Raw genomic sequence first — 55,925 nt, 5'->3', positions numbered from 1 at the left:
AGCACCGTATCCGGCGTATTGCGCAGCTGACGACCGGATAACATCATGAAAGCGAAAGCGGCACTGCCAAGGATCGAAAACAATGCTGCGGAGGTGAGGCTTGCCGAGCTGGGTTTGAGCGCAATGAGAACGCCGACAAAACCGATGGCGATGGCCGTCCAGCGACGCCAGCCCACCTTTTCTCCGAGCAGAAACGGCGAGAGCGCCGCCACATAGATTGGGGCGGCCAGCCAATAGGTCATGACATCGGCGAGCGGCAGGGCCGCGACCGCGAAATAGAAACAGAAAAGCTCTGCGGTGGAAAAGAAAACGCGCGCAAACTGAAGGCCGGGACGTTCAATTCTGACAAGGCCGGAGAGGCCGGCACGCCAGACGATCGGAACGAGGATAATAAGCGCCGCCGCACTGCGAATGAGGATCACCTGACCCTGGCTATAGGTGGCAACGAGCCATTTTCCCATGGCGTCGTTCAGTGCGAAAAGCAGCATTCCAAGCAGCATGACGGCCACGCCGAGGCCAGTCGGCGAAAGCTTACGTATCATAGACATGTCAGTTCCGATCTCTCCCAATGGCTGCATTGGTCGTCCAGCCTGCCATCCTTTGTCAAGCCCCGAACTGCCGGGCCGGAACAATTAATAGTACTAATAATGTCGGCGTGTTGGATGTCAGGTGAAGATTCGCCGTTCTTCGGCAACCAGTTCCTGGAGAAAATCGACCACCGTGCGGACGCGGACCAGTTGACGGGCGGATTCGTGATAGGCCGTCCAGTAGGACCGGCTGATGGTGAGTTGCGGCATGATACGCAGAAGTTCGGGATATTGCCCGGCGATGTAATTGTGCAGGATGCCGATGCCCGCACCGGAACGCACCGCCTCGGTTTGCCCGGTAGCGCTGGAGATTTCAAAGGCGGCGTCCCAGTCGCGCATGATCTCACCGGTAAAGTTAAGTGAAGGCGAAAAGATCAGGTCTTCCACATAACCGATCCGCCGGTGGCGCTTCAGCGCCTCTACATCATCAGGCGTTCCATAATCGGCCAGATAATCCGCCGAGGCATAGAGGCCCAGCGAATAATCGGTGAGCTTTGAAAACATCAGCCTGCCCTGCTCCGGTCTTTCGATGGTGATGGCTATATCGGCCTCACGCTGCGACAGTGAGAAGGAACGCGGCACCGGCACGAGCTGGATTTTCAGATCGGGATAACGCGCCGTCAGCCGGCCGAGCCGCGGCGCGAGGAAAGAAACGCCGAGGCCATCCGGCGCGCCGATGCGCACCGTTCCCGCCACCGCCGTATCGACACGGCCGAGATTTGCCTGGGCATTCAGCATTTCGGTTTCCATCCGCTCGGCCCCGGCAAGAAGGCGCTGCCCCTCTTCGGTCAACTCGCAGCCATTGGTGCTGCGCAGGAAGAGCTGCGTGCCGATGGCCGCTTCCAGTGCGGAAATGCGCCGGCTAAGGGTGGCATGGTTGACGCCAAGCTTTCTGGCCGCCGAAAGAAACTGGCCGCTTCGCGCCACGCTTAGAAACAAACGCACATCATCCCAGTTCACGGCACCCTCCTTATGTCTATTTTTGCACAATGGATGCTTATTTCAGGCGATTGATTTGTGCAAATCGAAAGGTAATGCTGCGCCATCACATTCTGGAGGAACACCCATGAAGGAAATCGGTCATTTCATTAACGGCAAGCATGTGCCGGGCACCAGCGGCCGCACATCGAATGTCTACAACCCGGCCACCGGCGAAGTTCAGGCAACTGTCGCGCTTGCAAGCGACGCCGAACTGCGCGCCGCCGTAGAAAGCGCCAAGGCCGCGCAGCCGAAATGGGCCGCCACCAACCCGCAGCGCCGCGCCCGCGTTTTCTTCAAGTTCGTCGAACTTCTGAACCGCGACATGAACGAGCTGGCGGTGCTGCTCTCCAGCGAGCATGGCAAGACCGTTGAAGATTCCAAGGGCGATATCGTGCGCGGCCTCGAAGTCTGCGAATTCGTCTGCGGCATTCCGCATCTGCAGAAGGGCGAATTCACCGAGGGTGCCGGCCCGGCCATCGACATGTACTCGATCCGCCAGCCGGTTGGCATCGGCGCGGGCATTACGCCGTTTAACTTCCCCGGCATGATCCCGATGTGGATGTTCGCGCCGGCGATTGCCTGCGGCAACGCCTTCATCCTTAAGCCTTCCGAGCGCGACCCGTCGCTGCCGATCCGTCTTGCCGAACTGATGATCGAAGCCGGTCTTCCGGCCGGCATCCTCAACGTCGTCAACGGTGACAAGGGCGCCGTCGACGCCATCCTGACCGATCCGGATATCGGCGCGGTCTCCTTCGTCGGTTCGACGCCGATCGCCCGCTATGTCTATGGCACGGCCGCCATGAACGGCAAGCGTGCGCAGTGCTTCGGCGGTGCGAAGAACCACATGATCATCATGCCGGATGCCGATCTCGACCAGGCGGTCAACGCGCTGATGGGCGCAGGTTACGGTTCGGCCGGCGAGCGCTGCATGGCTGTTTCCGTTGCGGTTCCGGTTGGTGAGGAGACGGCAAACCGTCTCGTCGAAAAGCTCATTCCGCAGATCGAAAGCCTGAGGATCGGCCCCTATACCGACGACAAGGCCGATATGGGTCCGCTCGTCACCAAGGAAGCGCAGACGCGCGTCAAGGGCCTGATCGACAGCGGCGTCACACAGGGTGCGAAGCTTCTGGTCGATGGTCGCGACTTCAAGCTGCAGGGCTATGAAGACGGCTATTTCGTCGGTGGCTGCCTGTTCGACCATGTGACCCCTGACATGGATATCTACAAGACGGAAATCTTCGGACCCGTTCTCTCCGTTGTTCGCGCCAAGAATTACGAAGACGCGCTGGAACTGCCGATGAAGCATGAATATGGCAATGGCGTCGCCATCTATACCCGCGACGGCGATGCCGCCCGCGACTTCGCAAGCCGCGTCAATATCGGCATGATCGGCGTCAACGTTCCGATCCCGGTTCCGCTTGCCTATCACTCCTTCGGCGGCTGGAAGGCTTCGAGCTTCGGCGACCTCAACCAGCACGGGACGGATTCGATCAAGTTCTGGACGAAAACCAAGACGATCACCTCGCGCTGGCCGTCGGGTATCAAGTCGGGCGCTGAATTCGTGATGCCGACAATGAAGTAAGCCACACAAGCAAAAGCCCCGCTGGAAAAACAGCGGGGCTTTTTATTGGATTTCGGCTGGGCGGTAAGGGCTGCGCCGGGATCAGTTGGTCGGGCCGTCGTTGAAACCCACTTCATCCACCAGTTCGGACGCCTGCTTGCGATGGGCGGCTATGTCCGTCAGCGGCAGCTTGTCCGGATTGATGGGGCCGAAGCCCTTCACGACATCGGATGGCTCCGCGCCGGGCAGCACCGGATATTCGAAGACCTGCTTGGCATAGATTTCCTGCGCCTCGCGGGAGGCCAGGAATTCCATAAGCTTCAGCGCATTGTCTTTGTTGGGGGCGTGTTTCGTCAGCGCCATGCCGGAAATATTTACATGTGTGCCGCGATCGCCCGCATTGGGGAAGATCACCCGCACCGATCCGGCCCATTCCTTTTCTTCCGGCTCGCGATCATTGGTCAGCATCAGGCCGACATAATAGGTGTTGCCGAGTGCGATATCGCATTCGCCGGAAAAGATCGATTTCGCCTGGCTGCGGTCGGTTCCGTCAGGCTTGCGGGCGAGATTGTTCTTCAGGCCGGTCAGCCATGTGCGGGTATAATCGACGCCGTGATGGGCAATCATCGAGGCGATCAGCGCGATATTATAGGAATGCTGGCCGTCGCGAATGCAGATCTTGCCCTTCCATTTCGGATCGGCAAGCTCCTCATAGCTAATGTCCTTCTGGGTCACCCGCTCCTTCGACGCATAGACCACCCGGCCGCGCGTGGTGAGACCAAACCATTCGCCCTCGGGGTCGCGCAGATTGGCGGGGATATCCTTTTCGATGACGGGATCGTTGAGGACCGGCTGGGTAACCTTGCCCTCCTTCGCCTCGACGAGACGGGCGATATCGACCGTCAGCAGCACATCCGCGGGCGAATTGACGCCCTCGGCCTGAATGCGTTCCACCAGCCCCTTATCGAGAAAAAGCACATTCGCCTCTATCCCGGTTTCCTTCGTGAAAGCATCGAGCAGCGGCTGGATCAATTCAGGCTGGCGATAGGAATAGACGTTAACCTCCCCTTCTGCCAGAGCGACGGGCGCGGCGACAAGGATCGTCAACCCTGAAAAAACGGCAGCGGAAAAGTATGATTTCAAGCTTGCCATTATGAATGCCTCCATTACATTCCGATTCTTGACTTGTTTGTTCATGAATCATCCGGACGGTCAACAAGGCTGTTCGAGAAATATCGGATGGGTGCCAGTTTTTTCAGTTTCTGGAATTGTTCTAAACTGAAAAAGAGACTATATAACTCCACATTGAGAGTTAGGAGACCAGCATGCGCTTGACCAAACAGACCAACTATGCCGTTCGCATGTTGATGTATTGCGCCGCCAATGAAGGCCATCTGAGCCGCATTCCCGAGATCGCCAAGGCCTATGGCGTTTCGGAGCTGTTCCTGTTCAAAATCCTGCAGCCGCTCAACAAGGCGGGCCTGGTGGAAACCGTGCGCGGTCGTAACGGCGGCGTGCGTCTTGGCAAACCCGCCGAAAAGATCAGCCTGTTCGACGTGGTGAAGGTGACTGAAGACAGCTTCGCCATGGCGGAATGCTTCGAGGACGGTGCTGTGGAATGTCCGCTTGTGGATAGCTGCGGCCTCAACTCGGCGCTTCGCAAGGCGCTCAATGCCTTTTTCGACGTTCTGGCGGAATATTCGATTGACGATCTCGTCAAGGCGCGGCCCCAGATCAACTTCCTGCTGGGCCTCGATACGGAAATGCCGAAAATCGCCGCCCTTCCGGCTGCCTGATCATCCCATTGCCGCATCGGCAATTGCCATAGCCCGTGTCCTTCAGGCCACGGGCTTTTCTTTTATAGAATACGCATGAAATGTAATATTTTTGATCCTGCGTGTTGACGTCGCGAATGGAAGCGGCGCATTTGGTCGCGAGCTTTTTCAAGCAACCAATCAGCGTCGCAATGATCATCAAGCCTGAATTCCATACATTTGCACTCACCGCGCTCGTCGGCAGCATAGGGGCGCTACTCGCCAGCCTCATCGATATTCCGGCGCCTTTTCTTTCCGGCCCGGCACTTGCGGTGACGATCACGGGGCTGGCCGGTGTAAGGCTTGGCGTTCCCGCCTTCATCCGCAATGCCTGTTTCGTCGTCGTCGGCATTTCCATGGGAACGAGCGTGACGCCCTCCGTGATCGACGCCGCAAAGACCTGGCCCGTGAGCTTCGTCGTTGTGCTCGTCGCTGTCGTCATCATGCTCTATGTCGCCTACTGGATCCTGCATTACGGCTTCGGTTACGACCGGACAACGGCGATGCTGGGCGCCTCTCCCGGTCATCTCAGCTATATCATCAGCCTCGGCGCCGAGACGAAAAGCGACCTTGCGACCGTCAGCATCGTGCAAAGCGTGCGGGTGCTGGCGCTGACGCTTTCCGTGCCGCTGATCGTCGAATATTTCGATCTCGTCAGCACGGAACCGCTTGTGGCCAACCCGCCAATGGGCCTTTTCACGCTGGCGCTGACCATCGGCGCATCGCTTCTGACCGGCTGGCTTTTCCTGCGCTGGAAGTTTCCGGCCGCGCTGCTGCTTGGCGGCGTCGCCATTTCCATCGGCACCCACATTACCGGCCTTACCGAAGGCGGCGTTCCCACCTGGCTCAGCCTGCCCGTCTATGTGCTGATCGGCTGCCTTATCGGCACCCGCTTTTCGAATGTCTCACTGATGGACGTGCGGAAAGGCTTTCTGGCCGGCTTCGTCGTTACCATCGCCGTGATGCTGATCGCCGGAAGCATTGCCTGGATGATTTCCGGGGTGACCGGCGTTCCGCTCAATGCCGTCATGATCGCCTATTCGCCCGGCGGCCTGGAGACCATGGCGGCGATGGCGGTGATGATGCATGCCGATACCGCCTATGTCGGCTCCCACCACGTCATCAGGCTCCTGTTTCTTTCCGTTCTAATGCCGCTGGTCATGGGCAAGGACGCACGCAAGCGGGACGGCGAAACCTGACCGTCGGCGCGTAGCCGGAGCCATCGGCGCGAAAACGCAGATGGCATGCAACCATTTTTCCTCCCGGCCGTTTATATTCGGCCGCAATTGCGGCGGCGATCTTTTGCCTGTTCGGCAGGCTGACCCACCGGAGGAACATTCATGAACCGCTTGATGACGTTGACGGGCGCCGGACTTGCGCTTGCCCTTTCTGTTTCCATCGCTCAGGCGCAGGTGGTCGTGTCGTCGAAGATCGACACGGAAGGCGGTGTTCTCGGCAACATCATCCTCGCCGTCCTTAACCAGAACAAGATCGAAACGACGGATCGCATCCAGCTTGGCGCCACGCCGGTTGTGCGAAAAGCGATCACCGCCGGTGAGATCGACATCTATCCCGAATATACCGGCAACGCCGCGTTCTTTTTCTCCAAGGCGGACGATCCGCTCTGGAAAGATGCGGCCAAGGGCTATAAAGAGGCGAAAACACTCGACTTCGATGCCAATAAAATTGTCTGGCTGACGCCATCGCCGGCAAACAACACCTGGGCGATTGCGCTGCGCAAGGATGTCGCCGACAAGAACAATTTGAAGACGCTTTCCGATTTTGGCAAATATGTTGCCAATGGCGGCGAAGTCGTGCTTGCCGCGTCTTCCGAATTCGTCAACTCCGCCGCCGCGCTCCCTGCATTTCAAACCACCTATGGCTTCACCATGAAGCCTGACCAGCTGATCACGCTTTCCGGCGGCGACACCGCGGCCACGATTGCCGCCGCCGCCAACCAGACCAACAATGCCAATGCCGCCATGGTCTATGGCACGGATGGCGGCATCGCGCCCTCCGGTCTTGTGGTGCTGGAGGACGACAAACATGTGCAGCCGGTCTATCAGCCAGCGCCGATCATTCGCGAAGAGGTTCTGAAAAAGCACCCGAATATCGAAGAGCTGCTGAAACCGGTGTTCGAAAAACTCGATCTCGCAACGCTGCAGGATCTGAACGCCCGCGTTCAGGTGGGCGGTGAACAGGCCAAGACCGTGGCGCTCGACTTTCTGACAAAGAACGGTTTCGTCAAGTAACCGCTCGCGGCACCAGAGCGGGTTGCGGGAACCGGTGCGTTCCCGTGGTCCCGTCCCAAATCATGGTACACGGGCCAAAAGACAGGGGAGCAGGATTTGACGAAATGGCCTGACAAAGTGGGCGTTGTGATTTCGTGCCTGCTTCTTTATGCGCTTTTTGCCTCACCTTTCATGACATTCCGTGCCAACCGGATCGTTCAGGGCGAGACACGAACGGTCTTTGAAGCTCTTCCGGGTTCGGCTGCAACTGTTCTCGTCACCATCGTTCTTCTTTCGGCCTTCATCGCCTTTTTCCGCTTTCCCACGCGATTGAAACTCGCATTCGCGCTCACCGGTCTTGCGGCACTGGCGGTTTTCGTCGGGCAGGCGGCATGTTTCCTCATGCCGGAGGGTAACGGTTTTGCCCGCGTTTCACCTGCCAGCGGCTTCTGGCTGATATTTGCCGGGCTGGCTCTGCTCGCTACGGATTGTATTGCGCGTCTTGAGCCGAAGCCCGCTGCCCGGATTTTGCTGCTGCTGGTGGCCATCGCCGCGCTCGCGGCCGTGCTGACAAGCGGCCTCTGGAACGACCTCTCCATCATCAAGGAATATACCGGCCGGGCCGATACATTCTGGACCGAGGCTTTGCGGCATGTGGAACTTGCCATCGGCTCGCTGATCGCAGCGACCGTGGTGGGCATCCCCCTGGGGATACTCTGTTACAAGGTCGAGCGGTTGCGCGCAGGCGTACTGAACAGCCTCAACATCGTCCAGACCATTCCCTCCATCGCCCTTTTCGGCCTTTTGATCGCACCGCTCGGGTGGATCGCGGCCACTGTGCCGGGTGCCGCGAAAATCGGCATTGCCGGCATCGGCATGGCGCCCGCTTTCGTGGCGCTTTTTCTTTATTCGCTGCTGCCGGTGGTTTCCAACACGGTGGTCGGTCTTTCGGGTGTTTCGCAAGCGGTACGGGAAGCGGCGCGCGGGCTCGGCATGACCTCGGTGCAACGGCTGCTGCGGGTGGAATTTCCGCTGGCCATGCCGGTCATCCTCACCGGTATCCGCATCGTGCTGGTGCAGAATATCGGCCTGGCGACGATTGCCGCCCTGATCGGCGGCGGCGGCTTTGGCGTTTTCGTATTTCAGGGCATCGGGCAGACAGCGATGGACCTCGTGCTGCTCGGCACCGTGCCGACGGTTCTTCTCGGCTTTGCCGCCGCGATAACACTCGACGCCATCATCGACAGCAATCTCTTCAGCGCAGGCGGAAGGCAAAAGGCATGATCGAAATCGACACCATCACGAAACGATATGGCGATGCCGCCGTCGTGGATCAGGTATCGCTGACTGTCGCGCCGCGCACCGTCACCGTCATCGTCGGCACCTCCGGCTCGGGAAAGACCACTCTGCTGCGCATGATAAACCGGCTGGTGGAGCCCACCTCCGGCACGATCCGTATCGATGGTGAGGATGTCAGCGCGATGCCCGGTTTCAAGCTGCGCCGCCAGATCGGCTACGCCATTCAGGGCCATGGCCTGTTTCCGCACCGGACGGTGGCCGAAAATATCGCGACCGTTCCGCAGCTGATCGGCTGGGATCGCAAGCGGATCGAGGCGAAGATCGATGCGCTGATGCATCTCTTCCAGCTCGATCCCGCGCTTTATGCCGACCGTTTCCCGCATGAACTCTCAGGCGGTCAGCAGCAGCGTGTCGGCGTGGCGCGTGCGCTGGCCGCCGAGCCGAACATTCTTCTGATGGACGAACCATTCGGCGCGCTGGACCCGGTGATCCGCGCCAAGGCCCAGAACGATCTTCTCGATATCCAGAAAAAGCTCGGCGTGACCGTCGTTCTCGTCACACACGATATGGACGAGGCTTTTCATCTGGCGGATCGTATCGCCGTGATGGACAAGGGCCGTATCGTACAGGACGGCCCGCCGGCCGAACTGGTGCTGAAACCGGCGACGGATTTCGTGCGCACCATGATCGGCGAAAACGAACGGGCGCTGAAACTGCTGTCCGTTCTCTCCGTTGCCGATGTCGTGGAGCCGGGAAACGCAGAGGGCGAACCGCTCAGCGAGCATACAAGCCAGCGCGACGCCCTGTCGGCTATGCTATGGGCGGGCTGCGATGCCTTGCCGGTCGTCAGGGACAATGGGCAACCCGCCGGCCGGGTTCGGCGTGACGTTCTCCTCCAGCGTGCCGCCGGAGCCCCATGAAAAACGCCTTATCCTTGTTTGCCCTCGGTTTCCTGACGCTGGCGCTGATCATCTTCCTTGCCGTGCCGCAGGTCTTTGCGCCGGTGTTCCGCCCTCTCGTGCAGGCGAATGCGCCGGCAATCTACACGCAGGCCAATCTGTTTTCCCTCACGCTGTCGCATCTGACCATTGTGGCGATTGCCACGGGGCTGGCCACGCTCACGGCGGGAGCGCTCGCGGTTCTCGTCACCCGGCCGTTCGGGGCGGATTTCCTGCCGCTGTCGCGCAGCATCGTCAATATCGGCCAGACCTTTCCGCCGGTAGCGGTGCTGGCGCTGGCCGTACCGATGATCGGTTTTGGCGAAAAACCAACGCTCATTGCCCTGTTTCTCTATGCGCTTTTGCCGGTATTCGAAAATACGCTGACGGGTCTTACAACCCTGCCCGCCACGGTGATGGATGCCGCGAGAGGCAGCGGCATGACCGGCTGGCAACGCCTTGTCAAAGTGGAGTTGCCGCTTGCCCTTCCAGCCATTCTCGCCGGCATCCGGCTTTCGGCGGTCATCAGCCTTTCCACCGCAACCATCGGCTCGACCGTCGCGGCGCGCACCCTCGGCGAAGTGATCATTGCCGGCCTGCAATCCAACAATCTGGCCTTCATTCTTCAGGGCGGGCTGATCGTTGCGGCGCTGGCGATCCTGATTCACGCTGCCTTTTCCGCCCTGGAGAAGAGTGCGGCGCGCAAAACCGGGCACTGACCCAGGCAAGCCCCGCATTTTTATATTCCCGATGCCTGCCGCACATGGTAGGGGCTGACCGTCGAAACAGAAACATTCGAGGTTCGGGTGACACAGGCAATTGTCGTGATGGGAGTGAGCGGCTCCGGCAAGTCCACGGTCGCGGAAGCAGTGGCGAAGAAACTGGGCGTTCCTTTCATAGAGGGCGACAAGCTTCACCCGAAATCCAACGTCGATAAAATGTCCGAGGGTATTCCGCTGACGGACGAAGACCGCTGGCCCTGGCTCGATCTGATTGGCGCGGAACTGCGCAAGGGCAGCGAAAGCAACGGTGTCGTCGTTTCCTGCTCGGCGCTCAAGAAAATCTATCGTGACCGGCTTCGCAAGGCCACTGGCGGCCCGCTGGCTTTCGTCTATCTGGATGGCAGCCTGGAGCTTCTCAGCCGGCGCATGGGCGAACGCAAGGGCCATTTCATGCCGCTTTCGCTGCTTCAAACCCAGCTTGCCACGCTGGAAGTGCCGACTGGCGAACCGGGGGTCGTGACCGTCAGCATCGATGCCACACCGGAGGATATTGCGAATAACGCACTTTCCGGTTTAAAGACGGTGACGTTCTAAAATCCGAGCCTGTCGCGCAGGCCGTACCACCACGCGCCAAGCACGGTCAGCGGCACCCGGAAGGTCTTGCCGCCGGGGAACGGATAGTTCGGCAGCGAGCTCCAGATATCGAAACGTTCGGCGTGGCCGGCAACGGCCTCGCCCAGTATCTTGCCGAGCAGATGGGTTGTCGTAACACCATGGCCGCTGTCGCCATGCGAGAAATAGATATTGTCCGACAGCCTGCCCATATGCGGAATGCGCGTCAGGGTCAGCGCGAAATTGCCGCTCCAGGCAAAGTCGATCTTCGTTTTTTCCAGTTGCGGGAAGGTTTTGAGCATGTTCGGGCGGATCACGCCCGTGAGGTCAGCCGGATCGCTGCCGCCATAACCGATGCCGCCGCCATAGAGCAGGCGATTATCCGAGGTCCGGCGGTAATAATCGAGAATGTAATTGGCATCCTCGACGCAATAATTGGCGGGCAGAAGGGCCTCGATCAGATCGGCATCGAGCGGCTCCGTCGCCATGACCTGGCTTGAGACCGGCATCATGCGGTCGCCGATTTCTGGCAAGAGTTTGCCGAGATAGGCGTTGCCGCAGACGAGGACATATTTCGTCTTCACGCTGCCTGTTGCCGTGCGCACCACGGGGTTTGCGCCCTGCTCCACCGCAATGACCCGCGAATTTTCGAATATGCGCGCACCGAGGCTTTCCGCCGCCGCCGCTTCGCCCTGCACCAGATTGAGCGGGTGGATATGCCCGCCGAAGCGGTCGATCATGCCGCCGGCATATCGATCGGTCTTCACATACTGGCCGACATCCGCCTTCGAGACCATTTCGAGCCCGCCATGGCCGTGTTTCGCCCAATGGGTTTTGTGAGCCTCCATCTCGCGAATCTGTTTCGGCGTGAAGGCGGCGAAGAAACCGCCATCGACGAGATCGCAATCGATGGCGTATTTGGCAATGCGGTTGCGGATGATCGCGCCGCCTTCAAGCGACATTTCGCCGAGTTTCACCGCCTTGTCATGCCCATAGCGGCCAGCGATGGTCTCGAGATCGCGGCTATAGCCGTTGACGATCTGGCCGCCATTGCGACCCGAAGCGCCGAAGCCGACGCGGACGCCTTCCAGAACGATGACGGAATAGCCGCGCTCACTGAGTTCCAGCGCGGCGGAAATGCCGGTGAAGCCACCGCCGATGATGCAGACATCGGCGTCCAGCGCGCCTTCGAGTGTCGGCCGCACGGTTTTGACATTGGCGGAGGCCGCATACCATGACGATGTGTGGCCGGGATTGGGAATGTTCGTTACCTCAGCCATCTCACACCGTCCTGATATAGGCGTCATATTCGACGTCGGTTACACGCAAGGAAAATTCGGAAAGCTCCTGCTGTTTGCAGGCGGAAAACAACGTGCGGTACTTCTGGCCGAGCGTCGCATAGGCAAAGCTCGACCGCGTGAAGCGTTGCAACGCATAGTCCCAGTTGGTGGGCAGCGGCTCGTGATTGATCGCGTGGCTGTCGCCGGCAATCGCGCCACCCGGTTGGCGCTTCTCCTTCATGCCAGCCAATGCGGCGCTCAGGATCATCGCGACAACGAGATAGGGATTGGTATCGGCGCCGGCGACCCGGTGTTCGATACGCGTCGCGGCCTTGCTGGCAACGATGACACGCACAGCCGCCGAGCGGTTGTCGATGCCCCAGGAGGCGTAGGTCGGTGCGTGTTCGCTGGGGGTCAGACGACGATAGGAATTGGCATGGGGGGCGAAGATCGCCATGCTTTCACCCATGTTTTCCAAGAGGCCGCCGACCGAATGCATCAAAGCATCCGATGGGCCATCCTCTCCGGCGTAGATGTTCCTGCCGTCCCTGTCGAGAACGGAAAAATGCACGTGCATGCCGTTGCCGGCCTGCAACCCATAAGGCTTGGCCATGAAGGTGGCGTCGAGATCATGCCGCCGCGCCACGCCCTTGACGATACGTTTCAGAAAGACCGCGAAATCGGCCGCCTGCAACGCATCCGGAACATGATTGAGGTTGATCTCATATTGGCCGGGACCGTTTTCCCGCAACGTCGTATCGGCAAGCACGCCCTGTGCGCGGCAGGCCGTGGCAATATCATGGAAGACATCCTCGAAATCCTGCAGTTCGGAAATCGACAGAACCTGGGTCTGGCCCGTGTGCCAGCGGCCCTCGCGGCTATGCGGCGGACGGACGGGATCGAGCGCGGAGCGGACGGGATCGATCAAGTAAAATTCGAGTTCGGTGGCAACGACCGGTGTGAGACCGGCCTTTTTATAAGCGTTCAGAACCTGCGCCAGAACATGGCGCGGATCGCCATAAAAGCCGGTTCCATCCGGATTTTTCATTGCCAGCAGAACCTGCGCCGTCGGGCGGCCAAGCCATGTCACCCGCGACAGCGTGCCTGGAACGGGGAAACAAAACCCGTCCGGATCGCCCGTGCCTTCCGCAAGGCCTGCGGCATGCACATCCCGGCCCCAGATATCCAGCGCATAGACCGACCGGGGAATGGCCATTCCCTTTTCAAGAACGTCGATTGCCCGTTCGCGCGGAATCCATTTGCCGCGCGGCACGCCGTTCGCGTCTATGACGAAAGCTTCGAGAATTTCGATATCGGGGTTATCGGCGAAAAATTTCTTTGCGTTTTCAATATCATCCATCATGCACCAGCAAGCCGTTTCCATCTCGTTTCATGCGCAGCGAGTTGCGCTAACGAAAGTCGTCCTGCTGCTGATAGATGAGAAACCTCGCCACCATGATGACGTTTCGCCCCTTTTCCCCTTTAGATCATTACATGATCTAAATTATATAGTTAGAACGGGATTTCAGGCGAAAACCGCTTACACTTTTCGCCATCCCGCCCCAGCATGCGACCATGTTACGTGGCCTGTCCCCGGAAGGCCAGCGGATTTAGCTATCAGGGATTGAACCTTTCAGCGCGATAGGCGTCGATGGCGATAACCGGCGTTTCACCCAGCATGGTTTCCGCCAATACACGGCCGGTGATCGGCCCAAGTGTAAGGCCATGGTGGGCGTGCCCGAAAGCAAACCACAATGTTTTATGGCGCGGCGCTTTGCCGATGATCGGCATCATATCCGGCGTGCAGGGCCTCGCACCCATCCACGGTTCCGCATCCAGCCGGCCGCCGAGAGGAAAGACGGTGCGCGCCACCCGCTCTGCCCGCTCGATCTGCACGGGAGATTTCGGTGCATCGCGTTCAGCAAATTCCGCGCCCGTCGTCAGGCGGATGCCCTTTCGCATCGGCGCGAGGAAATAACCGCGCTCGGCGTCGATCAGCCAGTTATTGAGCTTCGTGCCCTCCTGCGGCGCATAATGCATGTGGTAACCGCGTTTCACACCGAGTGGAAAGCGGTAACCCAGCCGTTCCGTAACGATATCCGCCCAGGGGCCAAGTGCCACGACGGCATGTTCGGCCTCGACCGCGCCGGTTTCGGTGCGCACCGTCCACCCGCTCACCGTCTGGCTGAGGGTGGAGGCATCGCCCCTGACGAAGCTTCCGCCGAGGCTCTCGAACAGCCGGACATAAGCGAGCGTCAGCGCATGCGGATCGCGCACCGACCAGGGATCGTTCCATTTCAGGCCGCCGACGAAATCATGGCTCAGATGCGGCTCGGCTGCGGCAAGCTCCTCGGCGTCGAGTTTCGTATGGGAAATGCCATGGTCGCGCGCCAGACGCTCGGCGAAAGCAAAATCGGCATCCCGCCTTGCGGCGGTTCTGTACGCCTCCATCCAGCCGTTCTTGACGATCAGATCACCGGCTTTCGCCTCCTCGATCAGGATATTGTGCTCCGAAACCGAATGCTCGATCAGCGGCGCATAGGCGCGGGCAATTGCCGCGTGGCGCGAGGCTGCGGAATTGTACCAGTAGCGGCCGAGAAAAGGCGCGATCTTCGGCAAAGCGGAGAGGTGATAGCGGGCATCGATGCTGTTGTTCAGGGAATAGCGCAGCAACAGGGCGAGATCCTGCGGGAAGGCATAAGGCACGACGCCTTCTCTCTGGATCAGCCCGGCATTGCCGAACGAGGTCTCCTCACCCGGCCCGCGCCGGTCGACCAGCACCACCGACTTACCCCTGCGGGCCAGTTGCAAGGCGATGGAGACCCCGATGATCCCTGCCCCCAAAACGATCACATCCGCTGCCATGGCAATCAATCCGTTTCCGCGTCACATGCCCCTCAACATGGGTCGGCATTTTCCGCGAAGCAACAGAAAAATCATCACCTTAACAGAAACAGCAATGCAGCCTAGTGGCTTATAGCGTTCGTTTTCATCGCCTCGATGTTGAAGGCGGCCGCCAGCAACGCCTTGGTATAGTCCTGCTGCGGGTCAGCGAAGATTTCCGCCGCCGGGCCGCTCTCCACCACCTTGCCATGGCGCATGACGATCAGGTCGTTGGCGAGCGCCTTCACCACCTTCAGATCGTGGCTGATGAAGAGATAGGCGAGTTCGTGCTTCGCCTGCAGATCGCGCAGCAGATCGACCACCTGCGCCTGCACGCTCATGTCAAGCGCGGAGGTCGGCTCATCCAACATGACGAAACGCGGTTTCAGCACCATGGCGCGGGCAATAGCGATGCGCTGGCGCTGGCCGCCGGAAAATTCATGCGGATACCGCCAGCGGGTGGCCGGATCGAGGCCGACCTCTTCCAGCGCGGTGGCGACACGCGTATCGCGCTCGTCGGCAGACAGAGACCGCTCATGCACCTTCAGGCCTTCCGCGACAATCTCGCCGACCGACATTCGTGGACTGAGCGAACCGTAAGGATCCTGAAACACCACCTGCAGCCGGTTTCTGAGCGGCTTCATCATTTCATAGGAATAGTGGTCGATCGACTGGCCGATGAAGCTGATACGCCCTTCAGACGCAATCAACCGCGAGAGCGCCAGACCGAGCGTGGTCTTGCCGGAACCGGATTCGCCCACCACGCCCACCGTCTGGCCGGCGCGGAGGGTAATATCGATGCCATCGACCGCCTTCACATGGTCGACCACCCGGCGCATCAGCCCCGCCTTGATGGGAAACCAGACCTTGATATCGTCACCCTGCATGACCACGGGTTTGCTGGCGTCGGAATGTGGCGGCTCGCCCTTCGGCTCCGCCGCCAGAAGATGGCGCGTATAGGCGTGCTGCGGATCGTTGAAAACCTGCTCCACTGTGCCGGTCTCGACAATCTTGCCCTTGGTCATGACGCAGACGCGGTCGGCAAATTTGCGGACAATGCCGAGATCGTGGGTGATGAACAGCATGGACATGCCGTGCTTCGTCTTGAGGTCGCTCAGAAGTTCGAGGATCTGGGCCTGAACCGTCACGTCGAGCGCCGTCGTCGGCTCATCGGCGATCAGCAGTTTCGGCCGGTTGGCAAGCGCCATGGCGATCATCACGCGCTGCCGCTGGCCGCCGGACAATTCATGCGGATAGGCCTTGAGGCGCTTTTCCGGTTCGCGGATACCCACCTGCAGCAGCAGTTCCAGCGTGCGCGCCCGTGCCTGCGCTCCGGTGATTGCCTGATGCAGTTCCAGAATCTCGCCGATCTGCCGCTCGATGGTGTGGAGCGGGTTGAGCGAGGTCATCGGCTCCTGGAAAATCATGGTGACGTCGTTGCCGCGGACCGCGCGCAGGGAGCGTTCCGGCAAAGTCAGCATATCCTTGCCGTCGAACAGGATTTTCCCCGAGGGATGGCTTGCCGCCGGATAGGGCAGCAATTTGAGAATGGAGTTCGCCGTCACGGACTTGCCGGAACCGGACTCGCCGACGAGGGCAACGACTTCGCCCGGCATCAAATCGAAGGACACATGATCGACAGCGATGCTCGTCGCGCCGCCTTGATGAAAGGCGACGGAGAGATCGCGGACGGAGAGAAGCGGTTGGGTCTTTGTTTCCGTCATGGCGATCACCGGAACGTCTTGCGTGGATCGAAGGCGTCGCGCACCGCTTCACCGACGAAAATCAACAGTGAGAGCATGATGGACATGGTGAAAAACGCAGTGAGGCCAAGCCAGGGGGCCTGAAGGTTGTTCTTGCCCTGCGCGATCATCTCGCCCAGCGACGGCGATCCCGGCGGCATGCCGAAGCCGAGGAAATCGAGCGAGGTGAGCGTCGTGATCGAACCGGAGAGGATGAAGGGCAGGAAGGTCAGTGTCGCCACCATGGCGTTGGGCAGAAGGTGGCGGAACATGATCGTCCAGTTACCGACGCCAAGCGCACGGGCGGCGCGGACATATTCGAAGTTTCTGGCCCGCAGGAATTCGGCGCGCACGATGCCGACGAAGCCGACCCATGAAAAGAGCAGCATGATGCCGAGCAGCACGAAGAAGCCCGGCGGCAGGATGGCCGCGATGATGAGCAGGATGTAGAGCACCGGCATGGACGACCAGATTTCGATGAAACGCTGTAACAAAAGGTCAGTCCAACCGCCGAAATAACCCTGGATCGCACCGGCAGTGACGCCGACAAGGGCCGACGCAATGGTCAGCGTCAGGCCGAACAGCACGGAAATACGGAAACCATAGATCATCCGCGCCGTGACGTCGCGGGCCTGATTGTCGGTTCCGAGCCAGTTGAGATTGCCAAGCGTGCAGCCGGGATCGGCATCGCCCTGCGGGTAAGCCGAGCAGCGATCCTTTTTATCCATCAGCCAGAAGGGCGCGGTCGGCGCCGAATGCGGAATATTGGAATTGACCGTCTGATAGGAGTAGCGGATCGGTGGCCAGATCATCCAGCCATTGGCGTTGATCTCATCCTGAATGAAGGAGGATTTGTAATCGGTCTGGGCAAGGAACCCGCCGAATTTTTCCTCCGGATAATCCACCATGACCGGCACCAGCAACTCGCCCTTGTAGGAAGCGAGAATGGGTTTGTCATTGGCGATGAATTCCGCAATCAGGCTCAGGAAAAACAGGATCAGGAACAGCCAGAAGGACCAGTAACCGCGCCGGTTTGCCTTGAAATTCTGCCAGCGGCGCTTGGTGGTCGGCGAGAACCACGGGCGCTTCGGTTTTACCAGCGTTTCCGTTTCGGCGGCATGGGCAAGTGTCATCACACATCCCTCCGCTCGAAATCGATACGTGGATCGATCCATGTATAGATCAGGTCGGAAATGAGACCGACGACCAGGCCCATCAACGAGAAGATGAAGAGCGTGCCGAAGACGATCGGGTAATCGCGGTTGACCACCGAGAGATAACCGAGGCGGCCGAGGCCATCGAGCGAGAAGATATTCTCGATCAGCAGCGATCCGGTGAAGAAGGCCGAGATGAAGGCGCCGGGAAAACCGGCGATCACGATCAGCATCGCATTGCGAAAGACATGACCATAAAGAACCCTGCGCTCGGTAAGGCCCTTGGCGCGGGCGGTGATGACATATTGTTTCTTGATTTCGTCGATGAAGGAGTTCTTGGTCAGAAGCGTCGTCGTCGCGAAGGCCGAAAGCGACAGTGCGATGAGCGGCAGGGTCAGATGCCAGAAATAGTCGATGATCTTCTGCCACCAGTTCAGCTGATCAAAATTATCCGATACCAGACCGCGCAGCGGGAACCAGTCGAAGAAGGAGCCGCCGGCGAAGAGGACGATGAGCAGGATACCGAACAGGAAGCTTGGCACGGCATAACCGATGATGATGATGCCGGAGGTCCAGACATCGAAGGTCGAGCCGTCGGACACGGCCTTCTTGATGCCGAGCGGAATGGAGATGATGTAGGAAATGATCAGGATCCAGAAGCCGAGCGAGGCCGAGACCGGCAGCTTGTCGATGATGAGATCGATCACCGAGGAATTGCGGAAGAAGCTGTCGCCGAAATCGAAGCGGATGTAATTCCACATCATCTCGAGAAAACGGGTAAGCGGCGGCTTGTCGAAGCCGAACTGTTTTTCGAGCTTGGCGATCAGTTCCGGATCGAGACCCTGCGCACCGCGATATTTCGAACCGCTATCATCGAAACCGCCGGACTGGCCCATGAGATCGCCGCCGCCCGATAACCGGTCGGAGGCGCTGTCGCCCTGCCCGGTCAATTGCGCGACGACCTGTTCCACCGGCCCGCCCGGCGCGAACTGGATGACGAGAAACGAAATGCCCATAATGCCGATGATGGTCGGGATCATCAGCGCCAGACGTCTGAGGATATAGGCGCCCATCAGCCTCTGCTCCCGGCCGATACGTCAGCGGTTTTCGTTTCTGTCAAACCCGGTCCTTTCCTGAAAGCGCCTGCCTGCGCTTTAAGCGATTCGTCTCGCCCTATGTGAATCAAGCCTTCGCCACGAAAGCAAGGCCGGCGTCAGTTTCCGGCCTGGCTGGACCACCATGCATCGGGAAAACCGACACCATATTGGGGCAGGTTTTCCGGACGGATAAGCGTGTTCCAGTAGGCGATGAACATCTCGCCGCGATAGAATTGCGGGATGACATAGCTGTTTGCCAGAAGCACCCGGTCGAGCGCGCGTGCGGCGGCCACCTGTTCATCCCGGTTGGGCGCAAATATGACCTTCCTGACCAACGCGTCGACGGCGGGATTCTTGATTCCGGCAATATTGTTGGAACCCTGCCGGTCAGCGGCGGCCGAGCCCCAGAAATCCGCCTGTTCGTTCCCGGGGTTCGCCGAAGTCGCCCAGAGCTTGACGATCACGTCATAGTCGAAGCTGCGGGTGCGGTTGGTATATTGCGAGGCATCGACGGTCCGGATCGTCGCGTTGATGCCGATCTTCTTCAGATTCTGCACATAGGGAAGGATGGTTCTTTCCATGCCGGCGGAATCGATCAGAAACTCCATATCGAGCGGCTGTCCGGTTTTGGCATTGACCATGCGGTTGCCGCGCAGCTCGTAACCGGCCTCTTTCATCAGCTTCACCGCTTCGCGCAGATTGTCGCGCTGCTTGGCCGGATCACCCGCGACCGGGTTGCGATATTCTGTCGTGAAAACCTCCGGCGGAACCTGATCCTTCAGTTCCTGAAGAATTTCCAGCTCGCGACCGGTCGGCAGGCCGGAAGAGGCCAGCTCGCTGCCCATGAAGAAGCTGTTGATGCGCTGGAACTGGCCGTAAGCCAGCGTGCGGTTCAGCTCCTCGAAATCGAAGGCGTAGTTGAGTGCCTTGCGCAGGTTCGGGTTCTGGAACTTTTCGCGGCGCATGTTCGGCACAAAGGCCTGCATGATACCGACGGAGCGATAGATATTCGGCAGTTCTTCCTTCTTGACGCGGCCTTCCTTGACTGCCGGAAAATCATAACCCGTGACCCAGCGGCTGGAGGAGGCTTCCTGGCGGAAATCGACGGTGCCGGACTTGAACGCCTGGAATTCCACATCCTGATCGGCAAAGAAGGTGTAGGCGATGGTTTTGAAATTGTTCATCCCCACATTCACATTGACGTCCTTGCCCCAGTAGTCGTCGCGGCGTTCATAAGTGATTGTCGAGCCGGGAGAGACTGAGGCAATCTTGTAGGGGCCGGAACCCATCACCGGCTCCAGCGTGCCGCGCGATATGTCGCGCGGCTTGCCATCCGGGCCGGCTGCCTCCCACCAGTGCTTGGGAACGATCAGCAATTGCCCGACAATCTGCGGCAATTCGCGATTGTTCTTTTCATCGAAAGTGAAGGTGATGTCCCTTTCGCCGCTCACCTCCGCCTTGGTGACGTGGGTGTAATAGGTCGCTAGCTGCGGGCTCAGATCCTTCGCTTTTTCGAAGCTGAAGACGACATCCTCCGGCGTCACCGGCTTGCCATCGGCCCATTTGGCCTCGGCGCGCAGCCGGAAGGTGGCTTTCGAAATATCGTCCGGGTAGCTCACGCCCTCCGCCAGAAGACCGTAGGAAGCCGACAGCTCCTCTTCCGTCGATTTCATCAATGTATCGAAAACGAGCGAGAGGCCGGTCGCCGCCTCGCCCTTGGCGAGCAGCGGATTAAGGGTATCGAAAGTGCCCGCCGTCGACAGGCGAAGGGTGCCGCCTTTCGGCGCCTTGGTGTTCACATAGTCGAAATGATCGAAGCCATCGGGATGTTTCAGTTCCCCAACCGTCGAAATCCCCTTTCGCCACACATCGGCCGATTGTGCGAAGGCCGCCGCCGGTATCAGCAGGGCGGATGCCGCAAGAGCAATGAGGAGACGGGATTTCAGTGGTGCCAATTTCATCGGGGGAATGTCCCTGTTTTCGCGTTTGTTGAAGAGAGCATAAAACAAAGATTGGCAAAAAACAGATGCGCTGGCTCACAAGCTCTTTATCCGCGCCTTTATCCTCCCGCTTTGCAACAGGCGGGGCGAAACATGGTTTCAACAAAATCCCGTTCCAGTTTATCTTAAGGGGAAGAGAATCATCTGATCGGACGGGCACGACGATATGACGGCGGGATCATCGAGAGTTTTCAAGGCGGCCATGCTGGCGATTTCGGTCGTCTCCGCGCTGCAGTTGCAGATGGAAACCGCATCGGCCGAGGACAGGCCCGCGAAAGAGGTGTTCGGCCACATGGCGCTGCCTTCCGCCACGGGCTCGCAGCCGATCGGCTCCTATGCCAAGGGCTGCCAGTCCGGCGCCATCGCCATGCCGACGGACGGTCCCGGCTGGCAGGCCATGCGCCTTTCCCGCAACCGGCGCTGGGGCCAGCCGCAGATGATTTCCTTCCTCGAACAATTTTCGCAGGATGCGCAGAAGATCGGCTGGCCGGGCCTGCTGCTGGGCGATATTTCCCAGCCGCGCGGCGGACCGATGCTGACTGGCCATGCGTCGCACCAGATCGGCCTTGATGTCGACATCTGGTGGCGACCGATGCCGACCCCGCGGCTGAGCGTGGAGCAGCGCGAAACCGTGCCTTTCATCTCCATGCTGGACAAGAGCAAGTTCCTGACGGTCGATGACCGCAAGTGGTCGCCGCTGAATGCCCGGCTGGTGATGATGGCGGCAAGTTACCCGCAGGTGGAGCGTGTCTTCGTCAACCCGGCCATCAAGCAGAAGCTCTGCCAGACATGGACCGGCGACCGCACCTTCATGGGCAAGATCAGGCCGATATACGGCCATGACGAGCACTTCCACATCCGGCTCGAATGCCCGCCCGGCGCGCCGAACTGCAAGCCGCAGGCGGCCGTGGGCAAAGGCGACGGCTGCGACAAGTCGCTTGCCTGGTGGTTCAGCAAGGAACCATGGGCGCCGCCGAAAAAGGACCCCAATGCCAAGCCGGTGAAACCGCGCCCGGTCATGGTTTCCGATCTGCCCTCGGCCTGCGCCGCCGTGGCTGTCGCCCCTTCCGCCAATCCTGAGGGGCTTGCGGCCCAGGCCTATTCGCCTGCTCCGGCAACGCGCCAGCAAAGCGTGGAACAGGTCATTCAGGCGGCCCCCGCCCTGCAGCCGCCTTCGGATATTCCGCTTCCCACCCAGCGCCCGACATTGAACTGAAACAGAAATGAGGCATTCAACAGCTTCCCTTTTCAAATGGCGGCAAGCTGCTATAGAAGGCTTCAAATCGATTTAATTCTTGATGGAACGGGCTGGGACCATGGAAGGACAACGCTGTATCGCGCTCATCGCTCACGACGAGAAAAAGGACGATATGGCGGATTTCGCCCGTCATCACCAGAAAGCGCTTGCCGGTTTCAGGATCGTCGCCACCGGCACGACCGGCGGGCGGGTACAGGAAGCCTGTCCGGGTCTTGAAGTCATTCGCCTCAAAAGCGGTCCTCTCGGCGGCGACCAGCAGATTGGCGCGATGATCGCCACGGGCGAGGTGGACATGCTGATCTTCTTCACCGACCCGCTGACGGCAATGCCGCATGATGTGGATGTGAAGGCGCTGACGCGACTTGCTACGGTTTACGATATTCCCATGGCGCTCAACCGCGCCACCGCAGAAAATCTCATCGACTTCCACGTCGCCAACTGAACCTCCCAACATGGAACAGGCAATGCCGAAGACGTCCGATACCGAATATCTGTCCTTTCCGATCCTTCTTGGCGACATCGGCGGCACCAATGCCCGCTTTTCCATTCTGATCGATTCCTTTGCCGAACCGGTGCACCTCACCACCGTGAAGACGGCGGAATATCCGACTATCGACGACGCCATTCAGCAGGCGGTTCTGGACAAGACCTCGCTTCAGCCGGTCTCGACCATTCTGGCGATTGCCGGCCCGATCGAAGGTGACGAGATACCGCTCACCAATTGCCATTGGGTCGTCAAGCCAAAGGACATGCTGGCCAATCTTGGCCTGAAGGATGTCATCGTCATCAACGACTTCGAGGCGCAGGCTCTGGCGATTGCAGCGCTTGACGACGACAACCGCGAACCCATCGGCTCCGGCCGTAAGGATGTGCTGGCATCGCGCGTCGTTCTTGGACCCGGCACGGGGCTTGGCGTCGCCGGGCTGGTTTATGCCCGTCATATGTGGTTCCCGGTGCCTGGTGAGGGCGGCCATATCGATATCGGCCCGAGAAGCGCGCGTGACTATGCGGTTTTCCCGCATATCGAAACCATCGAGGGCCGTGTCGCCGGGGAGCAAATCCTGTGCGGGCGCGGGCTGGTCAATCTTTACCGGGCCGTCTGCACCGCCGATGGCATCGAGCCTGTCTTTTCCGATCCGGCCGACATTACTTCTCAAGGGCTTTCGGGCGAGAACCCGCAGGCGAAAGAGACCCTGTCCCTTTTCAGCACCTATCTCGGCCGCGTGGCCGGTGACCTCGCGCTGATCTTCATGGCGAAGGGCGGTGTCTATCTGGCCGGCGGTATTTCGCAGAAGATCATTCCGGCGCTGAAGAGCCCGGAATTCCGGGCTGCCTTCGAAGACAAGGCGCCGCACAGCGCGCTGATGCGGACCATTCCCACCTTCGTCGTCACCCATCCGCAGGCGGCGCTTTCCGGGCTTGCCACCTATTCGAGAACGCCGTCCGATTTCGGCCTGTCGCTGGACGGACGACGCTGGAGGACTTGATCGCCCGGCCTGTTCTTACGTGATGCTTGCGAAGCAGGCGGGCGGTCTTTAACGTCGCTGCTGAAAACATCAATCGACCGATACCGGCGGATCTCGATCCGCCCGAGATGAAAAGTGAGTGACAGCATGGGCAGCAGCGGCATGAAACTGGTGGTGGTCGGCGCGGCGGGCCGCATGGGACAGGCGCTGATCCGCCTCATTCACCAGACCCCCGGCGTCCAGCTGCATGCCGCCGTCGCGCGCGAAGGCTCCGCCTTTGTCGGCCGCGATGCGGGCGAGATTGCGGGTCTTGGCCCGATCGGTGTCGAAATCACCAGCGATCCGCTGCAGGCATTTCTGCATGCGGAAGGGGTGATTGATTTCACCTCGCCGGCAACCAGCGTCACCTTTGCCGGCCTCGCCGCACAGGCCCGCATCGTGCATGTCATCGGCACCACGGGTTGCTCGGCGGAAGACGAGGAAAAATTCAAGGCGGCGTCGCGCCATGCCCGCATCGTCAAGTCGGGAAATATGAGCCTCGGCGTCAACCTGCTCAGTGTTCTCACACAGCAGGCAGCGCAGGCGCTGGATGCGCAGAACTGGGATATCGAAATCCTTGAAATGCACCACAAGCACAAGGTGGATGCGCCCTCCGGTACCGCCCTTCTGCTCGGCGAGGCGGCGGCGGCGGGCCGCAAGGTCGACCTCACTACATCGTCCGTTCGCGTGCGCGACGGGCATACGGGCGCGCGTGAAGCCGGGACCATCGGTTTCGCCACGCTGCGTGGCGGCTCGGTGATCGGCGAACATTCTGTGATCTTCGCCGGAGAGGGCGAGCGCGTCGAGCTTTCGCACTATGCTGGCGACCGCTCCATTTTCGCACGCGGCGCGATTGCTGCAGCCGTCTGGGCCTTCGACAAGAAGCCGGGCTTCTATTCGATGCTGGATGTGCTGGGGCTTTCGCAGGCGGAGTAAGCTTTCGGCTTAATTCTCCACCGTGAATTCGACCGTATCGGCCGAAAAACGGCTGATGGCATATTGCACTGGTACGCCATCCATGTCGGCGTTCAATGCTTGAGTAACAAGCAGGATCGCGCCCGGCGACAATTCGAGATCGGCCAGATCCTGCGTGTCCGCATGGCTGGCGGAAATGACGGTGGAAATGCGCACGTAATCCGCCACGCCCAGCATATTGAAGGCAGCCGTAATCGAGCCACTTTTAAGATAGGCCTCGCCTATTCCGGCGAAACGATCCGCCGGAAACCATGTGGTCGAGCGGGACACCGGCCGGTTATCGGCCTTGCGCAGCGTTTCGAGACGTATGAGCGGCGCACCCGCCGGCAATTGCAGCCGCGCCGCCAGATCGGCATTGGCCGGTTCGGTTGTGTGGGAAAGAAGCAGGGCCTCCATTTCCTTGACCTGATCGGCAATGCCCGCTGTGAACCGCGTGCGCCGCGAAATCGGAAAACTCAGGCGCTCCTTGCGGGCGATCATCGTGCCACGCCCCTGCACCGGCTCGAGAATGCCTTCGCTGGCGAGTGCGGCAATGGCGCTTCGGACGGTATGACGGTTGACGCCGAATTTTTCGGCCAGCGTCATTTCCGGCGGCAACATGCCGGTTTCATCGTGATCGCCCGCCGCGATCTCGCCTCTGATCCTGTCGGCGATCTGCCGCCAGAGCGCCACGCCGTTCTTTCTTTTCATCGCTGCCGAAGGGCCCATGTCACACGCTTGTCATTCACTAACGTTAAATGTACCTTATATTGTATAGTTGTCTATATCAATAGACATTAGAGGTCAAGCGATGATTCACAAAACTGCAGATTTGCATGCAGACAGAAAGCGGGTGGCGGCGCTTCTTGCCCGCGCCACCGTGCAGGAACTCGAAACCGTCTGGAACCGGCAGGATGAGAGCCCCCGGACGGAAAACGTGCGCGGCCCGGAAACCGGGCTCGTCATGGTCAAGGGCCGCATCGGCGGGGGCGGCGCGCCCTTCAATCTGGGTGAGACGACCGTGACCCGGGCAACCGTCAAGCTTGCCTCGGGCACCGTCGGTCACGCCCATGTTCTCGGCACCGGCCGCAAGAAGGCCTGGTACGCCGCCGTTTTCGATGCGCTCTGGCAGGAAAGCCCGACCCGCGGCTTTGTCGAGGCCGAGCTTCTTTCACCGGTCGAGAAACGACTGACCGAGGATAAGGACAGGAAGACAAAAGAGACCGCCGCAACACGGGTCGATTTCTTCACCATGGTTCGAGGAGAAGATTGATGAGCGTCAAGGCCGAAGCATTGACGGGCGGTTTTTCCGACGCCGTCTTCGATTCCCAACGAATTTTCAAGAAACTCATGGATGGCATGGCCCGGCCGGGCACGCCGCAGACAATCGAAACCGCAGTCGCCCCACCATCGCCTCTCGCCCCCGCCACCGGCGCGGTTCTGCTGGCGCTCTGCGATCACGATACGCCGTTCTGGCTGAGCGGCGCCCTGCGGAAAACAACCGTCCCCGGCTGGATCGGATTTCATACCGGCGCGGTTGCGACGGATGAAAAAAGCGCAGCGCATTTCGCCGTCATCGAAGCGGGCAGCGCCATAGCCTCCTTCGGTCTCTTCGCCCAGGGAAGTCAGGAATATCCCGACCGCTCCACCACGCTCATCATCGAGCTGCCTGATCTGGATGGAGGACGGGAATTGCTGCTCTCCGGCCCCGGTATCCGTCACGTCAACATCATCAGCCCCACGGGCCTGCCGGACATATTCCCGCGGCTGTGGGCGGAGAACAACGCCATTTTTCCGCGCGGCGTCGACGTCATCCTGACATCCGCCGACAGATTTGTCTGCCTGCCGCGCACGACGCGCATTCAACCCGTGGAGGCGTAAGATGTATGTTGCTGTCAAAGGCGGGGAAACCGCCATTGCCAACGCCCACCGGCTTCTGGCCGACAAGCGGCGCGGAGACCGCCACCTGCCCGCGATGACGGTTTCGCAGATCGTTTCGCAGCTTTCGCTCGCCGTCGACCGGGTGATGGCGGAAGCGTCTCTTTACGATCAGTCGCTGGCAGCCCTTGCCGTCAAGCAGGCCCGCGGCGACATGATTGAGGCCATCTTCCTGCTGCGCGCCTACCGCACGACGCTGCCGCGTTTCGGTTATTCGGTTCCGGTCGATACCGCTGACATGACGGTGCAGCGGCGCGTTTCCGCGACCTATAAGGATTTGCCGGGCGGACAATTGCTGGGGCCAACCTTCGATTACACCCATCGCCTGCTCGATCCTTCGCTTCTCGAGGATGAGGCCGTTGAGACAGCCACCCAGCGCGAAGGCGAGCCGGAACATGTCATGCGCGTCTCAGACATTCTGGCGCAAGAAGGACTGATCGAAACCGACGGCGATATGCCGGCTGACCATATTGCCGGCGACCTAACGCGGGAGCCGATGGAATTTCCAATGCCGCGTGACCTGCGCCTGCAATCGCTGGCACGTGGTGACGAAGGTTTCCTTCTGGCGCTCGCTTATTCGACGCAGCGCGGTTACGGCCGCACCCATCCGTTCGTCGGTGAAATCCGCATCGGCGAAGTGGAGATGGAACTGGAGGTGCCAGAACTCGGCTTTGCCGTCTCGCTTGGCGACATACAGGTTACCGAATGCCAGATGGTGAACCAGTTCAAGGGTTCTGCCAAGGCGCCACCGCAATTCACACGCGGCTACGGTCTGGTGTTCGGCCAGAGCGAACGCAAGGCGATGGCCATGTCGCTGGTCGACCGGGCGCTGCGGGCAGGCGAATTCGGCGAGGATGTGGTGGCCCCCGCGCAGGACGAGGAATTCGTCATTTCACACGCCGACAACGTTCAGGCGACAGGTTTCGTCGAACATCTGAAACTGCCGCATTACGTGGATTTTCAGGCCGAACTCGGTCTGGTCAGGAAAATGCGTGCCGATTTCGAGGCGATCAACGCCAATGGCGCGGAGTGGCTGGGCGATGCGGCCGAATAGCTCAGCGGCTGTGCTGCTCGCCAAACCAGTAAGCGCAAAAGACGGTCGATGCTGCAAATACAGCAAAGAACACGGCTGCAAGAATTCCAATCTCCATGAGCTTGTACTCCTTTTTTCACAAGGCTAACGCGCAATGCTTGAAGAAGTTTCATTTGACGACGGACTGGCTGCCTACAACTTCGCTTATCTGGACGAACAGACCAAGCGAATGATCCGCCGGGCGATCCTGAAGGCCATCGCCATTCCCGGTTATCAGGTTCCCTTCGCTTCCCGCGAAATGCCCATGCCCTATGGCTGGGGCACCGGCGGTGTGCAGGTAACCGCTTCCATTCTCGGCCCGGACGATGTGCTGAAGGTTATCGATCAGGGTGCGGACGACACGACCAATGCGGTTTCCATCCGCGCCTTTTTCCAGAAGGTGGCGAATGTTGCCGTCACCACCCGCACCAAGGATGCAACTATCATCCAGACGCGGCATCGCATTCCCGAAGAAGAACTGCATTCGGGTCAGGTCCTCGTCTATCAGGTTCCCATTCCCGAGCCCCTGCGCTTCCTCGAGCCGCGCGAGACCGAAACGCGAGTCATGCACGCGCTGGAGGAATACGGCCTGATGCACGTCAAGCTTTACGAGGATATCGCCCGCAACGGCCGTATCTCCACCACCTACGCCTATCCGGTGAAGGTGGCCGGGCGTTATGTGATGGATCCATCGCCTACCCCGAAATTCGACAATCCGAAAATGCATCTCTCGGACGCCCTGCAACTCTTCGGCGCAGGACGCGAAAAGCGCATCTATGCCGTGCCGCCCTATACCGACGTCGTCAGCCTCGATTTCGAGGACCATCCCTTCGAAATCCAGCGCTTCGACAAGCCCTGCGCGCTGTGCGGTGCGGAGAATGTCTATCTGGACGAGGTGGTGCTTGATGATAAGGGCGGGCGGATGTTCGTCTGCTCCGATACCGACCATTGCGAGGACCGCCGCGCCCATGGCCACAAGGGCCACCTGCTGGCGGATGTGAAGGAGGCCGCAGAATGAGCGACGCACCGCTTCTGAAAGTCCGGGACGTTTCCAAATATTACGGTGACCGCGCCGGTTGCCGCAATGTCTCCTTCGAGCTTTACCCGGGCGAGGTGCTTGCCATCGTCGGCGAATCCGGTTCCGGCAAGACCACGCTTCTCAACTGCATTTCCACCCGGCTGATGCCGACGGCGGGCAGTGTGGAGTATCGCATGCGCGACGGTTCGGTACGTGACCTCTATCATATGGGCGAGGCCGAACGGCGTTTCCTGATGCGGACCGACTGGGGTTTCGTGCACCAGAACCCGGCGGACGGGCTGCGCATGGCGGTTTCGGCCGGCGCCAATGTCGGCGAGCGGCTGATGGCCGTCGGTAACCGGCATTACGGCAATATCAGGCAATCGGCCAGCGAATGGCTGGAACGGGTGGAAATCGGCACCGACCGCATCGACGACCAACCACGCGCCTTTTCCGGCGGCATGCGACAGCGCCTGCAGATCGCCCGCAACCTCGTCACCTCGCCGCGCCTCGTCTTCATGGACGAACCGACTGGCGGCCTCGATGTTTCCGTGCAGGCGCGCCTGCTCGATCTGGTCCGCGGTCTCGTCAACGATCTCGGTCTCGCCGTCGTCGTCGTCACCCATGATCTTGCGGTGGCGCGGCTGCTTTCCCACCGCATGATGGTGATGAAGGGCGGCGACGTCATCGAACATGGTCTGACCGACCGGGTGTTGGACGACCCGCGCGAGCCCTACACGCAATTGCTTGTTTCCTCTATTCTGCAGGTTTGACGCCATGCCGACGCCCCTTATCGTTTCGGAAGTCTTCAAAAGCTTCACCATGCATCTTCGCGACGGCATCGAATTGCCCGTTGTGCGCGATGTCAATTTCTCCGTTTGCGGCGGCGAATGTGTCGTGTTGGGCGGTCCCTCCGGCATCGGCAAAAGCTCGATCCTGAAAATGCTCTATGGCAACTACGCCATCGACAGCGGGCAGATTCTCGTTCGTCATGAGGGCCAGGTCGTCGATATCGGCAACGCCTCGCCGCGCACGATCCTCGATATCCGCCACCGCACCATCGGTTATGTCAGCCAGTTCCTGCGCACCGTGCCGCGTGTCGCTGCCATAGATGTCGTCGCCGAACCGCTTCTGGCGCGCAAGGTTGCCGCCGATGAAGCCCGCGAACACGCAGCCATGCTGCTTTCGAAGCTCAACCTGCCACGGGAACTATGGTCGCTTCCGCCCGCAACCTTCTCGGGCGGCGAGCAGCAGCGCGTGAATATCGCCCGCGGCTTCATCACCGACCATGCGATTCTGCTTCTGGACGAGCCGACGGCCTCGCTGGACGCCCTCAACCGGCGTGTCGTCGTCGATATGATCGTCGAGAAAAAACAGAAGGGCACGGCACTGCTCGGCATTTTCCATGACGAGGAGGTGCGGGAGGCCGTGGCCGACCGCATTCTGGACGTCTCACAGTTTTCTCCCAGGAAAGCAGCGGCATGAGCGTCAAGGTGGGTCTGGAACCGGTCATCCATGAGACCGCCCGTGTCAGCAACTCCACGATCGGCCGCTATACCGAAATTTCGGAACGCTGCCGCATCGAGGAAGTCGAGATGGGCGACTACTCCTATGTCATGCAGGATGGTGCGATCTGGTGCGCCACCATCGGCAAATTCGTCAACATCGCCGCCTCCGTCCGCATCAATGCCACCAATCACCCGATGCAGCGGGCGACGCTGCATCACTTCACCTATCGTGCCAACAACTATTGGGACGATGCGGAGGATGAGACGGACTTCTTTGCCGCCCGCCGCGCCAAGCGCGTCGTCATCGGCCATGATGTATGGATCGGCCATGGTGCGACGATCCTGCCCGGCGTCACGGTGGGAAACGGCGCTGTGATCGGGGCGGGTGCAGTCGTCTCAAAAGATGTCGCGCCCTATACCATCGTCGGCGGCGTGCCCGCCCGGCTGATTAGGGAGCGCTTCCCGGCGGAACTGGGCCGGCAAATGGATAATCTGAAGTGGTGGGACTGGGATCACGCGGCATTGCGCGTCGCTCTCGACGATTTCCGCAATCTGGACGCCGAGGTTTTCGTCGCGAAATATGGCGGATGAAATCTCCTGCTGCCGAACACCTGCAAATCCCGGGGTACCCCCGGGATTTTTGTTTATGCGATCAAAAAAGACACGCGGATTTGAACGGTCTCAAGATTCCTCCCGAAAGCTTTGTCGGCGAACCCCTGGGCGTCGTATCTGCGAATTCTGTAATATTTTATTCATCAAACTGACATCCACACTTCACGCACCGCTGTTACGCCGAACCCCGTCAAAAAGAAGATTGGACGGGGAAATGAGCTTTCACCTGAAGCAAGTCACGCGCCGTTTCGGCAACCACACTGCGGTCGATTCCGTGAATGTCGAAATTCCGCAGGGCCAGATGGTCGGCGTGATCGGACGCTCGGGTGCGGGAAAATCGACGCTGCTGCGCATGATCAACCGCCTCGTTGATCCGTCCTCGGGTTCCATCCATTTCAACGACACGGAAGTTTCGGCGCTGAAGGGTGCTGCGCTTCGCAGCTGGCAGCGCGACTGCGCCATGATTTTCCAGCAGTTTAATCTGGTGCCGCGTCTCGATGTGCTCACCAATGTCATGCTCGGCCGCCTCAACCACCGCTTGACGGCGCTCAGCCTGTTCAACATCTTCACCAATGACGAGCGCCTGATGGCCATCGCCGCCCTGGAAAGGCTTGGCATCGAACATGTGGCCATGCAGGCGGCCGGCACGCTTTCCGGCGGTCAGCAGCAGCGCGTCGCCATCGCCCGCGCCCTGATGCAGTCTCCTAAGATGGTTCTGGCCGATGAGCCGATCGCTTCCCTCGACCCGCTGAACGCCAAGATCGTAATGGACGCGCTGCGCGACATCAACGAACGCGAAGGCATCACGGTCATCACCAACTTGCACACGCTGGATACGGCACGCAATTATTGCGAACGCATCATCGGCATGTCTCAGGGCCGCGTCGTCTTCGACGGAACGCCGGCAGAGCTGACGGCTGCGGCCGTCACGGAGATTTACGGAACCGATTCTCAAGGGTCCGGCATCGACGAGACCATGACCTCGACCAGCATCAATATTCCCGGCGCGCAGCTTCCCGCGCGTCCGGTGCAGCAATCTGCCGGCCCCGAACCGCTCGCTCTCGCCGGGCTCTGAGGAACCGCTCAGCATCGTTTGCGCCCGCGTCAAGGGCCGATACTTCACAACAAACTCCGGCTCGCCGGGAAACAGGAGAAAGTCCATGTTGAAGAAAGTCCTTCTTTCGGCAGTCGCGCTTGGCGTTCTGGCCGGTTCCGCCATGGCTCAGGACGTCAAGGTTCTGCGCATCGGTCTCGACGGCTCCGAAAACGAAGCCGACCAGATCCGCAACACCAAGTGCGTTGCCGATGGCCTGAAGGCCGCGACCGGCGTTGCCGAAGTTCAGGTTTTCCCGTCGCCGGACTATAACGGCGTCATCCAGGGTCTTCTCGGCGGCACCATCGACATCGCTTCCATGGGCGCGTCCTCCTACGCCAAGATCGCTCTTGCCGATCCGAAGGCCGTCGATCCGATCCTGACCACGGCCGGCGCTGACGGTTCGACCGGTTATTACACGATCATGGTTGCCCGCAAGGACAGCGGTATCAAGACGCTGGCTGACGCCAAGGGTAAGAAGATCGGCTTCGCCGACCCCGACTCCACCTCCGGCTTCCTCGTTCCTAACGTGGCGATCCCGAAGGAAACCGGTGTTCCGGTGAAGGAATACTTCTCCGAAACCGGCTTCGGCGGCGGTCATGAGAACCTCGTTCTCGCCGTTCTCGACAAGAAATTCGACGTCGGTACCACCTTCGGTTCGGGCGTCGGCAAGTGGGAAGAAGGCTACACCGCCGGCAACCTCTACCAGATGGTCAAGAAGGGCAACCTCGACATGGACGATATCGTCGAAGTCTGGAAGTCGCCGCTGATCCCGAACGGCCCGCTGATGGTTACGAACAAGCTCGGCGACGCGATGAAGCAGAAGGTCGAAGACTTCTTCATGGAACTGCCGAAGAAGGACCTGGCCTGCTTCCAGGGTTTCACCCAGGGCAAGAACACCGCCTACATCAAGGTCGATCCGTCCTTCTACCAGACGATCATCGACGCCCGTAAGTCCGTTATCGGCGGCTGATCCTGCGATCATACCCGGAAGCGGCGGTGCCTTGCGGCGCCGCCGCTTTTGCCAATAAAGGAAAAGCGGCATGGCGACCACACTGCATCATGGCACCCTCTCCCCCAAGGGATTGAGCGCATCGTCCCAGACGGTCATGCGTCATTATCAACAGCAGCTTGCGACAAGACGGATCTATACCGTTATTTCGCTTGTGATCTTCCTCGTCATCCTCGCCGCTTCCCTGAATTTTGCCAACGCGGCCAATTCTGGTAAATTCTTCGAGCGCCTGCCCTATTTCTTCGACTTCATGAAAACCTTCGTGCCGGACAGCCCGCTTGAAATTTTCCGGGCGATGTTTGACCTGCCGTCACCCTATGCGGACGGTTCGCTGAAATATAATTACGTCGCAGATCGTGTTTACATCACTGACAGCTTCTACATCCCGCATTTCATCTATCAGCTGATCATCACGCTCAACATCGCGCTGGTTTCGACAATCATCGGCACCAGTTTTGCCTTCGTGCTGTGCTTTTTTGCCTCCACAAATCTCGTCGGTGCCGGGATCGTGCGCTGGGTCGTGCGCCGGGTCATGGAAGTGCTGCGCGCCTTCCCGGAAATCGTCGTCGCCGGGCTGTTGACCGCCATTCTATCCATCGGCCCTATCGCCGCGATCATCGCGATTTCTGTCCACACGATCGGTGCTTTGGGCAAGCTGTTCTTCGAAGTGGTGGAAAATGCCGACATGAAGCCGGATGAAGGCCTGCGCGCCGCCGGCGCCAACTGGCTGGAACGGGTGCGCTTCGCCATCGTGCCGCAGGTTCTGCCCAATTTCGTCTCTTACGCGCTGCTGCGCGCCGAAATCAACGTGCGCGCCTCCACCATCATCGGTGCCGTGGGCGGCGGCGGTATCGGCGAGGTCTTCCGGCTGTCGATCGGTAACGATCATGCGTCGAAGACCTATGCCATCATCATCCTTCTGCTGATCACCATCATCGCCGTCGACCAGTTTTCCGGCTGGCTGCGCCGCAGGCTGATCGGCCATCAATCCTTCGAATTCGGACGGGGAGCGGCCTGATGTCGTCCAGCTTCATTCTCAACACCGCCGACCGTGAGAGGCTGACGGCCGCGCATCCGCACGTGTTCAATCGCGGTTTCATGCAGCGATATGGTCTGCTCGTCGGCCTTCTCGCCGTCACCGTCTATCTCATCGGCTGCTTTTTCTTCTTCAACGTCGGCCCGGCCTTCATGCAGGGCCGGTGGGATCGTGCCTCGAGCTATATTCAAGACTGGTATTCCTGGCGTGCCCAGCCGCGCCTGCGTTTCGAAGACGGCAAGGTGGAGCCGCAATGGTCCAGCCGCGGGCAATATCCAGTCGATGCAAAAATCGACTGGCTGCAGCCCCTGCCGGATGGCGGCTACAGCGTCGTTTATGCGGGCATGGAAAACCGCCTCGACGTGACCCCGACCCGGGTGGATGTCTATGTCGACGGCAAGAATTATCCCGTCATCATCAATGGAGAACAGGCCCGGGCATCCGACGACGTGCCGCAGGAAATCCAGCAGGACGGCAACAAGGTTCTCGTGCATTTTGGTTTTGCCGGACAGGCGGAAATCCGCACCAGCCAGGTCTATGTCCAGCGTCGGTTCCTCGGATGGGCGAATTTCCTGTTCGACACCAAATCGGAATTCTGGGGCAAGGGCTATGGTGAACTCGCCGCTCTCGCGCTGTGGGGAGAAAGGCTCGATCCTGAGCGCTCCAATATCGGCCACATGGTGGATGATTTCCTCGACAACAGCGTCTGGCAACATGCCGATATTCTTTCCAAGCTGATGCAGACGCTGGTCATGGCCTTTGTGGGCACGCTGTTCGGCACGCTCGTCGCCCTGCCGCTCGCCTTCATCGCCGCGCGCAACATCACCGCCAACAAGGCCGCAAACTGGGGCATGAAGCGGTTATTCGACTTCCTGCGTTCCATCGACATGCTGATCTGGGCGCTGTTCTTTACCCGCAGCTTCGGGCCCGGACCGATCCCCGGCATTGCCGCGATCTTCTTCACCGATACCGGAGCGCTCGGCAAGGTCTATGCCGAGGCGCTGGAAAATGTCGACGACAAGCAACGCGAGGGTGTCAAATCGGTCGGTGCTTCCCCGATTGCGGTCAACCGCTTCGGTGTGCTGCCGCAGGTCCTGCCGGTCTTCATTTCGCAGTCACTCTATTTCTGGGAAAGCAATACCCGCTCCGCCACCATCATCGGCGCGGTGGGCGCCGGCGGCATCGGTCTGAAACTGCTGGAAGCGATGGGCACCAATGCCGACTGGGACAAGGTCGCCTATATGGTCCTGCTCATCCTCTTCGTCGTTTTCCTGTTCGACCACATCTCCAATTCGCTGCGTTCACGCCTGATCGGCAAAACACAACACTAGGTCTGAAGGGATGGAATGACGAACCTCGTAACGATGTTCGTCATCTCCGCCAGACACCCGCGCAGTCCCGATTTAGGCCGGCCGTATGCCGTCATCATGTCCGCCTGTGTCTTCAGCACATTAGGAAGCTTGCCGCATTTCCAATGCGCTTTTTTCCTTCGGCATCATCATTCTGTCACGGAAACCAATTACCTCGCACTCCTGACCTTGCGGGAAGCTGGCGAGTCACGCCAAATAGCTTCTCATCCCTGGTCTCCCATGACACTGAAGAGTGCTTGCCGTGCGCTATGCCATCTATTTTTCTCCGGCTAAAGATCACCCGCTGACCGAGGCAGCGTCACGCTGGCTGGGCCGCAACGCATTTTCCGGCACGCTGCATGACGACCACGACGAGTATGCCGAGATCACGGAGGAGCCGCGCCGTTACGGTTTCCACGCGACCCTGAAGGCTCCTTTCGAGCTTGCCGAAAAATACAGCGAGGCGGAGCTGCTCACGGCCTTCGAAGATTTCGCGGCCAGCCAGTCCACCTTCGAAATTCCGCGCGTCGTCGTCGGTGCGCTCGGGCCCTTTTTTGCACTCGTCCCGGACCGCATCTATCAGCCGCTGCAGGATTTTGCCGCCGAGATCGTCGATCATTTCGACCGGTTTCGCGCGCCCCTGTCAGAGACCGATATTGCCCGTCGGCGGCCACAGATGCTGACGGAGAGCCAGCGGCAAAATCTGTCTCTCTGGGGTTATCCGCATGTCATGGATGATTTCCGTTTTCATATGACGCTGACCGGCCGCATCGACGAGAGCGAGCAGCCCGCCATGCACAAGGTGCTTTCGGCGCGGTTTTCCGAATTCACCGATCGACCTCTCAGCATTTCCGGCCTCGCCTTGTTCATTGAAGAAACGCGCGGGGCGCCCTTTACCGTTCATAGCTGGCACCCCCTTGGCCAGCCACCAAAGAAAGATGCGAACCCATGACCGAGCACGCCCTTTCCAATGCCCGTATCGTTCTGGAAGACGATATTATTCTGGGCTCCGTCCTGATCCGTGACGGCAAGATCGCCGATATCAGCGAAGGTGCTTCCAAAACCGGCGAAGACCTGGAAGGTGATTATTTGATCCCGGGTCTGGTGGAACTGCATACCGACCATCTTGAGCAGCATTATTCGCCGCGCCCTGGCGTGATCTGGGACAAGATCGCCGCCATTCAGGCCCATGACGCCCAGGTGGCCGCCTCCGGCATTACCACCGTATTCGACTGCCTGCGGCTCGGCTCGGATGAGGACGGCGGCTTCAAGAAGGGTGAAATGCGCGAAATGGCTGACGCCATCGAGGCCGCGGCGGATCAGAACCGCCTTCGTTCGGATCACCTGCTGCATCTGCGCTGTGAAGTCGCCTCCTCGGATGTGCTGGACCATTTCGAAGACTTCGAAACCGATCCGCGCGTGCGGCTGATTTCGCTGATGGACCACTCCCCGGGGCAGCGCCAGTTCCAGTCGATGGATCAATATATCTTCTATTACCAGAAGAAGCGTGGGCTGAGCGACGAGGCTTTCGCCGAGTTCGTGCGGCGCCGGCAGGCGGCGTCGGCGGAATATTCCGCCAAGCACCGCGATTATCTGGCGGCCCGCTGCGCCGAGCGCGGCATCACCGTCGCAAGCCATGACGACGCCACCGAGGCGCATGTCGGCGAAGCTATCGGCCACGGCGTGAAACTGGCGGAATTCCCCACCAGCGTCGAAGCCGCAAAAGCCTCCCACAGCGCCGGCATGAGCGTGCTGATGGGCGCGCCGAACATCGTTCGCGGCAAGTCCCACTCCGGCAACATCGCCGCCCGCGACCTCGCCGAGATCGGCGTGCTGGATGTTCTTTCTTCCGACTATGTGCCCTTCAGCCTGCTCTTCGCGCCATTCCTGCTCGCCGATCAGGTGGAAGCCATCAGCCTGCCGGAGGCGCTGCGCATGGTCACCGCCACGCCGGCGCGCACCGTCGGCCTTCTCGATCGCGGTCGTATCGCGACGGGATTGCGGGCCGATCTGGTGCGGGTTCACCGCGAGGACGGAGTGCCGGTCGCCCGTTCCGTCTGGCGTCAGGGCAAGCGCGTGGCATGACCGACGATGGGCAGGATAGCCGGCGCGCGGCATCGCCCGGCACGATGATCGTGATTGTCGGCCCGAGCGGGGCCGGCAAGGACACGCTGATGGACTATGCCGCAGCGCGATTGTGCGGACGGCCGGGCTTTCACTTCACCCGCCGCGTCATTACCCGCAGCGGCGATGCGGGGGGTGAAAACCACGATGCCGTTTCGATGCACGAGTTCAACCGGCTGGAAGATGAGGGCGCCTTCGCGGTGTCCTGGCAGGCGCATGGGCTGAAATATGGCATCCCGGCCGCGGTCTATCGTCACCTCAATGCGGGAGACGTGGTCATCGCCAACGGTTCGCGTTCCGCCCTGCCGCATTTCGGCACCGCCTTTTCCCGTCTCAAGGTCGTGAACATCGTCGCTCGGCCGGAGGTTTTGGCAATGCGCCTGGAGCAGCGCGGTCGGGAAAGCCGGGACGATATTCTCCGGCGGCTGGAACGCAGTTCGTTGACAGTCGCTGGAGACTTCGACGTCACGACCGTCGATAATAGCGGCGCTATCGAAGATGCCGGCCAAGCCATCATGCAGGTGCTGGAGCAAAGCGCAGACATCGGTCGCACTTAATATCCCGAAGCCGGGCTGCTCGACAAACGCTCTCTCAAGGCTTACCATCAGGCGACAATTTCCAAACATGGTACGCCAAGGCGAGGGATGCCCGAGAAAAGGGTCAGCGACGAGATAAGTGTGGTGGCCGGCCTGGCTGCCGGCGTCAGCAATTATGCCCGGTCACGGGGCATCGATATCGCACCGATCTGCAAGGCTCTGGACATTGATCCAGCCATATTCAGCAGCCTGACGGAACGCATAAGCCTCGATAGATTTTCCCGGCTGCTCGAAACCTGTGCACTGATTTCCGGCGACGACGCTTTCGGTCTGCAATGCGCCTCCACCTTTCCAGCGGGTGCATCCGGCGCGTTCGGATATGGGCTGATCAGTGCACCGACGGTTAGGGCGTTCCTGCGTTTTCTTCAGGACCATGTTTATTACGCGACCAATAACAGCAATTTCACCATGGTAACGGATGCCACGCAGGTAACCCTGTCATGGTCCTTCGCGCCGGTTATTGCCAAGCGCGATCAATATGTGGATTTGTCGCTCGCCGTCCTGGTACAGCGTCTCCGCGATATTCTCGGAGATCGTATCAACCAGATCGAGATCGGTCTGGAGCGGCCGAAACCGAATAATATTCAGCTATTTAAAGAAAGAATGACCAGGCGCGTCAGTTTTTCCCAGCCGATCCATACCATGCGTCTGCCGGTACCGCTTCTCGATGTGGTCAATCCGAATGCGGATGAGCGGCTGTTCGAGCTAATGAACCTGCAATGCCGCATGTTGCGACCGGAAACATCGGCGGACGCGACCCATTTCATTGACCAGGTGAAGCGGTATATGCAGATGCGGCTCTCGGATGCCGAGCTTTCGCTCGGCGAGATCGCTCCCTATTTCAACCTGTCGGAACGGAGTTTTCAACGGCGGCTCGCAGAGCTCGGCACCAATCTCAACGAGATAAAGGATGCCATTCGCAAAAATGCCGGTTTCAAACTCCTCGTGGAAAGCGATCTTCCGGTATCCGACATCAGTTACAGGCTTGGCTATTCGACACCCGGTGCGTTTTCGCGTTCCGTTTCGCGCTGGTTCGGGGCAACACCGACCGACATTCGCAAGAAACACGCGCATCATTCCGCCGGATGATACATGTTGACGGCATCAATATTTCGAAATGATGTATTAAATTTGAGAAATATGTCGGCGCTCATCGCGTTGTGTGCCGAAACATAACAATAAAACGAAAAACTTGGCGCGAGATGTTATTCTCTCGGTGAGGCACATCGCCTATTAGAGCGCCGCATATCCTTCGGGGTGTGACGAAAACATTCCAGAGCTTTGAAGCTGCATTTCACGCCAGACCCATTGTGGTCTCTGGCGATATCGGTGTTGCAGTTCCCTTCAGTGCACAGAATAGAGCGTCCGCGTCAGGATCGGCTGGCTGCGAAAGCGGCCCTTATTGCATAATTACCAATGCCCGATGAAACCTATTGGCGAAATTAGCGTTTCTGTTCGCGTATAGACAGAGCGGTAAACGAGCTGGTTTCGGGGAATGAATCATTGACTGATCGTGCCCCGGGAAGGCCAATCTCTTTTAAGGCTGAAAGAAAATGTCTTCAAACACGCCGCATGAACATCGCCAGACGCGTGAAATCATCCTTTCGGAGCGTGAGCGGCATTATCTGGGGCTGGTCGCGCGGGGCAAGCATCCGTCCCACGTCGCCCTGATAACCGGCGCGGACGAAGCGGACGTGAAGGACACTCTTGAAAGCGTGCGCCACAGATTGGGCGCCACCAATCTGCTGAATGCCGTCAGCATCGCCCTGCTGCGCGGCCTGATAGTGCAGGACGCATAATCGCCAACCTGATCATCCAAGCTTACGCGAAACGTCCCCTCCCGTAAGCTGAAAACCGAATGAGCGGCTTTCTGCGTCAAAATCCTTCCATATCAATGGAGGGATGGCGGACCAAAGCGGGCTGGACATGATGTCCGGCCCTATCGACGCAAATGCAAAGCATGCCATTTACGGTTTGCCCGGCGGGTCATAGTCGACCCGCCGGGTTTTTATTGTCGCATCAGAGCGATTTAATTTCGGCCAGAATATCGCTTTCGATCACGATGCCGCTTTCCAGCGCCTGCTTGCGAATCCCCTGGCTGCGGCGGCCGGGCAGACGCACATTTTCCTGCTTTTCTATCTCGCCGGCTATGAGCCCCAGCCGCTCGGTAAAGGCCGTACCGCCTGACGATACCGGGTCTATGGCGATGATCGTGTGGCCAAGAGAGGGTGGTGCTCCCTTGTCATCGAGAAGGGAAGATGCCTCGAATGCGAAGTTTCCGCCGGTAATCGCAGCGGCCATGATCTCCACCATCAATGCCAGCGCAGCGCCCTTGGCCTCGCCTGCGGGCACCATGGTTCCCTCTATGGCCTCTTCGGGATCGGTCGTCGGCCGACCGTTTCGGTCGAGCGCCCAGTCGCCGGGGATGGTTTCACCCTTCTGGCGGGCCGCCATGATCTTTCCGCGCGCGACCTTGGAGAGCGCGAGATCGATGACCAGCGGATCGGCGCCGCCGACGGGGGTGGCGAAGGCAATTGGATTGGTTCCATAAAGCGGTTTGCTGCCGCCCCAAGGTGCCATGGATGCCGGAGCGTTGGCGAACATGAGTGCGACAAAACCCATTTCGGCGAGGCGCTCTACGGTCAGCGCCATGACACCCGCATGATGGGAGCGGTGGATCGCCGCAAGCGCAATGCCCTGCTGCCGGACCATGTCCGGCAATTCCTCAAGGGCGCAATCGATCGCCGGATAGGCATAGCCGTGATTGGCGTCGACCGAGAGCACGCCCGGCTTCACGCGGGTCGCCACCGGACGCGCCTTGCCATCGACCTTTCCAACCCGCGCCTGCCGGACATAAACGGAGATGCGGCGAAAACCGTGACCACCCTGGCCGGCCGCTTCGGAGGCGACGAGCGCCTTTGCCACCGAACGGGCGTTTTGCGGCAGAACGCCGTTGCGCTCAAAGATAGAGGATACGAGATCCTCCGCCTCTGCGATTGAGAATTTCATGATTTTCGTGATTCCTGTTGTCTTGCATGCGATGGGACGGATTGGTCCTACTTTGCGGTATGCGGTCGCCGCAAATCAACATGGAAAATAAATCGGGCATCCCTTCCTCTCCAGAGTTGGGATGCCCTTATGCGGTTGGGCTTTTTCACCCTACTTGAAAAGAATCGGCAGGGTAAAACTCGTATTTGCGCCTGGCGGCGGCGGCGAGACGGACGCTCTTTGTATGACGGCCAGAAGCTTCTGATCCATCGCCGAGTCACCGGTGGATGAAATAATCCTCGCACCGCCGACGGAACCACCGCTGTCTATCTTGAATGAAACCGTAATGGTCATCCCCGATTTTCCAGCCGAACGCACCAGTCGCCGCTGCATCGCCGAGCGCACTTTCGCACCCCAATCGGCATTTGACATGGACGAGGACGAGAAGGAGCCGGCATTGCTGCGCGATGCCGCCGTCCGGTCGGACTGCTGGGCTTCAGCCTTCGCCGTTTCGCGCAGTTCCGATGCCTGCTGCGGTTTGGGACGCTGGCGCTCGACCTTCTTTTTCTCTTCCGGCTCTTTCTTTTCCACCTTCTTTTCGACGGGCGGCGGCGGAGGACGCATGACGGGCAGAGGGACCTCGATATTTTCGAGTTCCGCCATCATCTGCTCCTGAACGGGATCGACCGGCTCCACGGGTTCGGGAATTTCCTGCGGTTCGACGATCTCCTCGACCGGCGGTTCAGGCGGCTGCACAGGCTCTGGCGGCGGCGGCGTTTCCGCAACCGGCTCCGGTGGCGGCGGCTCTTCCGGGGCGGCTTCCTCCACCGGTTCGCTGCTGTCGCTCTTCACCTCTTCTGCGTCCTCAACATCTTGCGCGGGCGTCGTTTCTTCGGTCTTTACGGCCTCCGGTATCGCCGCCATTTCGATCATGATCGCAGCAGGAGGCGGCCCGCCGGCTTCCTGCTCTTCGGGCTCCTGCATCAGATAATAGGCAAAACCAGCGTGAACGCCCAGCATGAGCAGCGCCGCGACGGACCACAGCGTTACTTCCCCGAGACGGGAATGCCGGGCCTGCGGGTAGCCGTTTTCAGTCATGGCGTGGTTCCCGGCGCTGCGGGTTGGCCAACGGCGGCCGGCTGCGATGCGGCAGCCGCGTTTTCCAGTCCTACGAGGGCGATCTTCAGATAACCGGCATCTCTCAGCAGGTTCATGATTTCCATGAAGTGGCCGTAATCGACCGCCTTGTCGGCCCGCAGGAAGATGCGCGTATCCTTCTTGCCGCCCGTCTGCCGGTCGATGGCGGCCGCCAGTGCTTCGCGGGCAACCGCATCATTGCCGAGATTGAGCGAGAGATCGTCCTTGACCGTCAGATAAAGCGGCTCCTCCGGGCGTTCCGCCGGCTTTGCGGTGGATGCCGGCAGATCGACATTCACATCGACGGTGGCGAGCGGTGCCGCCACCATGAAGATGATGAGCAGAACCAGCATCACGTCGATGAAGGGCGTGACATTGATCTCGTGGTTTTCGGAGAGATCGTCTCCGCTATTTTCGCGAATACCGCCAGCCATGGCCGATCACCGTCCTACCAGCGATACCGCGGGCTTGCTGGTGCTGCCCGGCGGAATACGGCGGAAATCGAGATCGCGGCTGACGAGGCGTTCCACACCGGCTGCGGCATCCGCCAGCAGATGGCGGTACCCGGTGATGGAGCGGGCGAAGACGTTGTAGATCACCACGGCCGGAATGGCGGCGACAAGGCCGATGGCGGTGGCGAGCAGCGCTTCGGCGATGCCCGGCGCGACGACGGCAAGATTGGTCGTCTGCGATTCCGAAATGCTGATGAAGGAGTTCATGATGCCCCAGACGGTGCCGAACAGACCGACGAAGGGAGCGGTGGAACCGATGGTCGCCAAAACGCCCGTTCCGCGTGACATGCGGCGACCCGCATGGGTTTCGATACGCGAAAGCGCCGACGAGACACGCTCCTTGATACCGCCGCCATCCGTATGTTCGACCACCGCATCGGAAAGCTGCATTTCGTGGGTTGCCATGCGCAGCATCAGTGCTGCCGGCCCGCCCTTCTTTTCGACGGCCTCGGTGGCCTCCGTCAGGGTTTTTGCCCTGCGAATGACCTTGAGCGTCGAGCCGGCGCGCACCCGCGCACCTGCAAGCTCGATAGACTTCGCGACCCAGACCGTCCACGTAACCAGAGATGCGAAGGCAAGACCGATCATGACACCCTTCACGACCCAGTCGGCCGCCATGAACATGCCCCAGGGAGAAAGGTTGTGCGGGATATCCGCACGATGTTCGGCGCTCGCGGGCTCGGTGCTGACAGGCTCTATCGGGGTCGCGGCTTCATTCGGCGCGGTCGTCTGGCCCGTCTGTGCGGGCTGCTCGGTCTGCGTCGGCTGCGGTGCCGGTGCGGTATTCGTCGCGGGCTGAGCCGGTGCAGGCTGGGCCGGTGCGGGCTGAGTTGACTGAGGCTGCGAGGGTGCGGTGGCGGCCGGCTGTTCCGGTGCAGTCGCGGAAGGCTGGACGGGCGCGGCGGCCGGAGCGCCCGGCGTTGCAGGAGCCGCCGGCTGTGCTGGCTGAATCGCTTCCGTTTGCGGTGCCGGCTGTATCTGGGTTTCCGGTGCCGTCTGAGCGAAAACCGCGCCGGCACTCAAGCCAGCACTCAGGCCGGCCAGCAAGGTGACAGTCATGGCAAGGGAGAGATGCCTTGTCGTGTTTGCCTTGTTGAAGGATGCGGAAGAAGTTGAGGTCTCAGCTGACATAATTTTTATCCCGGATTTCCGTCGATGAACTCATCCGCAGATTGACCGGTTCCTGAAAACCGGGGTCATGAACGGATACCGTCGTGAAAGCTTGACGTTCCGATAATAAACCTGAGTTCTTTTGACAACTATTATATTGTCAAAAGACCACCCGTAAACTCTTCTTTACAAAAAATTGACCGATCGACGGCCTTCAGCCGTTTTGCGAGGGCGAAAACTGCGCAATGAGAGCATGCCGGTCACCGGGATAGGTGACACGGACACGGGTGATATAATCCGCCCCATGCCAGGTCCGCCGATCGATGACCAGACAGGCAGCGCCAGAAGCAATGCCGAGCGCGGCTGCATTTTTACGGTCGGCGGAAACGGCGCTGATACGATGTTCGGCCGCACTCCAGGGCACCATTTTCAGCAGCCATGTCCCCGGCCCGATCTGTGAAAAATCCGCGGCTTCCGCCTCCGGAACGGCGGTGACATTGACGATGCGCTCTTCAAGGCAAAAGGGAACGCCGCCGGCAAAGTGCGTGCAGGTGAGTTCCAGGACCGGGGCGTCGGCGGCAAGCGCCATGGCCGCGCCGTCTTCTTCCCCCGCAGGGCGCAGCCGTCGTTTGTCGAGACGGTAACCGTAGACCAGACCCAGCGCCTGCACCTCCCGCTCGATATCGTGGATTTCCAGAACGGCGGATTGCGCATGGGGCTGACGAACGAAGGTGCCGAGACGGCGGCGTCTTTCGATGAGTCCGCGCTGCACCAGTTCGCTGAGAGCCTTGTTCACCGTCATGCGTGAGCAGGCATATTGCCGGGTCATTTCGTGTTCGAAGGGAATACGATAACCCGGCGGCCATTCGCCCGACATGATGTGGCGCTCGACATCATTGCGGATGCGCTCGTGCAGCGATTTTTCCTGAAGATCGGCGCCTGTGCTCCTCATCCCGATGCTTTTATCCTCCCCTTTGCCGGATCAACTATCCATGGGCAGCGGCGGCAATCGCCTCGCTGCGGATTTCCTCCGTAAGCTTGGCGCGCAGCTCAGAAAATTCCGGGCTGGCCTTGACGGTGTAGTGACGCGGATGCGGCAGGTCGACCGGCGTGATCGACTTGATGCGACCCGGCCTTGCGGACATAGTCACCACACGCGACGCCATGAAAACTGCCTCTTCGATATCGTGGGTGACGAAAATGACCGTCTTCTGCTCCCGCTCCCAGATACCGAGCAGCAATTCCTGCATCAGCCCGCGCGTCTGGTTGTCGAGAGCGCCGAAAGGCTCGTCGAGCAGCAGGATTTTCGGGCCGTTCGCCAGGGCGCGGGCGATGGCCGTTCTCTGCTGCATGCCGCCGGAGAGCTGTTTCGGCCAATGGTTCTCGAAGCCGCGCAGGCCGACCTTGTCGATATAGCTATCGACAATCTCCCATTTTTCCTTCTCGGCAACGCCGCGTTCGCGCAGGCCGAAGGCGACGTTTTCGCGGATCGTCAGCCAGGGAAACAGCGTATAGGACTGGAACACCATGCCGCGATCCGCCCCCGGCCCCGTCACCGCCCTACCGGACAGCAGCACTTCGCCCGTCGTCGGGCGGTCGAGACCGGCGATGATGCGCAGCAAGGTCGATTTTCCGCATCCCGACGGGCCGAGGATGGTGACGAAATCATTGCGGGGGATTTCCAGATCGGTGGGCTGGAGGGCCAGCGTCGGCTGCCCGCCCTGCACACCCGGAAAAGTGCGACTGACGCCCTTGATAACGAGTTCGCTCATCAGGCAAGCCTCCAGGCGAAAAGCTTCCGGTTCAGCGATTTGAACGCGAAGTCCGAAATAAGTCCGATAATGCCGATGACGATGATGCCGAAGATGATCTGCCCGGTCGCCATCAGCGCCTGGCTGTTGATAATCATATAGCCGATACCCGAGGAGGCGCCGATCAGTTCCGCGACTATGACATAGGTCCAGGCCCAGCCGAGAACGAGACGGAGGATTTCCGCAATATCGGGCGCATTGGCGGGAATGAGAACACGGCGAACAACGCCCCTGTCCTTCGCACCAAGCGTATAGGCGGCCTCCACCAGATCCCGTCTTGTGCCGGCGACAGCCACGGCCACCATCAGGATGATCTGGAACACCGCGCCGATGAAGATCACCAGCAGCTTCTGCATCTCGCCGATGCCGGCCCAGAGAATGAGGAGCGGCACGAAGGCGGAAGCAGGCAGATAGCGCGCGAAGGAGACGAAGGGCTCCAGCAGCGCCTCGATGGGCTTATAGGCCCCCATGGCGATGCCGACCGGCACGGCAATGAGCGATGCCAGCACGAAACCGCCCACCACGCGCCAGATCGTCATGCCGATATCGCTGGCAAAACCCTGATCGGTCAGCAGATAGATGCCGTCCTTCAGCATGGTGATGGGGTCGGCCAGAAAGGTCGGCGATACGAAACCGCCCAGCGTGGCAAAGCCCCAGGCGGAAAAAAACAGCACGAAGAACAGGATGCCGAGAGCAATTCTCGTGCTGTTCCTTATGGGTTGAAGAGGTTGCATCTGTCGCCTGTCCGGAAAACCGGCGCGGCACCTTCGCCGCGCCATCGGAGCGCCGTGCGCGTCTCGTGACGCACAATCGACGCACTCACCTGTCTTGGCTGCAATATTCCCTGCAGGGAACGCGGCCGCCTTTTCTGTTACTTAATGAAGGACGTATCCGCGAGGGTCGAAAGATCGGGTTTCGACTTTATCACGCCGATTTCCAGCAGCAGGTCCGCCGATTTTTCCGAGAATGTCTTGAATTCACCCTCGAAAAACTTCTGGTTGGCGGCCTTGTCCTGCCATTCGAGGAACTTTGCCGAAGCGGCAAAGGCCTCGCCGGTCTGCTTCACATCCGCGCCCATCGTCGCATAGGACTTTTCGGGATCGGCCTTGATGAGCTCGAGCGCCTGGAAATAGCTGTCCGCCAGTGCTTTCGCCGCCTGCGGATTGGCCTTCAGGAAATCCGGGGTGCAACCGAACGTATCCATGACGGCGGGATAATCCAGCGTCGTGGCGAGGATTTTGCCCTTATCGGGGGCGGCGCGGACAGTGGACAGATAGGGCTCATAGGTCATGGCCGCATCATTTTGACCGGCAACGAATGCCTGCGCGGCCGGTCCCGGCTCGAGGTTGACGACCTTGACATCCTTCAGGGTAAGGCCGTTTTCCTTGAGTATCCAGGCAAGGAAGAAATAAGGGGAGGTGCCCGGCGCGGAGGCGGCAACCGTCTTGCCTTTCAGGTCCGCGACCTTGGCAACATCACTGCGCACCGCAATGCCATCCGCGCCATGCGACTTGTCCATCTGGAAAATCTGGGTGGATTTCACGCCATTGGCATTCCACGCGATCCATGTTTCCACCGTGGTGGCGGCGCACTGGATGTCACCGGAAGCAAGGGCCAGATGGCGGCTCGCCTGCGGGATTTTCTTGATATCGACTTTCAGACCGTTCTTTTCGAAAATGCCGGCCTGTTTGGCGAGCGTCAACGGTGCAAAACCGGTCCAGCCGGACATGCCAATCGTCACCGACGTCTCGGCATAGGCGGAAGCGGATGAAAAGAGCGCGGCGACTGTGGCGAGTACCCATGTTTTCTTCATGATCTGAACCCCTTTTGATTTATTTTTGTGCGATGTTGTTTATCGCTTTATTTGAGGCATCGTAGGCAGGGATTTTGTATTTGTCTAGACAAAATAGAAGTTTCCGAAGGCCTCCAGAAAGATTGCAAATACACCATCCGGCATTCTAGACATAGGATAACACGGCCCGGCGCACAGGCCCGCCGTTTTTCCATGTCGAGCTTTCCATGACCAGACAAAGACGTCGCAATATCATCAGGGCAAGGCGAACCGGAACCGGAATTGCGCTGGTTGCCGCCATTTCCTTCATCGCGGGCATGACGGATGCGGTGGGCCTGCATATTTCAGGCGACTTCGTGTCCTTCATGACCGGCAACACCACGCGCGCCGCAGTCTCGATAGAGGCTGGCCTCTATTCCCACGCCGCGAAACTGCTTTTCGCAATCATTGCCTTCGTGGCGGGCAATGCCGGCGGCATCGTGGTCGCGCATAAGTTCGACCGGCGCATCTTCGCCGTTCTGATGGCGGTGGGATTGCTGGTAACAATTGCCGCGCTGCTCGGCGGCGAGACTTCCGCTCTTGCGCAATTTTATCTCGTCGTTTTCGCCATGGGCATGGTCAACGCCGCCGTTGAGCATATTGAGGGACTGCCAATCGGGCTTACCTATGTGACCGGCGCGCTTTCCCGTTTCGGCCGCGGCATCGGTCGTTTTCTTCTCGGCGAACGGAGCCTCGACTGGGGCATTCAGATCGTGCCATGGCTTGGAATGATATGCGGCGCAATCTGCGGCGCTGTTCTCGCCGCCACCCTGCAATCGAATGCCCTCTGGGTGGTTGCGGCCACGGTTTTCGCCGTCGCCATCGCCACCTTCATCATTCCGCGCTCACTTCGCCAGCGCTACAATCAAAGGGTCAAAATCCGGCGGTTTACGCCCTGAAAATCGTCGCCGTCACTTTCGCGAGATGGTGACGAATTTCGTGCCGCGCACCCGCACCGTCATCAGGCAGGGTTCCTTGTCGGTACGCTCGCAATAACGCGGATGCATCTTCAGCACGAAAACCATGTTGCCGAAGCGCTTGATGAAATCATAGTCGTAAATCCGGGCCGTCGCGATCATCAGATAACCGCCCTCTTTCACCTGGACATAGAAATTATAAGGGCATCCCTCGTCGTCGCAGCTGCGGCCCTTTTCGCCCTCACAATCGAGAACACCGTGATTGACGACGGCGTCCATTAGCCCGTCATTGTTGATATCCAGCCGCGTGACGAAATCGTCGCCGAAGGCCGCCACCTTGCACTCGTTGCGGAAATGGTCCTTCTCGTAGATCTCGGGGTCGTTCACCAGCTGCTGCTGCGCCGAGAGCGCCACCGGAAACATCAAGAGAACCAGCGCCTGAAGAGCGGCAACGAGAGCGATTCGCACGGCATTTTCCTTTGCATCCGTTTCGGTTATGGATGTTGCGATCATCCGGGCGACCAGCCTAGAGTTTAGTGCTTGCGCGACACTGACGTGTTCGCAGCCCGTGTTTCCGGGGGGAACCTTTTCATGACGCTTCTGGGTTTTCTCGACTATGCCGGGGTCGCCATCTTTGCCGCAACGGGCGCGCTCGCCGCCTCGCGCAAGCAGCTCGACCTGATCGGCTTCCTGTTTTTCGCCGCCGCAACCGGCATCGGCGGCGGCACGGTGCGCGATCTGGTGCTTGGCAGGACGCCGGTATTCTGGGTGGTGAACCCGACCTATATCCTCGTCTGCGTCTCGGTCGCGGTGCTGCTGTTCTTCACCGCGCATCTTTTCGAATCCCGTTACCGCGTACTGATCTGGCTCGATGCACTCGGCCTTTCCGCTTATTGCGTCATGGGAGCAGCCAAGGGGCTTGCCGCCAGCGGCTCCGCAACCGTCGCCATCGTCACCGGCGTTCTGACGGCGACGTTCGGTGGTGTGTTGCGCGATATTCTCGCCGGCGAACCGTCCGTGCTGCTGCGGCCGGAAATCTACATCACCTGTGCGCTCCTGGGCTCCTCCACATTCATTGTCGTCTATTTCCTCGGCGCACCGCTTTATGCCGCATCAGCCGCAGGCGTCCTGACGGCCTTCGCCGTCCGGTCCGGTGCGCTGATCTTCGGCTGGACTTTTCCGCCCTACAAGGCAAAGCCCGGCAGGCGGCCGGAAGATGTCATGAAGTGACAAATAGAAATGACCGCCGAAAACAGAGATGGCGCCCGTGGGCGCCATTTTCACATCCGCTATCGGACTGAAGCCTTATCCGCGCTTGCGGCGAAGGCGGATGACCACGTCCACATGGGCGATTTCCATGCCCTCGGGCGCTTCCGGCAAATTGTCGATCTGGAGGTTATTGACGGGAATATCCAGAACCTCGTTCTCGCCCTCCACGAAGAAGTGGTGGTGATCCGAGACGTTGGTGTCGAAATAGGTGCGGGCGCCTTCCACGGCGAGAACACGGATGAGGCCGGCTTCGGTGAACTGGTGCAGCGTATTGTAGACGGTGGCGAGAGAAACGGGCACGCCGGCGGTGACCGCCTCATCGTGCAGTTCCTCGACCGTCAGATGGCGATCGCCCTTTGCGAAAAGCAGATCGCCCAAAGCCACACGCTGTCGCGTGGGGCGCAGCCCCGAGCGCCGCAACCTTGTTCCGATATCCAATGTGGCGTCAAATGCCATGCAATCCCATTCCAAACAGAGGTATGAAACTTACCAATTGCATTAGCATATATCTTTTGCGGCGAGTGCTTTCAATAGTTTCGGCGTGGCTTAGGCGCGGCAAATGGCGGCAAACCGGCCATTCCTGCAATTTTCCTCTGGTTCCAGCCGTACGGTTCCTGTATGCGGACGGCATATTGAGGTAATGACTTCTGCGAAGAAGGTTCGAAGACAAAGAATGGGGGCGGAGCGGCTTCGCCCTTGCAGCGCTTCATTTTGAACCTAACTTGCTCTAGTGAAGTCGATCAACACCAGTAACTGGGGAAGTGAAAGCGGTATGGCAACGAGGCAATCAAGTTACAATTACGAGGAGATCCTGTCCTGCGGTCGCGGCGAATTGTTCGGCCCGGGAAATGCACAGCTCCCATTGCCCCCCATGCTCATGGTCCATCGCATTACCGAAATTTCCGAAACCGGCGGCGCCTTCGACAAGGGTTTCATCCGCGCCGAATACGATGTCAGCCCGGACGACTGGTATTTCCCCTGCCACTTCCAGGGCAACCCGATCATGCCGGGGTGCCTCGGCCTTGACGGCATGTGGCAGCTGACCGGTTTCTTCCTCGGCTGGCTGGGCGAAGAAGGTCGCGGCATGGCGCTTTCCACCGGCGAAGTGAAGTTCAAGGGCATGGTTCGCCCTCACACGAAGCTCCTTCAATATGGTATTGATTTCAAGCGCGTGATGCGCGGCCGTCTGGTGCTCGGAACCGCCGACGGCTGGCTCAAGGCGGACGGCGAAACCATTTATCAGGCGACGGATCTGCGCGTAGGCCTGTCGAAGGAAAAGGCTGCCTGAGGCAGACGGAATAGTCCTGACAAACGCCGGGCGGCTTCGGTCGTCCAGCCGAAATCTTAAGAAAAGGTCCCTTTCATGAGACGAGTTGTTGTCACCGGCCTCGGTATTGTTTCTTCCATCGGCGGTGATGCCGCTGAAGTCACCGCATCGCTGCGCAATGCCAAATCCGGCATTTCATTTTCGCCGGATTTTGCCGAACACGGTTTCAAATGCCAGGTCTGGGGCAAGCCGTCTCTCGACCCGACCGATCTGGTCGACCGCCGCGCCATGCGCTTCCTGTCGCAGGGCGGCGCGTGGAACCATGTCGCCATGAAGCAGGCCATCGCCGATTCCGGTCTCGAAGAGAGCGACATCAGCGGCAATGAGCGCACTGGCATCATCATGGGTTCGGGCGGACCTTCCACCCGCACCATCGTCGAGGCGGCCGATATTACGCTGAAGAACAACAGCCCTAAGCGCATCGGCCCCTTTGCCGTGCCGAAGGCCATGTCATCCACCGCCTCTGCGACGCTTGCTACCTGGTTCAAGATCCATGGCGTCAACTACTCCATCTCGTCGGCCTGCTCCACCTCGGCGCATTGCATCGGCAACGCTGCCGAAATGATCCAGTGGGGCAAGCAGGACGTGATGTTTGCGGGCGGCCATGAGGATCTCGACTGGTCCATGTCCAACCTCTTCGACGCCATGGGCGCCATGTCGTCCAAATATAACGAGACACCGAGCGCCGCCTCGCGCGCCTATGACGTCAACCGCGACGGTTTCGTGATTGCCGGCGGTGCGGGCGTGCTGGTTCTCGAAGAGCTGGAACATGCCAAGGCGCGCGGTGCGAAGATTTACGCCGAGATCGTCGGTTACGGCGCGACCTCCGACGGTTACGACATGGTGGCGCCTTCAGGCGAAGGCGCGATCCGCTGCATGCGGCAGGCGCTTTCCACCGTGAAGGGTGACATTGACTACATCAATACCCACGGCACATCGACGCCGGTTGGCGACAGCAAGGAAATCGGCGCGATCCGGGAAGTCTTCGGCGACAAGATTCCGCATATCCAGTCGACCAAGTCGCTCACCGGCCATTCGCTGGGTGCGGCCGGCGTGCAGGAATCGATCTACGGCCTGTTGATGATGCAGGAACGCTTCATCGGCGAAAGCGCGCATATTTCCGAGCTCGATCCCGAATTTGCGGGCGTTCCGATCGTTCGCAGCCGCATCGACAACGCCAAGATCGACACCATCCTTTCCAACTCCTTCGGCTTCGGCGGCACCAACGCCACGCTCGTCTTCCAGCGTCATAACGGATAATTGCCCATGAACGGCATCATGCAGGGTAAACGCGGCCTCATCATGGGCGTCGCAAACAATCATTCCATCGCCTGGGGTATCTCCAAGGCGCTTGCGGCACAGGGAGCGGAACTGGCCTTCACCTATCAGGGTGAAGCGCTCGGCAAGCGTGTGAAACCGCTCGCCGCCGAGCTCGGATCCGATTTCATCGTACCATGCGATGTCGAGGATATCGCCTCGGTCGACGCCCTGTTTGCGACGATCCGCGAAAAATGGGGTTCGCTGGATTTCGTCGTGCACGCCATCGGCTTTTCCGACAAGAACGAGTTGAAAGGTCTCTACGCCGACACGACGCGCGAGAATTTCAGCCGCACCATGGTCATTTCCTGTTTCTCCTTCACGGAAATCGCCAAGCGCGCCGCCGAGTTGATGACCAATGGCGGCTCCATGCTGACGCTGACCTACAATGGTTCGCAGCGCGTCATCCCGAACTACAATGTCATGGGCGTCGCCAAGGCGGCTCTCGAGGCGTCCGTGCGTTATCTCGCCGCCGATTACGGCCCGCGCGATATTCGCGTCAACGCCATCTCGGCCGGTCCGGTCCGCACGCTGGCGGGCGCCGGCATCTCGGATGCGCGGGCGATCTACGCATGGAACCAGAAAAACGCACCGCTTCGGCGGACCGCGGATATCGACGATATCGGCGGATCGGCGCTTTACCTGCTGTCCAATCTGTCGCGCGGCGTAACCGGCGAATGCCATTATGTGGACTGTGGTTATAACATCACTTCCACACCCACGCTGGAGGTTCTCTCCAAAGCGGATGCGGAATAAGCGCCCGTTTCAGCGTCAACAAAAGCCCGGCCATGTGCCGGGCTTTTATATTTTGGGACGTATCAATTTCGGAAATCACTAAAGTATAATTCGTTGGAGTAACTGAATTTAAACATCGGGTGGTTATGGTCCGCAACAAATTCAACGGTTGCGCTTGCCGCATATTCTTAGAGATCGATATCGCCTCATGCGACTGGCCAGACTGAAGCCATTGCTGGAAAAATTCGGAGTCTCGCGCGACGGGACAGCAGCTATAGAATTCGCGATACTCGCGATCCCCTATTTCCTCGTCGTCTTTGCGATCATCGAGACCTTCATCGCCCTGATGGCGGAACAGGTCGTCGCCAATGCCACCGAAAACATGGCGCGGCGTCTGCGCACCGGGCAGATCAGCAGCTCGATTTCGAAAGAGGATTTCCGCAAGAGCTTCTGCAATGAAGTCTCGGTGATGATCACCTGCTCAGCGGATGAAATCCAAAAAGAACAGAAGCTCTATATCGATCTTCGCTCCTTTACCGCCTTCAAGGATATTCCGACCACGATACCGCTGAAGGCCTATGGCGAATATTACGATCTCGACACCGCCCAATTCGGCTTCAAGCCGGGCGGGCCGGAAACCATCAACATGTTGCGTGTCTATTATCGCTGGCGTGTGGTTGCCGATATCATCCGACCATACCTGACGAAAATACGTCCGGCCGACGGATCGATGCCCTCACATTTCCTCATCGTCGCGACAAATGCGTTCATGAACGAGAAATACATCACAGGCGGGGGCTCATGATGGCAGGGCTGGTGTCCGTTGCGGCAAACGGCAAACGACATCTGCTGGCGCTCGTTTCACGCTTTGCCAAAGATCGCCGTGGCGTGGGTGCGGTGGAGTTCGCGATCCTCTTTCCGATATTGCTTGCGCTTTATCTGACCTCGTTCGAATTGACGATCGGATACAACACCTACAAGCGGGCAAGCACCGCTGCAGCCTCCATCAACGATCTGATATCGAAAACAGGTTCCGTCGATAAAACCTATCTCGCGGGCATGCAGGACGTCGCAGCCGCCGTGTTTGCGCCCTACAGCACCAAGGGTCTGCAGCTGAAGATCAGCGGCATCAAGATCGACGCGCAAAAACAGGCGAAAATCACCTGGTCCTGGGATGAGAAAAATCTGAGACCCTATGCGGTGGGGTCACCGGTCGCCGTTCCGACGCGCCTGCTCGTGGAAAACAGCTTTCTCATCCACGTCGAACTTTCCATCCCGCATGAATTGCTGATGTTCATGCCCGATCTTGCCTCGTCCGGGGTGAAGTCGATCACCATCGGCCGGGAGTATTTCTTTAAGCAACGCGACGCCGAGACCGTCTGCACCAATTGCTGAGCAATCGGTGCGCCAGAACGGTCTCGTCATGGCAATAGTTAGTAGACGTCGCGCAGATAACGTTTTTCGCGTTTCAGCCTGTTCACATACTCGCTCGCCGCCTCAGCGGAGATGCCGGCCTCCTCGCTGACGATGCCGTGCAGGGCATCATCGACGTCCTTCGCCATGCGGGTCGCGTCGCCGCAGACGTAGAAATAACCGCCCTCTTCAAGCCATTGATAGAGCGCCTTGCCGTTCTGCCGCATGCGGGTCTGGACATAGATCTTCTCCGCCTGATCCCGCGAGAAAGCAAGGTCGAGGCGGGTGAGCACACCATCGCGGCTCATGTCGCCAAGCTCGTTTTCATAGATGAAATCCGACTGCCGGTGCTGGTCGCCGAAAAACAGCCAGTTTTTGCCGTTTGCGCCTCGGGCTTGCCGTTCCTGCAAAAAAGCCCGGAAGGGCGCGATGCCCGTACCCGGTCCCACCATGATCATAGGCGCGTCATTGTCCTGCGGCACACGAAACGCCTTATTCGGCGAGACGAAAATCCCGGCACTCTGCCCGGCCTCCACGCGGTCGGCGAGATAGGTGGAGCACACGCCCCCACGCTCACGGCCCTCAGCGCGATAACGCACGCTGGCGATGGTCAGATGCACGGTATTTTTTGCGACGAGCGGGCTGGAAGAAATGGAATAGGCGCGATGTTGCAGCGGCTTCAGGAATGTCACAAATTCAGCAACATCGAATAGCGGCTTTCCGCCAAGATTGATGAGGTCGAGAATATCCTTGCTCCAGAGAAAGGCGGCCAGTTGCTCCCTGTCTCCGTTTGCGAGAATGTGGATGAGTTCGTCATGCCCCGCCCGCTTGCCGATTTCGGCGACGAGTTCGCGCGAAGGCGTCGATATCTCGAACATGTTGAGAAGCGCATCGCCGACCGGCCGGTCCAGCCCGGCGATTTGGCTTTCCGCAGCCGCCCCGAAGTGTTCCAGCAGCGCGCCGACCAGTTTCGGATCGTTCAGGGGCACGACACCAAGAGCGTCACCCGCCTCATAGTCCAGGCCGCTTTCGCCGAGATCGAATTCATAGTGGCGAATTTCCTTGGATGAGCCGGGACCGGACAGGCGGCGATTGACGCTTACCTCAGCCGAATAGGGATTTTTGCGGCCCCAGCCCTGTTTTGCCCGCACGGGCGGCTCGGCGATGTCGGGCACGGTGACAGATGCCGCATTGCCGCCATCGACAGCAAGCGCGAGCGGCAGGGTCTCGCCGATCCATGCGGCGGCGGCATCTTCGAAGTCGATATCGCAATCGATACGCGTCTTCATACGCTTGCCGCCGAGTTGTTCGAACCGCGTATCGATAAGCTTGCCCGCCTGGCAGAAGCCGTCATAACCGGTATCGCCGAGCGCGAGCACGGCAAAATTCATCTCGTCCAGACGCGGCGCGCTGCCCGCAGCGAGCGCTTCCCAGAAAAGCTGGGCATTATCAGGCATTTCACCTTCGCCATAGGTCGAGGTGACGACGATGACCCGCTTCATGGTGCCGAGACTGTCCATCGAGACATCATCGAGTGCCGTCACCACCGGCTGCATGCCCTGCGCGCGGGCGGCGGCGGCAA

At 59.6% G+C, this 55,925-nt stretch carries 57 protein-coding genes (2 of these 57 cut by a window edge); 35 read left to right on the top strand and 22 right to left on the bottom strand.

Annotated elements, in window-relative coordinates:
• Both PH605_RS00540 and PH605_RS00535 read right to left on the bottom strand, forming a co-directional pair.
• Positions 1-542 carry the 5' portion of a DMT family transporter gene (locus PH605_RS00540; RefSeq protein WP_065654713.1) on the bottom strand. 376 nt of this gene lie to the left of the window's left edge, so the window shows 542 of its 918 coding nt (coding positions 1-542); its start codon is at positions 540-542; its stop codon lies beyond the left edge, outside the window.
• Between the two features lie 123 nt (positions 543-665).
• Entirely contained in the window at positions 666-1,547 is an 882-nt protein-coding gene (locus PH605_RS00535; RefSeq protein ID WP_077984612.1) for a LysR family transcriptional regulator, read from the bottom strand.
• A gap of 106 nt (positions 1,548-1,653) precedes the next feature.
• On the opposite strand from PH605_RS00535, the gene PH605_RS00530 reads away from it, so the two are divergent.
• Positions 1,654-3,150 (top strand): CoA-acylating methylmalonate-semialdehyde dehydrogenase, encoded by a 1,497-nt coding sequence (locus PH605_RS00530; protein ID WP_142844173.1) that lies wholly within the window; start codon positions 1,654-1,656, stop codon positions 3,148-3,150.
• A gap of 81 nt (positions 3,151-3,231) precedes the next feature.
• Here PH605_RS00530 and PH605_RS00525 read toward each other — a convergent pair whose 3' ends face one another.
• Positions 3,232-4,281 carry a Fe(3+) ABC transporter substrate-binding protein gene (locus PH605_RS00525; RefSeq protein ID WP_237680907.1) on the bottom strand — a complete coding sequence of 350 codons (1,050 nt, stop codon included), beginning with the start codon at positions 4,279-4,281 and terminating at the stop codon, positions 3,232-3,234.
• A 173-nt stretch (positions 4,282-4,454) separates the two neighbouring features.
• Here PH605_RS00525 and rirA point away from each other — a divergent pair, with 173 nt between their 5' ends.
• From rirA to PH605_RS00490, 7 genes are all read left to right on the top strand, one after another.
• A complete protein-coding gene (gene rirA / locus PH605_RS00520) occupies positions 4,455-4,925 on the top strand; it encodes an iron-responsive transcriptional regulator RirA (protein WP_059759126.1) in 471 nt (156 codons plus the stop codon).
• Positions 4,926-5,095: 170 nt separating this feature from the next.
• Complete coding sequence (locus PH605_RS00515) at positions 5,096-6,142, top strand: AbrB family transcriptional regulator (RefSeq protein ID WP_142844177.1); 1,047 nt, start codon at positions 5,096-5,098, stop codon at positions 6,140-6,142.
• 141 nt (positions 6,143-6,283) lie between these two features.
• On the top strand, positions 6,284-7,195 hold the full coding sequence (gene osmF, locus PH605_RS00510) for a glycine betaine ABC transporter substrate-binding protein OsmF (protein WP_142844178.1): 912 nt from the start codon (positions 6,284-6,286) through the stop codon (positions 7,193-7,195).
• Positions 7,196-7,291: 96 nt separating this feature from the next.
• Positions 7,292-8,458 (top strand): ABC transporter permease, encoded by a 1,167-nt coding sequence (locus PH605_RS00505; RefSeq protein WP_161987716.1) that lies wholly within the window; start codon positions 7,292-7,294, stop codon positions 8,456-8,458.
• A complete protein-coding gene (locus tag PH605_RS00500) occupies positions 8,455-9,393 on the top strand; it encodes an ABC transporter ATP-binding protein (RefSeq protein ID WP_142844180.1) in 939 nt (312 codons plus the stop codon). The genes PH605_RS00505 and PH605_RS00500 overlap by 4 nt, the downstream gene beginning before the upstream one ends.
• Positions 9,390-10,130 (top strand): ABC transporter permease, encoded by a 741-nt coding sequence (locus PH605_RS00495; protein WP_142844182.1) that lies wholly within the window; start codon positions 9,390-9,392, stop codon positions 10,128-10,130. The genes PH605_RS00500 and PH605_RS00495 overlap by 4 nt, the downstream gene beginning before the upstream one ends.
• A 108-nt stretch (positions 10,131-10,238) precedes the next feature.
• On the top strand, positions 10,239-10,727 hold the full coding sequence (locus PH605_RS00490; RefSeq protein ID WP_161987754.1) for a gluconokinase: 489 nt from the start codon (positions 10,239-10,241) through the stop codon (positions 10,725-10,727).
• Here PH605_RS00490 and PH605_RS00485 read toward each other — a convergent pair.
• From PH605_RS00485 to PH605_RS00455, 7 genes are all read right to left on the bottom strand, one after another.
• The gene (locus PH605_RS00485) at positions 10,724-12,025 is read right to left on the bottom strand and encodes an NAD(P)/FAD-dependent oxidoreductase (RefSeq protein WP_161987718.1); all 1,302 of its coding nucleotides are present in this window, start codon (positions 12,023-12,025) and stop codon (positions 10,724-10,726) included. The genes PH605_RS00490 and PH605_RS00485 overlap by 4 nt on opposite strands.
• Before the next feature lies 1 nt (position 12,026).
• Positions 12,027-13,388 carry a glutamine synthetase family protein gene (locus PH605_RS00480; RefSeq protein WP_161987720.1) on the bottom strand — a complete coding sequence of 454 codons (1,362 nt, stop codon included), beginning with the start codon at positions 13,386-13,388 and terminating at the stop codon, positions 12,027-12,029.
• 254 nt (positions 13,389-13,642) lie between these two features.
• Positions 13,643-14,890 (bottom strand): NAD(P)/FAD-dependent oxidoreductase, encoded by a 1,248-nt coding sequence (locus PH605_RS00475; RefSeq protein WP_142844185.1) that lies wholly within the window; start codon positions 14,888-14,890, stop codon positions 13,643-13,645.
• A 101-nt stretch (positions 14,891-14,991) separates the two neighbouring features.
• Complete coding sequence (locus PH605_RS00470) at positions 14,992-16,632, bottom strand: ABC transporter ATP-binding protein (protein WP_142844187.1); 1,641 nt, start codon at positions 16,630-16,632, stop codon at positions 14,992-14,994.
• 5 nt (positions 16,633-16,637) lie between these two features.
• Positions 16,638-17,783, bottom strand: a complete 1,146-nt coding sequence (locus PH605_RS00465) for an ABC transporter permease (RefSeq protein WP_142844188.1) — start codon at positions 17,781-17,783, stop codon at positions 16,638-16,640.
• Positions 17,783-18,877 (bottom strand): microcin C ABC transporter permease YejB, encoded by a 1,095-nt coding sequence (locus PH605_RS00460; RefSeq protein ID WP_065654722.1) that lies wholly within the window; start codon positions 18,875-18,877, stop codon positions 17,783-17,785. Before PH605_RS00460 ends, PH605_RS00465 begins: the two co-directional genes overlap by 1 nt.
• A 140-nt stretch (positions 18,878-19,017) precedes the next feature.
• Entirely contained in the window at positions 19,018-20,862 is a 1,845-nt protein-coding gene (locus tag PH605_RS00455; RefSeq protein WP_142844189.1) for an extracellular solute-binding protein, read from the bottom strand.
• Positions 20,863-21,067: 205 nt separating this feature from the next.
• Here PH605_RS00455 and mepA point away from each other — a divergent pair, with 205 nt between their 5' ends.
• From mepA to dapB, 4 genes are all read left to right on the top strand, one after another.
• Entirely contained in the window at positions 21,068-22,117 is a 1,050-nt protein-coding gene (mepA, locus tag PH605_RS00450; RefSeq protein ID WP_142844191.1) for a penicillin-insensitive murein endopeptidase, read from the top strand.
• A gap of 100 nt (positions 22,118-22,217) precedes the next feature.
• The gene (locus PH605_RS00445) at positions 22,218-22,601 is read left to right on the top strand and encodes a methylglyoxal synthase (RefSeq protein ID WP_003524431.1); all 384 of its coding nucleotides are present in this window, start codon (positions 22,218-22,220) and stop codon (positions 22,599-22,601) included.
• A gap of 22 nt (positions 22,602-22,623) precedes the next feature.
• Entirely contained in the window at positions 22,624-23,646 is a 1,023-nt protein-coding gene (locus PH605_RS00440) for a glucokinase (protein WP_142844193.1), read from the top strand.
• Between the two features lie 126 nt (positions 23,647-23,772).
• Entirely contained in the window at positions 23,773-24,600 is an 828-nt protein-coding gene (gene dapB, locus PH605_RS00435) for a 4-hydroxy-tetrahydrodipicolinate reductase (protein WP_142844295.1), read from the top strand.
• A 9-nt stretch (positions 24,601-24,609) separates the two neighbouring features.
• On the opposite strand, the gene phnF is transcribed toward dapB, so the two are convergent.
• The gene (gene phnF, locus PH605_RS00430) at positions 24,610-25,347 is read right to left on the bottom strand and encodes a phosphonate metabolism transcriptional regulator PhnF (RefSeq protein WP_142844195.1); all 738 of its coding nucleotides are present in this window, start codon (positions 25,345-25,347) and stop codon (positions 24,610-24,612) included.
• An 82-nt stretch (positions 25,348-25,429) separates the two neighbouring features.
• Between phnF and phnG the strand changes: the two genes are divergently transcribed.
• The 16 genes from phnG to PH605_RS00350 all read left to right on the top strand — a co-directional run bounded on the left by phnG (position 25,430) and on the right by PH605_RS00350 (position 39,775).
• Positions 25,430-25,891: a phosphonate C-P lyase system protein PhnG gene (phnG, locus tag PH605_RS00425; RefSeq protein WP_065654728.1), complete on the top strand. Its 462-nt coding sequence runs from the start codon at positions 25,430-25,432 to the stop codon at positions 25,889-25,891.
• Positions 25,891-26,499 (top strand): phosphonate C-P lyase system protein PhnH, encoded by a 609-nt coding sequence (gene phnH / locus PH605_RS00420; RefSeq protein WP_161987723.1) that lies wholly within the window; start codon positions 25,891-25,893, stop codon positions 26,497-26,499. Before phnG ends, phnH begins: the two co-directional genes overlap by 1 nt.
• Before the next feature lies 1 nt (position 26,500).
• The gene (locus PH605_RS00415; protein WP_142844198.1) at positions 26,501-27,610 is read left to right on the top strand and encodes a carbon-phosphorus lyase complex subunit PhnI; all 1,110 of its coding nucleotides are present in this window, start codon (positions 26,501-26,503) and stop codon (positions 27,608-27,610) included.
• A gap of 133 nt (positions 27,611-27,743) precedes the next feature.
• Positions 27,744-28,646: an alpha-D-ribose 1-methylphosphonate 5-phosphate C-P-lyase PhnJ gene (locus PH605_RS00410; RefSeq protein ID WP_065654731.1), complete on the top strand. Its 903-nt coding sequence runs from the start codon at positions 27,744-27,746 to the stop codon at positions 28,644-28,646.
• Positions 28,643-29,419, top strand: coding sequence for a phosphonate C-P lyase system protein PhnK (phnK, locus tag PH605_RS00405; protein ID WP_003524419.1), 777 nt, complete (start codon positions 28,643-28,645; stop codon positions 29,417-29,419). The genes PH605_RS00410 and phnK overlap by 4 nt, the downstream gene beginning before the upstream one ends.
• A gap of 4 nt (positions 29,420-29,423) precedes the next feature.
• Positions 29,424-30,131 carry a phosphonate C-P lyase system protein PhnL gene (gene phnL / locus PH605_RS00400; RefSeq protein WP_003524417.1) on the top strand — a complete coding sequence of 236 codons (708 nt, stop codon included), beginning with the start codon at positions 29,424-29,426 and terminating at the stop codon, positions 30,129-30,131.
• Entirely contained in the window at positions 30,128-30,745 is a 618-nt protein-coding gene (locus PH605_RS00395; protein WP_142844200.1) for a transferase hexapeptide repeat family protein, read from the top strand. The genes phnL and PH605_RS00395 overlap by 4 nt, the downstream gene beginning before the upstream one ends.
• A gap of 235 nt (positions 30,746-30,980) precedes the next feature.
• The gene (phnC, locus tag PH605_RS00390; protein ID WP_142844202.1) at positions 30,981-31,841 is read left to right on the top strand and encodes a phosphonate ABC transporter ATP-binding protein; all 861 of its coding nucleotides are present in this window, start codon (positions 30,981-30,983) and stop codon (positions 31,839-31,841) included.
• Positions 31,842-31,926: 85 nt separating this feature from the next.
• Positions 31,927-32,832 (top strand): phosphonate ABC transporter substrate-binding protein, encoded by a 906-nt coding sequence (gene phnD, locus PH605_RS00385; protein WP_078051428.1) that lies wholly within the window; start codon positions 31,927-31,929, stop codon positions 32,830-32,832.
• A gap of 70 nt (positions 32,833-32,902) precedes the next feature.
• Positions 32,903-33,889, top strand: a complete 987-nt coding sequence (phnE, locus tag PH605_RS00380) for a phosphonate ABC transporter, permease protein PhnE (RefSeq protein ID WP_125145114.1) — start codon at positions 32,903-32,905, stop codon at positions 33,887-33,889.
• Entirely contained in the window at positions 33,889-35,238 is a 1,350-nt protein-coding gene (gene phnE, locus PH605_RS00375; protein ID WP_142844204.1) for a phosphonate ABC transporter, permease protein PhnE, read from the top strand. Before phnE (PH605_RS00380) ends, phnE (PH605_RS00375) begins: the two co-directional genes overlap by 1 nt.
• A gap of 271 nt (positions 35,239-35,509) precedes the next feature.
• The gene (locus PH605_RS00370) at positions 35,510-36,208 is read left to right on the top strand and encodes a DUF1045 domain-containing protein (protein WP_161987725.1); all 699 of its coding nucleotides are present in this window, start codon (positions 35,510-35,512) and stop codon (positions 36,206-36,208) included.
• Positions 36,205-37,341: an alpha-D-ribose 1-methylphosphonate 5-triphosphate diphosphatase gene (locus PH605_RS00365; RefSeq protein WP_078051431.1), complete on the top strand. Its 1,137-nt coding sequence runs from the start codon at positions 36,205-36,207 to the stop codon at positions 37,339-37,341. Before PH605_RS00370 ends, PH605_RS00365 begins: the two co-directional genes overlap by 4 nt.
• Positions 37,338-37,937, top strand: coding sequence for a phosphonate metabolism protein/1,5-bisphosphokinase (PRPP-forming) PhnN (gene phnN, locus PH605_RS00360; protein ID WP_161987727.1), 600 nt, complete (start codon positions 37,338-37,340; stop codon positions 37,935-37,937). Before PH605_RS00365 ends, phnN begins: the two co-directional genes overlap by 4 nt.
• 87 nt (positions 37,938-38,024) lie before the next feature.
• Positions 38,025-39,065: an AraC family transcriptional regulator gene (locus PH605_RS00355; RefSeq protein ID WP_065654738.1), complete on the top strand. Its 1,041-nt coding sequence runs from the start codon at positions 38,025-38,027 to the stop codon at positions 39,063-39,065.
• Positions 39,066-39,529: 464 nt separating this feature from the next.
• Positions 39,530-39,775, top strand: a complete 246-nt coding sequence (locus tag PH605_RS00350; protein ID WP_142844208.1) for a LuxR C-terminal-related transcriptional regulator — start codon at positions 39,530-39,532, stop codon at positions 39,773-39,775.
• 220 nt (positions 39,776-39,995) lie between these two features.
• On the opposite strand, the gene PH605_RS00345 is transcribed toward PH605_RS00350, so the two are convergent.
• The 8 genes from PH605_RS00345 to PH605_RS00310 form a co-directional block, all read right to left on the bottom strand.
• Positions 39,996-40,985, bottom strand: coding sequence for an Ldh family oxidoreductase (locus PH605_RS00345; protein WP_142844210.1), 990 nt, complete (start codon positions 40,983-40,985; stop codon positions 39,996-39,998).
• 150 nt (positions 40,986-41,135) lie between these two features.
• Complete coding sequence (locus PH605_RS00340; RefSeq protein WP_142844211.1) at positions 41,136-42,062, bottom strand: energy transducer TonB family protein; 927 nt, start codon at positions 42,060-42,062, stop codon at positions 41,136-41,138.
• Positions 42,059-42,535, bottom strand: coding sequence for a TonB system transport protein ExbD (gene exbD / locus PH605_RS00335; RefSeq protein ID WP_065654742.1), 477 nt, complete (start codon positions 42,533-42,535; stop codon positions 42,059-42,061). Before exbD ends, PH605_RS00340 begins: the two co-directional genes overlap by 4 nt.
• A gap of 6 nt (positions 42,536-42,541) precedes the next feature.
• Positions 42,542-43,744 carry a tonB-system energizer ExbB gene (exbB, locus tag PH605_RS00330; protein WP_161987729.1) on the bottom strand — a complete coding sequence of 401 codons (1,203 nt, stop codon included), beginning with the start codon at positions 43,742-43,744 and terminating at the stop codon, positions 42,542-42,544.
• A 193-nt stretch (positions 43,745-43,937) separates the two neighbouring features.
• Positions 43,938-44,675, bottom strand: coding sequence for a histidine utilization repressor (gene hutC / locus PH605_RS00325; RefSeq protein WP_142844213.1), 738 nt, complete (start codon positions 44,673-44,675; stop codon positions 43,938-43,940).
• Positions 44,676-44,709: 34 nt separating this feature from the next.
• Positions 44,710-45,495 carry an ABC transporter ATP-binding protein gene (locus PH605_RS00320; protein WP_020809178.1) on the bottom strand — a complete coding sequence of 262 codons (786 nt, stop codon included), beginning with the start codon at positions 45,493-45,495 and terminating at the stop codon, positions 44,710-44,712.
• Positions 45,495-46,268 (bottom strand): ABC transporter permease, encoded by a 774-nt coding sequence (locus tag PH605_RS00315; RefSeq protein ID WP_059759013.1) that lies wholly within the window; start codon positions 46,266-46,268, stop codon positions 45,495-45,497. Before PH605_RS00315 ends, PH605_RS00320 begins: the two co-directional genes overlap by 1 nt.
• A 137-nt stretch (positions 46,269-46,405) precedes the next feature.
• Positions 46,406-47,347 carry an ABC transporter substrate-binding protein gene (locus tag PH605_RS00310; protein ID WP_065654746.1) on the bottom strand — a complete coding sequence of 314 codons (942 nt, stop codon included), beginning with the start codon at positions 47,345-47,347 and terminating at the stop codon, positions 46,406-46,408.
• Between the two features lie 206 nt (positions 47,348-47,553).
• On the opposite strand from PH605_RS00310, the gene PH605_RS00305 reads away from it, so the two are divergent.
• Positions 47,554-48,264 carry a YoaK family protein gene (locus PH605_RS00305; RefSeq protein ID WP_142844215.1) on the top strand — a complete coding sequence of 237 codons (711 nt, stop codon included), beginning with the start codon at positions 47,554-47,556 and terminating at the stop codon, positions 48,262-48,264.
• 12 nt (positions 48,265-48,276) lie between these two features.
• Here PH605_RS00305 and PH605_RS00300 read toward each other — a convergent pair whose 3' ends face one another.
• On the bottom strand, positions 48,277-48,795 hold the full coding sequence (locus PH605_RS00300) for a hypothetical protein (protein WP_142844217.1): 519 nt from the start codon (positions 48,793-48,795) through the stop codon (positions 48,277-48,279).
• 78 nt (positions 48,796-48,873) lie between these two features.
• On the opposite strand from PH605_RS00300, the gene PH605_RS00295 reads away from it, so the two are divergent.
• A complete protein-coding gene (locus tag PH605_RS00295; protein ID WP_003524379.1) occupies positions 48,874-49,512 on the top strand; it encodes a trimeric intracellular cation channel family protein in 639 nt (212 codons plus the stop codon).
• Positions 49,513-49,587: 75 nt separating this feature from the next.
• Here the strand turns inward: PH605_RS00295 and irrA are convergent, their stop codons facing one another.
• Complete coding sequence (gene irrA, locus PH605_RS00290; protein ID WP_003507276.1) at positions 49,588-50,007, bottom strand: iron response transcriptional regulator IrrA; 420 nt, start codon at positions 50,005-50,007, stop codon at positions 49,588-49,590.
• Positions 50,008-50,323: 316 nt separating this feature from the next.
• Between irrA and fabA the strand changes: the two genes are divergently transcribed.
• From fabA to PH605_RS00265, 5 genes are all read left to right on the top strand, one after another.
• Entirely contained in the window at positions 50,324-50,839 is a 516-nt protein-coding gene (gene fabA / locus PH605_RS00285; RefSeq protein ID WP_003507274.1) for a 3-hydroxyacyl-[acyl-carrier-protein] dehydratase FabA, read from the top strand.
• Between the two features lie 75 nt (positions 50,840-50,914).
• The gene (fabB, locus tag PH605_RS00280) at positions 50,915-52,138 is read left to right on the top strand and encodes a beta-ketoacyl-ACP synthase I (RefSeq protein ID WP_065654750.1); all 1,224 of its coding nucleotides are present in this window, start codon (positions 50,915-50,917) and stop codon (positions 52,136-52,138) included.
• 6 nt (positions 52,139-52,144) lie between these two features.
• Positions 52,145-52,951 (top strand): enoyl-ACP reductase FabI, encoded by an 807-nt coding sequence (gene fabI / locus PH605_RS00275; RefSeq protein ID WP_065654751.1) that lies wholly within the window; start codon positions 52,145-52,147, stop codon positions 52,949-52,951.
• A 187-nt stretch (positions 52,952-53,138) separates the two neighbouring features.
• Entirely contained in the window at positions 53,139-53,735 is a 597-nt protein-coding gene (locus PH605_RS00270; protein ID WP_003524373.1) for a TadE/TadG family type IV pilus assembly protein, read from the top strand.
• The gene (locus tag PH605_RS00265) at positions 53,732-54,325 is read left to right on the top strand and encodes a TadE/TadG family type IV pilus assembly protein (protein ID WP_142844219.1); all 594 of its coding nucleotides are present in this window, start codon (positions 53,732-53,734) and stop codon (positions 54,323-54,325) included. The genes PH605_RS00270 and PH605_RS00265 overlap by 4 nt, the downstream gene beginning before the upstream one ends.
• A gap of 38 nt (positions 54,326-54,363) precedes the next feature.
• Here PH605_RS00265 and PH605_RS00260 read toward each other — a convergent pair whose 3' ends face one another.
• On the bottom strand, positions 54,364-55,925 hold the 3' portion of the coding sequence (locus PH605_RS00260) for a sulfite reductase subunit alpha (protein ID WP_142844221.1). 208 nt of this gene lie beyond the right edge of the window; only the last 1,562 of its 1,770 coding nucleotides appear in the window; its start codon lies beyond the right edge, outside the window; the stop codon is at positions 54,364-54,366.

The organism is Agrobacterium sp. CFBP 3001 (assembly GCF_027871605.1).
In the GTDB taxonomy this organism is placed as follows: Bacteria; Pseudomonadota; Alphaproteobacteria; order Rhizobiales; family Rhizobiaceae; genus Agrobacterium; species Agrobacterium leguminum.
This window is presented reverse-complemented; position numbering and strand designations above follow the sequence as displayed.

Excerpts from the sequence above, each read along its gene's own strand:
- PH605_RS00530 (WP_142844173.1), top strand. The coding sequence starts at position 1,654 with ATGAAGGAAATCGGTCATTTCATTAACGGCAAGCATGTGCCGGGCACC.
- PH605_RS00525 (WP_237680907.1), bottom strand. The coding sequence starts at position 4,281 with ATGGCAAGCTTGAAATCATACTTTTCCGCTGCCGTTTTTTCAGGGTTG.
- rirA (WP_059759126.1), top strand. The coding sequence starts at position 4,455 with ATGCGCTTGACCAAACAGACCAACTATGCCGTTCGCATGTTGATGTAT.
- PH605_RS00515 (WP_142844177.1), top strand. The coding sequence starts at position 5,096 with ATGATCATCAAGCCTGAATTCCATACATTTGCACTCACCGCGCTCGTC.
- osmF (WP_142844178.1), top strand. The coding sequence starts at position 6,284 with ATGAACCGCTTGATGACGTTGACGGGCGCCGGACTTGCGCTTGCCCTT.
- PH605_RS00500 (WP_142844180.1), top strand. The coding sequence starts at position 8,455 with ATGATCGAAATCGACACCATCACGAAACGATATGGCGATGCCGCCGTC.
- PH605_RS00495 (WP_142844182.1), top strand. The coding sequence starts at position 9,390 with ATGAAAAACGCCTTATCCTTGTTTGCCCTCGGTTTCCTGACGCTGGCG.
- PH605_RS00490 (WP_161987754.1), top strand. The coding sequence starts at position 10,239 with ATGGGAGTGAGCGGCTCCGGCAAGTCCACGGTCGCGGAAGCAGTGGCG.
- PH605_RS00485 (WP_161987718.1), bottom strand. The coding sequence starts at position 12,025 with ATGGCTGAGGTAACGAACATTCCCAATCCCGGCCACACATCGTCATGG.
- PH605_RS00480 (WP_161987720.1), bottom strand. The coding sequence starts at position 13,388 with ATGATGGATGATATTGAAAACGCAAAGAAATTTTTCGCCGATAACCCC.
- PH605_RS00475 (WP_142844185.1), bottom strand. The coding sequence starts at position 14,890 with ATGGCAGCGGATGTGATCGTTTTGGGGGCAGGGATCATCGGGGTCTCC.
- PH605_RS00470 (WP_142844187.1), bottom strand. The coding sequence starts at position 16,632 with ATGACGGAAACAAAGACCCAACCGCTTCTCTCCGTCCGCGATCTCTCC.
- PH605_RS00465 (WP_142844188.1), bottom strand. The coding sequence starts at position 17,783 with ATGACACTTGCCCATGCCGCCGAAACGGAAACGCTGGTAAAACCGAAG.
- PH605_RS00460 (WP_065654722.1), bottom strand. The coding sequence starts at position 18,877 with ATGGGCGCCTATATCCTCAGACGTCTGGCGCTGATGATCCCGACCATC.
- PH605_RS00455 (WP_142844189.1), bottom strand. The coding sequence starts at position 20,862 with ATGAAATTGGCACCACTGAAATCCCGTCTCCTCATTGCTCTTGCGGCA.
- mepA (WP_142844191.1), top strand. The coding sequence starts at position 21,068 with ATGACGGCGGGATCATCGAGAGTTTTCAAGGCGGCCATGCTGGCGATT.
- PH605_RS00445 (WP_003524431.1), top strand. The coding sequence starts at position 22,218 with ATGGAAGGACAACGCTGTATCGCGCTCATCGCTCACGACGAGAAAAAG.
- PH605_RS00440 (WP_142844193.1), top strand. The coding sequence starts at position 22,624 with ATGCCGAAGACGTCCGATACCGAATATCTGTCCTTTCCGATCCTTCTT.
- dapB (WP_142844295.1), top strand. The coding sequence starts at position 23,773 with ATGGGCAGCAGCGGCATGAAACTGGTGGTGGTCGGCGCGGCGGGCCGC.
- phnF (WP_142844195.1), bottom strand. The coding sequence starts at position 25,347 with ATGGGCCCTTCGGCAGCGATGAAAAGAAAGAACGGCGTGGCGCTCTGG.
- phnG (WP_065654728.1), top strand. The coding sequence starts at position 25,430 with ATGATTCACAAAACTGCAGATTTGCATGCAGACAGAAAGCGGGTGGCG.
- phnH (WP_161987723.1), top strand. The coding sequence starts at position 25,891 with ATGAGCGTCAAGGCCGAAGCATTGACGGGCGGTTTTTCCGACGCCGTC.
- PH605_RS00415 (WP_142844198.1), top strand. The coding sequence starts at position 26,501 with ATGTATGTTGCTGTCAAAGGCGGGGAAACCGCCATTGCCAACGCCCAC.
- PH605_RS00410 (WP_065654731.1), top strand. The coding sequence starts at position 27,744 with ATGCTTGAAGAAGTTTCATTTGACGACGGACTGGCTGCCTACAACTTC.
- phnK (WP_003524419.1), top strand. The coding sequence starts at position 28,643 with ATGAGCGACGCACCGCTTCTGAAAGTCCGGGACGTTTCCAAATATTAC.
- phnL (WP_003524417.1), top strand. The coding sequence starts at position 29,424 with ATGCCGACGCCCCTTATCGTTTCGGAAGTCTTCAAAAGCTTCACCATG.
- PH605_RS00395 (WP_142844200.1), top strand. The coding sequence starts at position 30,128 with ATGAGCGTCAAGGTGGGTCTGGAACCGGTCATCCATGAGACCGCCCGT.
- phnC (WP_142844202.1), top strand. The coding sequence starts at position 30,981 with ATGAGCTTTCACCTGAAGCAAGTCACGCGCCGTTTCGGCAACCACACT.
- phnD (WP_078051428.1), top strand. The coding sequence starts at position 31,927 with ATGTTGAAGAAAGTCCTTCTTTCGGCAGTCGCGCTTGGCGTTCTGGCC.
- phnE (WP_125145114.1), top strand. The coding sequence starts at position 32,903 with ATGGCGACCACACTGCATCATGGCACCCTCTCCCCCAAGGGATTGAGC.
- phnE (WP_142844204.1), top strand. The coding sequence starts at position 33,889 with ATGTCGTCCAGCTTCATTCTCAACACCGCCGACCGTGAGAGGCTGACG.
- PH605_RS00365 (WP_078051431.1), top strand. The coding sequence starts at position 36,205 with ATGACCGAGCACGCCCTTTCCAATGCCCGTATCGTTCTGGAAGACGAT.
- phnN (WP_161987727.1), top strand. The coding sequence starts at position 37,338 with ATGACCGACGATGGGCAGGATAGCCGGCGCGCGGCATCGCCCGGCACG.
- PH605_RS00355 (WP_065654738.1), top strand. The coding sequence starts at position 38,025 with ATGCCCGAGAAAAGGGTCAGCGACGAGATAAGTGTGGTGGCCGGCCTG.
- PH605_RS00350 (WP_142844208.1), top strand. The coding sequence starts at position 39,530 with ATGTCTTCAAACACGCCGCATGAACATCGCCAGACGCGTGAAATCATC.
- PH605_RS00345 (WP_142844210.1), bottom strand. The coding sequence starts at position 40,985 with ATGAAATTCTCAATCGCAGAGGCGGAGGATCTCGTATCCTCTATCTTT.
- PH605_RS00340 (WP_142844211.1), bottom strand. The coding sequence starts at position 42,062 with ATGACTGAAAACGGCTACCCGCAGGCCCGGCATTCCCGTCTCGGGGAA.
- exbD (WP_065654742.1), bottom strand. The coding sequence starts at position 42,535 with ATGGCTGGCGGTATTCGCGAAAATAGCGGAGACGATCTCTCCGAAAAC.
- exbB (WP_161987729.1), bottom strand. The coding sequence starts at position 43,744 with ATGTCAGCTGAGACCTCAACTTCTTCCGCATCCTTCAACAAGGCAAAC.
- hutC (WP_142844213.1), bottom strand. The coding sequence starts at position 44,675 with ATGAGGAGCACAGGCGCCGATCTTCAGGAAAAATCGCTGCACGAGCGC.
- PH605_RS00320 (WP_020809178.1), bottom strand. The coding sequence starts at position 45,495 with ATGAGCGAACTCGTTATCAAGGGCGTCAGTCGCACTTTTCCGGGTGTG.
- PH605_RS00315 (WP_059759013.1), bottom strand. The coding sequence starts at position 46,268 with ATGCAACCTCTTCAACCCATAAGGAACAGCACGAGAATTGCTCTCGGC.
- PH605_RS00310 (WP_065654746.1), bottom strand. The coding sequence starts at position 47,347 with ATGAAGAAAACATGGGTACTCGCCACAGTCGCCGCGCTCTTTTCATCC.
- PH605_RS00305 (WP_142844215.1), top strand. The coding sequence starts at position 47,554 with ATGACCAGACAAAGACGTCGCAATATCATCAGGGCAAGGCGAACCGGA.
- PH605_RS00300 (WP_142844217.1), bottom strand. The coding sequence starts at position 48,795 with ATGATCGCAACATCCATAACCGAAACGGATGCAAAGGAAAATGCCGTG.
- PH605_RS00295 (WP_003524379.1), top strand. The coding sequence starts at position 48,874 with ATGACGCTTCTGGGTTTTCTCGACTATGCCGGGGTCGCCATCTTTGCC.
- irrA (WP_003507276.1), bottom strand. The coding sequence starts at position 50,007 with ATGGCATTTGACGCCACATTGGATATCGGAACAAGGTTGCGGCGCTCG.
- fabA (WP_003507274.1), top strand. The coding sequence starts at position 50,324 with ATGGCAACGAGGCAATCAAGTTACAATTACGAGGAGATCCTGTCCTGC.
- fabB (WP_065654750.1), top strand. The coding sequence starts at position 50,915 with ATGAGACGAGTTGTTGTCACCGGCCTCGGTATTGTTTCTTCCATCGGC.
- fabI (WP_065654751.1), top strand. The coding sequence starts at position 52,145 with ATGAACGGCATCATGCAGGGTAAACGCGGCCTCATCATGGGCGTCGCA.
- PH605_RS00270 (WP_003524373.1), top strand. The coding sequence starts at position 53,139 with ATGCGACTGGCCAGACTGAAGCCATTGCTGGAAAAATTCGGAGTCTCG.
- PH605_RS00265 (WP_142844219.1), top strand. The coding sequence starts at position 53,732 with ATGATGGCAGGGCTGGTGTCCGTTGCGGCAAACGGCAAACGACATCTG.